The sequence below is a fragment of the Sulfobacillus thermotolerans genome (genome assembly GCF_039623705.1).
In the GTDB taxonomy this organism is placed as follows: domain Bacteria; phylum Bacillota; class Sulfobacillia; order Sulfobacillales; family Sulfobacillaceae; genus Sulfobacillus; species Sulfobacillus thermotolerans.
The window spans coordinates 632,254-689,924 of sequence record NZ_CP133983.1 but is presented as its reverse complement, the minus strand read 5'-3'; the positions used below and the strand labels follow the sequence as shown (position 1 = coordinate 689,924).

At 52.5% G+C, this 57,671-nt stretch carries 53 protein-coding genes, 1 tRNA gene, 3 rRNA genes, 3 pseudogenes and 1 riboswitch (2 of these 61 only partly in view); of the genes and pseudogenes, 6 read left to right on the top strand and 54 right to left on the bottom strand.

All coding sequences use genetic code 11. The features are described 5' to 3' along the window. The 4 genes from ORD20_RS03470 to rapZ all read right to left on the bottom strand — a co-directional run. Positions 1–84: the 5' end (the start) of an NADH-quinone oxidoreductase subunit A gene (locus ORD20_RS03470; RefSeq protein ID WP_103374202.1), read on the bottom strand. Its footprint begins 270 nt before the window's first position; the window shows 84 of its 354 coding nt (coding positions 1–84); the start codon lies at positions 82–84; its stop codon lies beyond the left edge, outside the window. A gap of 209 nt (positions 85–293) precedes the next feature. Beyond that, on the bottom strand, positions 294–1,148 hold the full coding sequence (gene whiA, locus ORD20_RS03465) for a DNA-binding protein WhiA (RefSeq protein WP_103374203.1): 855 nt from the start codon (positions 1,146–1,148) through the stop codon (positions 294–296). Further along, positions 1,109–2,434: a gluconeogenesis factor YvcK family protein gene (locus tag ORD20_RS03460; RefSeq protein WP_103374204.1), complete on the bottom strand. Its 1,326-nt coding sequence runs from the start codon at positions 2,432–2,434 to the stop codon at positions 1,109–1,111. The genes whiA and ORD20_RS03460 overlap by 40 nt, the downstream gene beginning before the upstream one ends. A 1-nt stretch (position 2,435) precedes the next feature. Then, positions 2,436–3,305 carry an RNase adapter RapZ gene (rapZ, locus tag ORD20_RS03455; protein ID WP_103374205.1) on the bottom strand — a complete coding sequence of 290 codons (870 nt, stop codon included), beginning with the start codon at positions 3,303–3,305 and terminating at the stop codon, positions 2,436–2,438. A 154-nt stretch (positions 3,306–3,459) separates the two neighbouring features. Between rapZ and ORD20_RS03450 the strand changes: the two genes are divergently transcribed. Continuing rightward, positions 3,460–3,684, top strand: coding sequence for a hypothetical protein (locus ORD20_RS03450; protein WP_103374206.1), 225 nt, complete (start codon positions 3,460–3,462; stop codon positions 3,682–3,684). Here the strand turns inward: ORD20_RS03450 and ORD20_RS03445 are convergent. The 7 genes from ORD20_RS03445 to ftsE all read right to left on the bottom strand — a co-directional run bounded on the left by ORD20_RS03445 (position 3,681) and on the right by ftsE (position 13,383). Continuing rightward, positions 3,681–4,508 carry a Cof-type HAD-IIB family hydrolase gene (locus ORD20_RS03445; protein WP_103374207.1) on the bottom strand — a complete coding sequence of 276 codons (828 nt, stop codon included), beginning with the start codon at positions 4,506–4,508 and terminating at the stop codon, positions 3,681–3,683. The two genes, ORD20_RS03450 and ORD20_RS03445, sit on opposite strands and share 4 nt — an antisense overlap. Further along, positions 4,487–4,828, bottom strand: a complete 342-nt coding sequence (locus tag ORD20_RS03440) for a phage holin family protein (RefSeq protein ID WP_103374208.1) — start codon at positions 4,826–4,828, stop codon at positions 4,487–4,489. The genes ORD20_RS03445 and ORD20_RS03440 overlap by 22 nt, the downstream gene beginning before the upstream one ends. A gap of 48 nt (positions 4,829–4,876) precedes the next feature. Then, positions 4,877–6,745, bottom strand: a complete 1,869-nt coding sequence (gene uvrC / locus ORD20_RS03435) for an excinuclease ABC subunit UvrC (RefSeq protein ID WP_103374209.1) — start codon at positions 6,743–6,745, stop codon at positions 4,877–4,879. A gap of 31 nt (positions 6,746–6,776) precedes the next feature. Beyond that, on the bottom strand, positions 6,777–9,620 hold the full coding sequence (gene uvrA, locus ORD20_RS03430; protein ID WP_103374210.1) for an excinuclease ABC subunit UvrA: 2,844 nt from the start codon (positions 9,618–9,620) through the stop codon (positions 6,777–6,779). Further along, positions 9,613–11,625, bottom strand: coding sequence for an excinuclease ABC subunit UvrB (gene uvrB / locus ORD20_RS03425; protein WP_103374211.1), 2,013 nt, complete (start codon positions 11,623–11,625; stop codon positions 9,613–9,615). The genes uvrA and uvrB overlap by 8 nt, the downstream gene beginning before the upstream one ends. A 194-nt stretch (positions 11,626–11,819) precedes the next feature. Continuing rightward, a complete protein-coding gene (gene ftsX / locus ORD20_RS03420) occupies positions 11,820–12,707 on the bottom strand; it encodes a permease-like cell division protein FtsX (protein WP_103374212.1) in 888 nt (295 codons plus the stop codon). Next, positions 12,697–13,383: a cell division ATP-binding protein FtsE gene (gene ftsE / locus ORD20_RS03415; RefSeq protein ID WP_103374213.1), complete on the bottom strand. Its 687-nt coding sequence runs from the start codon at positions 13,381–13,383 to the stop codon at positions 12,697–12,699. Before ftsE ends, ftsX begins: the two co-directional genes overlap by 11 nt. A gap of 118 nt (positions 13,384–13,501) precedes the next feature. On the opposite strand from ftsE, the gene ORD20_RS03410 reads away from it, so the two are divergent. Both ORD20_RS03410 and ispH read left to right on the top strand, forming a co-directional pair. After that, positions 13,502–14,746: a cytochrome c biogenesis CcdA family protein gene (locus ORD20_RS03410; RefSeq protein ID WP_430626510.1), complete on the top strand. Its 1,245-nt coding sequence runs from the start codon at positions 13,502–13,504 to the stop codon at positions 14,744–14,746. Between the two features lie 167 nt (positions 14,747–14,913). Continuing rightward, positions 14,914–15,699, top strand: coding sequence for a 4-hydroxy-3-methylbut-2-enyl diphosphate reductase (gene ispH / locus ORD20_RS03405; protein WP_430626509.1), 786 nt, complete (start codon positions 14,914–14,916; stop codon positions 15,697–15,699). A gap of 716 nt (positions 15,700–16,415) precedes the next feature. Here the strand turns inward: ispH and rrf are convergent. From rrf to ORD20_RS03380, 5 genes and pseudogenes are all read right to left on the bottom strand, one after another. Next, a 5S ribosomal RNA gene (gene rrf, locus ORD20_RS03400) occupies positions 16,416–16,533 on the bottom strand. A gap of 36 nt (positions 16,534–16,569) precedes the next feature. Next, positions 16,570–19,471, bottom strand: a 23S ribosomal RNA gene (locus ORD20_RS03395). 24 nt (positions 19,472–19,495) lie between these two features. Then, positions 19,496–19,571 (bottom strand) — tRNA-Ile (locus ORD20_RS03390). A gap of 94 nt (positions 19,572–19,665) precedes the next feature. Beyond that, a 16S ribosomal RNA gene (locus ORD20_RS03385) occupies positions 19,666–21,102 on the bottom strand. The 16S, 23S and 5S rRNA genes sit together here with 1 tRNA gene alongside, the layout of an rRNA operon. A gap of 7 nt (positions 21,103–21,109) precedes the next feature. After that, positions 21,110–22,819: pseudogene (locus ORD20_RS03380) on the bottom strand (PfkB family carbohydrate kinase); the annotation flags it as partial. A gap of 124 nt (positions 22,820–22,943) precedes the next feature. Here ORD20_RS03380 and ORD20_RS03375 point away from each other — a divergent pair. Continuing rightward, entirely contained in the window at positions 22,944–23,723 is a 780-nt protein-coding gene (locus tag ORD20_RS03375; RefSeq protein WP_158246337.1) for a serine hydrolase, read from the top strand. Here the strand turns inward: ORD20_RS03375 and ORD20_RS03370 are convergent. After that, on the bottom strand, positions 23,720–24,178 hold the full coding sequence (locus tag ORD20_RS03370) for a CBS domain-containing protein (RefSeq protein ID WP_103376166.1): 459 nt from the start codon (positions 24,176–24,178) through the stop codon (positions 23,720–23,722). The genes ORD20_RS03375 and ORD20_RS03370 overlap by 4 nt on opposite strands. 212 nt (positions 24,179–24,390) lie before the next feature. Here ORD20_RS03370 and ORD20_RS03365 point away from each other — a divergent pair, with 212 nt between their 5' ends. Continuing rightward, a complete protein-coding gene (locus ORD20_RS03365) occupies positions 24,391–25,575 on the top strand; it encodes an MDR family MFS transporter (protein WP_103376167.1) in 1,185 nt (394 codons plus the stop codon). Here the strand turns inward: ORD20_RS03365 and ORD20_RS03360 are convergent. From ORD20_RS03360 to ORD20_RS03315, 10 genes are all read right to left on the bottom strand, one after another. Beyond that, positions 25,572–26,420, bottom strand: coding sequence for a YitT family protein (locus ORD20_RS03360; protein ID WP_103376168.1), 849 nt, complete (start codon positions 26,418–26,420; stop codon positions 25,572–25,574). The two genes, ORD20_RS03365 and ORD20_RS03360, sit on opposite strands and share 4 nt — an antisense overlap. Further along, complete coding sequence (locus ORD20_RS03355; RefSeq protein WP_103376169.1) at positions 26,417–27,082, bottom strand: LmeA family phospholipid-binding protein; 666 nt, start codon at positions 27,080–27,082, stop codon at positions 26,417–26,419. The genes ORD20_RS03360 and ORD20_RS03355 overlap by 4 nt, the downstream gene beginning before the upstream one ends. Beyond that, positions 27,082–28,161, bottom strand: a complete 1,080-nt coding sequence (gene prfB / locus ORD20_RS03350) for a peptide chain release factor 2 (RefSeq protein WP_103376170.1) — start codon at positions 28,159–28,161, stop codon at positions 27,082–27,084. The genes ORD20_RS03355 and prfB overlap by 1 nt, the downstream gene beginning before the upstream one ends. 65 nt (positions 28,162–28,226) lie before the next feature. Then, complete coding sequence (secA, locus tag ORD20_RS03345; RefSeq protein WP_103376171.1) at positions 28,227–30,779, bottom strand: preprotein translocase subunit SecA; 2,553 nt, start codon at positions 30,777–30,779, stop codon at positions 28,227–28,229. 92 nt (positions 30,780–30,871) lie between these two features. After that, on the bottom strand, positions 30,872–32,188 hold the full coding sequence (locus tag ORD20_RS03340) for an HD-GYP domain-containing protein (RefSeq protein ID WP_103376172.1): 1,317 nt from the start codon (positions 32,186–32,188) through the stop codon (positions 30,872–30,874). A 228-nt stretch (positions 32,189–32,416) separates the two neighbouring features. Continuing rightward, positions 32,417–33,034: a hypothetical protein gene (locus tag ORD20_RS03335; RefSeq protein ID WP_103376173.1), complete on the bottom strand. Its 618-nt coding sequence runs from the start codon at positions 33,032–33,034 to the stop codon at positions 32,417–32,419. Positions 33,035–33,172: 138 nt separating this feature from the next. After that, the gene (gene hpf / locus ORD20_RS03330) at positions 33,173–33,685 is read right to left on the bottom strand and encodes a ribosome hibernation-promoting factor, HPF/YfiA family (protein WP_103376174.1); all 513 of its coding nucleotides are present in this window, start codon (positions 33,683–33,685) and stop codon (positions 33,173–33,175) included. A gap of 134 nt (positions 33,686–33,819) precedes the next feature. Continuing rightward, positions 33,820–34,017: a cold shock domain-containing protein gene (locus ORD20_RS03325; RefSeq protein WP_026040771.1), complete on the bottom strand. Its 198-nt coding sequence runs from the start codon at positions 34,015–34,017 to the stop codon at positions 33,820–33,822. Between the two features lie 504 nt (positions 34,018–34,521). Further along, positions 34,522–35,121, bottom strand: a complete 600-nt coding sequence (locus ORD20_RS03320; RefSeq protein ID WP_242968607.1) for a glycosyltransferase family 2 protein — start codon at positions 35,119–35,121, stop codon at positions 34,522–34,524. A gap of 43 nt (positions 35,122–35,164) precedes the next feature. After that, the gene (locus ORD20_RS03315; protein WP_103376177.1) at positions 35,165–36,115 is read right to left on the bottom strand and encodes a glycosyltransferase family 2 protein; all 951 of its coding nucleotides are present in this window, start codon (positions 36,113–36,115) and stop codon (positions 35,165–35,167) included. Positions 36,116–36,345: 230 nt separating this feature from the next. On the opposite strand from ORD20_RS03315, the gene murJ reads away from it, so the two are divergent. Continuing rightward, positions 36,346–37,950, top strand: a complete 1,605-nt coding sequence (gene murJ / locus ORD20_RS03310; protein ID WP_103376178.1) for a murein biosynthesis integral membrane protein MurJ — start codon at positions 36,346–36,348, stop codon at positions 37,948–37,950. Between the two features lie 214 nt (positions 37,951–38,164). Here murJ and ORD20_RS03305 read toward each other — a convergent pair whose 3' ends face one another. The 27 genes and pseudogenes from ORD20_RS03305 to rho form a co-directional block, all read right to left on the bottom strand. Further along, positions 38,165–38,626, bottom strand: coding sequence for a glycosyltransferase family 2 protein (locus ORD20_RS03305; protein ID WP_103376179.1), 462 nt, complete (start codon positions 38,624–38,626; stop codon positions 38,165–38,167). Positions 38,627–38,691: 65 nt separating this feature from the next. Then, entirely contained in the window at positions 38,692–39,891 is a 1,200-nt protein-coding gene (metK, locus tag ORD20_RS03300) for a methionine adenosyltransferase (RefSeq protein WP_103376180.1), read from the bottom strand. Positions 39,892–39,965: 74 nt separating this feature from the next. Further along, a riboswitch (SAM riboswitch) is annotated at positions 39,966–40,067 on the bottom strand. A 132-nt stretch (positions 40,068–40,199) separates the two neighbouring features. Then, positions 40,200–40,457, bottom strand: coding sequence for a sporulation transcriptional regulator SpoIIID (gene spoIIID, locus ORD20_RS03295; protein ID WP_103376338.1), 258 nt, complete (start codon positions 40,455–40,457; stop codon positions 40,200–40,202). A gap of 97 nt (positions 40,458–40,554) precedes the next feature. Continuing rightward, positions 40,555–41,139 carry a M23 family metallopeptidase gene (locus tag ORD20_RS03290; protein ID WP_103376181.1) on the bottom strand — a complete coding sequence of 195 codons (585 nt, stop codon included), beginning with the start codon at positions 41,137–41,139 and terminating at the stop codon, positions 40,555–40,557. A gap of 96 nt (positions 41,140–41,235) precedes the next feature. Then, the gene (locus tag ORD20_RS03285; protein ID WP_158246338.1) at positions 41,236–41,952 is read right to left on the bottom strand and encodes a YwmB family TATA-box binding protein; all 717 of its coding nucleotides are present in this window, start codon (positions 41,950–41,952) and stop codon (positions 41,236–41,238) included. Positions 41,953–42,276: 324 nt separating this feature from the next. After that, positions 42,277–42,705: an ATP synthase F1 subunit epsilon gene (atpC, locus tag ORD20_RS03280; RefSeq protein ID WP_103376183.1), complete on the bottom strand. Its 429-nt coding sequence runs from the start codon at positions 42,703–42,705 to the stop codon at positions 42,277–42,279. A 15-nt stretch (positions 42,706–42,720) separates the two neighbouring features. Then, positions 42,721–44,148: a F0F1 ATP synthase subunit beta gene (gene atpD / locus ORD20_RS03275; protein WP_103376184.1), complete on the bottom strand. Its 1,428-nt coding sequence runs from the start codon at positions 44,146–44,148 to the stop codon at positions 42,721–42,723. Positions 44,149–44,159: 11 nt separating this feature from the next. Continuing rightward, on the bottom strand, positions 44,160–45,017 hold the full coding sequence (gene atpG, locus ORD20_RS03270; protein ID WP_103376185.1) for an ATP synthase F1 subunit gamma: 858 nt from the start codon (positions 45,015–45,017) through the stop codon (positions 44,160–44,162). Positions 45,018–45,121: 104 nt separating this feature from the next. Next, a pseudogene (locus ORD20_RS03265) lies at positions 45,122–45,703 on the bottom strand (F0F1 ATP synthase subunit alpha); the annotation flags it as partial. Further along, entirely contained in the window at positions 45,693–46,256 is a 564-nt protein-coding gene (atpH, locus tag ORD20_RS03260) for an ATP synthase F1 subunit delta (RefSeq protein ID WP_103376187.1), read from the bottom strand. The gene atpH and the pseudogene ORD20_RS03265, both read right to left, overlap by 11 nt. Continuing rightward, on the bottom strand, positions 46,253–46,747 hold the full coding sequence (gene atpF / locus ORD20_RS03255) for a F0F1 ATP synthase subunit B (RefSeq protein WP_103376188.1): 495 nt from the start codon (positions 46,745–46,747) through the stop codon (positions 46,253–46,255). Before atpF ends, atpH begins: the two co-directional genes overlap by 4 nt. A 49-nt stretch (positions 46,748–46,796) precedes the next feature. Further along, entirely contained in the window at positions 46,797–47,024 is a 228-nt protein-coding gene (gene atpE / locus ORD20_RS03250) for an ATP synthase F0 subunit C (RefSeq protein WP_037912202.1), read from the bottom strand. A 59-nt stretch (positions 47,025–47,083) separates the two neighbouring features. Further along, positions 47,084–47,779 (bottom strand): F0F1 ATP synthase subunit A, encoded by a 696-nt coding sequence (gene atpB, locus ORD20_RS03245; protein WP_103376189.1) that lies wholly within the window; start codon positions 47,777–47,779, stop codon positions 47,084–47,086. Then, positions 47,779–48,090, bottom strand: coding sequence for a hypothetical protein (locus ORD20_RS03240; protein WP_242968593.1), 312 nt, complete (start codon positions 48,088–48,090; stop codon positions 47,779–47,781). Before ORD20_RS03240 ends, atpB begins: the two co-directional genes overlap by 1 nt. Before the next feature lie 62 nt (positions 48,091–48,152). Then, entirely contained in the window at positions 48,153–48,353 is a 201-nt protein-coding gene (locus tag ORD20_RS03235; RefSeq protein ID WP_242968594.1) for an AtpZ/AtpI family protein, read from the bottom strand. 338 nt (positions 48,354–48,691) lie between these two features. Continuing rightward, positions 48,692–49,318, bottom strand: a complete 627-nt coding sequence (upp, locus tag ORD20_RS03230) for a uracil phosphoribosyltransferase (RefSeq protein ID WP_103376191.1) — start codon at positions 49,316–49,318, stop codon at positions 48,692–48,694. A 137-nt stretch (positions 49,319–49,455) separates the two neighbouring features. Beyond that, complete coding sequence (gene rpiB / locus ORD20_RS03225) at positions 49,456–49,902, bottom strand: ribose 5-phosphate isomerase B (protein WP_430626508.1); 447 nt, start codon at positions 49,900–49,902, stop codon at positions 49,456–49,458. A gap of 3 nt (positions 49,903–49,905) precedes the next feature. Next, the gene (locus tag ORD20_RS03220; protein WP_103376193.1) at positions 49,906–50,382 is read right to left on the bottom strand and encodes a protein tyrosine phosphatase; all 477 of its coding nucleotides are present in this window, start codon (positions 50,380–50,382) and stop codon (positions 49,906–49,908) included. Next, the gene (locus ORD20_RS03215; protein ID WP_242968608.1) at positions 50,382–51,371 is read right to left on the bottom strand and encodes an L-threonylcarbamoyladenylate synthase; all 990 of its coding nucleotides are present in this window, start codon (positions 51,369–51,371) and stop codon (positions 50,382–50,384) included. Before ORD20_RS03215 ends, ORD20_RS03220 begins: the two co-directional genes overlap by 1 nt. A gap of 25 nt (positions 51,372–51,396) precedes the next feature. Then, positions 51,397–52,068 (bottom strand): SLC13 family permease, encoded by a 672-nt coding sequence (locus tag ORD20_RS03210; RefSeq protein ID WP_430626507.1) that lies wholly within the window; start codon positions 52,066–52,068, stop codon positions 51,397–51,399. After that, the gene (locus ORD20_RS03205) at positions 51,998–52,147 is read right to left on the bottom strand and encodes a hypothetical protein (RefSeq protein ID WP_430626743.1); all 150 of its coding nucleotides are present in this window, start codon (positions 52,145–52,147) and stop codon (positions 51,998–52,000) included. The genes ORD20_RS03210 and ORD20_RS03205 overlap by 71 nt, the downstream gene beginning before the upstream one ends. Positions 52,148–52,168: 21 nt before the next feature. Then, positions 52,169–52,507 (bottom strand): rhodanese-like domain-containing protein, encoded by a 339-nt coding sequence (locus tag ORD20_RS03200; RefSeq protein WP_103376196.1) that lies wholly within the window; start codon positions 52,505–52,507, stop codon positions 52,169–52,171. Between the two features lie 7 nt (positions 52,508–52,514). Further along, positions 52,515–53,366 (bottom strand): peptide chain release factor N(5)-glutamine methyltransferase, encoded by an 852-nt coding sequence (prmC, locus tag ORD20_RS03195; protein WP_103376197.1) that lies wholly within the window; start codon positions 53,364–53,366, stop codon positions 52,515–52,517. Continuing rightward, positions 53,363–53,992, bottom strand: a pseudogene (locus ORD20_RS03190) (peptide chain release factor 1); the annotation flags it as partial. The pseudogene ORD20_RS03190 and the gene prmC, both read right to left, overlap by 4 nt. Further along, positions 53,955–54,290: a histidine kinase dimerization/phospho-acceptor domain-containing protein gene (locus ORD20_RS03185; RefSeq protein WP_430626674.1), complete on the bottom strand. Its 336-nt coding sequence runs from the start codon at positions 54,288–54,290 to the stop codon at positions 53,955–53,957. The pseudogene ORD20_RS03190 and the gene ORD20_RS03185, both read right to left, overlap by 38 nt. 561 nt (positions 54,291–54,851) lie before the next feature. Next, the gene (locus ORD20_RS03180; RefSeq protein WP_103376200.1) at positions 54,852–55,571 is read right to left on the bottom strand and encodes a response regulator transcription factor; all 720 of its coding nucleotides are present in this window, start codon (positions 55,569–55,571) and stop codon (positions 54,852–54,854) included. A 1-nt stretch (position 55,572) separates the two neighbouring features. Then, positions 55,573–57,671, bottom strand: partial view of a transcription termination factor Rho gene (rho, locus tag ORD20_RS03175; RefSeq protein WP_103376201.1) — the 3' portion only. The gene runs 64 nt beyond the window's last position; the window shows 2,099 of its 2,163 coding nt (coding positions 65–2,163); the start codon falls outside the window, past its right edge; the stop codon is at positions 55,573–55,575.

Sequence of the window (57,671 nt, the reverse complement as noted above, 5' to 3'; positions counted from 1 at the left end):
TAAATTCGAAGTGTACGACATGCCAAACGCAACCAAGAATGCGACAATGAAATAGATCAATAGTGCGGTGTAATTCGTGAACATCTCCGCCACCCCCGCTGTCTTCGATTCACAGTTTCCCACTATAAGGAACTAATACGGAACGTTCTTGGATTCACAAACAGATTATACGCTCTTGTCACAACGTCGTCGACCGGGATCCCCGTATCGTCTTACTTCTCTAACAATTCACCATTATGGCAAACTGCACGAAAAAACGGTAGCCTTTTCTCGTGAAAAAAAGCACACATCGTCTAATTTTGTCCGTCCGTTTCGAAATTTTGCCCTTTTAGCAGGCGCCGCATACGATGATTCACGGCAGATTTGGAAATAGGTGGGGATAACGCCAATCCCAACTCCTTTAATGACCAATCCGGATGGGCAATACGCAATAAAGCTAGTTCCCGCAACGCCGGTGGAAGGCTTGGATCGGAAACCTTTTTTTGTAAAATCCGCGCCTGCTCCATGCCCGATTCGACTGAACGCCGCAAGTTAGCGGTTTCCGAATTGACAAGACGGTTGACGCGGTTTTTTACGGTTTTCATGACTTGCGCACTTTCCCACTCCAGCACCGCCTGATGCGCGCCCATCTGCGCTAATAAGCGAATAATCTGCTGGCGGTCTTTCCAATACAACACCGTACGCCCGCGGCGAACCGTTTCTTTGGGGCGCAGATGCAACGGGAGTAACACATGAAGAAGCAAGGCCCTTTGGGCTTCGCTATCAAGCCCGAATTCCAAATGAATTCCCCGCTCAGGATCGGCCAAATATCCACGCGCTAAGAACATGCCCCGCAAATAACTGGGTCCACATCCCAAAATTAAGCTCTGCTCGTTGACGCTATCAACGTTAAGATTTGGCTTAATGACAAAATGCATGCGGCGCGACGCCCGGTAAACCATAATGCGCGGAGAAAGATTTAATGTTTTCATCAATCGGTATGCCCGTCGCGCAATGAGAGCACTGCCTATTTTTAGGCCATCGCGCCATTGGTCAGGTTGCGAAAAGCCGCCAAGACCCCACAACTCCGCCCACATGCAAGCGGGGAGAGATTCAATGGTCTCCCGCGCTATCTCTGCCTTAACTTGTCGCGCATAAGACCATCCCATCGTGGCTGGTGACGCTCCCGTAAACGATTTTCCAACCAAGCCGCGTCCATTAAACGGCCTTCAGCCCATTTAGGCCGAAATTTTATTAAAATTCGCAAGAGTGCGGTTGCCAATTTCTCCGGATCGTGGCGAACCACTTGCCCTGCTAATAGTAGATTATCATAGATCACCAGCGGTTCAGCACCTGACAAGCCGTCAATAGCACCTCCGACTTGGTCAGCCCCCTCTTTGCGGTAGCGAGCCAACAAGTCTTCGGGGACAGGCTGACTATTGACTAGCACGATATCAATAAGGCCAGGCCCCACATGCTTGTCAATCGCCGCAAGGTGGTCACGAACGGAGAAGTTCGCCGTCTCCCCTGGCTGCGTCATAATATTGGCGACATATACCCGAATGGCTTGGGTTTGCCGAATAGCGTCGGCAATCGCCGGAATCAAAAGATTGGGCAATATGGACGTATAGAGACTCCCCGGCCCCAACACGACCATGTTGGCCGATAAAATTGCCTCAACGGCTTCCCGTAGCGGTGTTGCATCAGAGGGCTCCATCCACACTCTTTCGATCGGCTTTTCACTATGGCCAATAGCACTTTCTCCCGTGACATGCGTTCCATCAACCAATTGAGCTTCGAGTGTGACATGTTCTAAGGTCGCTGGCAGCACCGTTCCCCGTACCGCAAGCACACGGCTTGACTCGCGCAAAGCCGTCACAAAATCACCAGATACCTGTTCCATGGCTGCCAAAAATAAGTTACCAAAGCTATGCCCTTTTAATTCTCCTGCGGGAAATCGATGTTGGAACAGTTGTTCCATTAAAGGTTCCGTATCGGCCAATGCCACCATGCAGTTCCGAATATCGCCTGGGGGAAGCATTCCCATATCGCCGCGCAGACGCCCAGAGCTGCCCCCATCATCCGCCACCGTGACTATGGCGGTCAAGTTGGAACTGTAATGTTTTAACCCACGTAAGACCGACGGCATGCCGGTTCCCCCACCTAAAGCGGCCACATGCGGTCCTCGCGCCAGTTGTCTTTTCGAATATAACAGGCCGGCCCATCTATCAGATCCCAGCATCTCATTGAGAGATTGCCACAAGCCATAGACTCCGAGCACAATGCTGACGATACCGACTAGCAAAAGCGTCCCCTCAACCGCCGGCCGATGCCATCCGGACAACAAGGCAGGCAAGACCCAGAGCGCCAATGCCATGCCCAACGTCATAAACCCTAAGGCCATAAGCGCCATAAAGCGTTTAAGCTTTAAACCCGGAATCAACAAACGCCACATGTTAATCCTCCCGCAGCTCAAGATCGCGGTGTTCGACCAAGGCTTGGCTGCCATGCTCAAGCAGCAATTCCTTTAAATGGTTGGCAAAAACCACTGACCGATGTTGGCCGCCAGTACAGCCAATGCCCACGGTTATCTGGGGTTTTCCCTCTTGCTGAAATTGAGGAATGAGAAAGGTCAGTAGGTTATCAAGATGTGCAAGCGTCTCCTTGGCCTGGGGAAAGCGCATCACATATTGATCGACCGCGGCGTCGTTACCCGTCTTGCTTCGCAAATCGTCTACATAATAGGGGTTAGGCAAGAAACGGACATCAAAGACCAAGTCGGCATCCTTAGGCAAGCCATGTTTGAACCCAAAAGATACTAAGCGCACCTGAAACGATGAGGCACCCGCATCCAAACGAAAAATGTCAGAAATTCTTTGACGCAATTGCAATGGGGTCAAGCCAGAAGTGTCAATAACAACATCCGCCTTGCCCCGAATTTCTTGGAGCGCCCTTTTTTCTTTCCGCAAAGCTTCGACAAGTCGGCCTTGGGCCTCTAAGGGATGGCGCCGTCTGGACAGCTTATATCGGCGAATTAAGGTCTCCTCATCCGCCTCTAAATAAAGCACCTGATAAGGCAATCCCACCACTTCTAATTCGCGTAATGATGCGGTCAATTGGTGAAAGAAAACTCCACCCCGAATATCCATCACTAACGCCGCTCCTTGCACCTCAGGGCTCTTATGCAGTAGTTCTGCAAACTTGCTGATGAGATTTGGGGGCAGATTGTCCACACAAAAATAGCCTAAATCTTCGAACACACGCATCGCTTCACTGCGTCCTGCTCCTGATAACCCCGTAATGACTACTAGCCGTGGTGGTTCCATCATGTCACCTCCCTCGTTTTCAATGATTACACGCCAACTACCGAATACCCTCTTGCTCTTCACGATATTTTGCGTTCTAATACAGGAAATTCGCCAGATGATGTCGAATTACCCATCAAAAGGCGATGGTAAGGAGAACAAGGAGGCTTTGTCCATGGCGACAGAAGCATGGTCGCGCAAGCGCCGACACCAAACCACTCAAACAGACCCAATCGATCTCAATACGGGCACCTCTCGAGCCGATTTGAAACGAGCAGCCCGGGAACGGCAAATGGAACGGCAGTTCGCCTGGGCCTTTATCATTACTGTGACCCTAACCACTCTCTACCTGATTTGGCGCTTGCCCTGGGGGCATCAGATCCTAAGCCGTTGGCATTAGTCGTTATCGCGTAAGATCCAATGAGTGATAGCATACGCGGCACCATCTTCTTGTACGGGTTTAGTGACATAGTCTGCTGCGTGTTTGACCATGTCTGACGCTTGGCCCATGGCGACGCCAATGCCCGCGTACCGTATCATGTCGATATCATTCTCGGCATCCCCCACGGCCATAATGGCTTCGCGCTCAATCCCTAATCGATGCGCGACCTTTTCCAAAGCTGGCCCTTTGCCCACACCCGCAGGTACAATTTCTAGGTAATCTTGTTGCGATTTGAATAACCGTCCTTGAAGGCCCAGCACCTCGGGAGTAATTTCTACGCGAAATTCATCCAGGCGTTCCGGATCATCCTGCAGCAAAATTTTAATGGGAGGTTCTGGCCAGCGCAGAATATCATCGCCCAGTTTCACTTCCCCGGGAATATGATTCACCGTGATATAGTGTTGAGCTCGTTCATCTTCGCGCGACAACCACAATTCATTGCCCACATACACTTGCGCCAAAATCCCCCACTCAAGCGCCCGCCGCACCACGAAATGCGCCACTTGGGAATTGAGCTGCCACGCAAACCAAGGGGTTTCACTCGGGATTTCGGCGACCAAGCTTCCGTTATAGGCAATAAGTGGGCCGTTGCCAAGATCTAGGCGCATCCAATAAGGAATAGCCGAGCGTAGCATACGCCCCGTCGCTAGCATCACCTGAACCCCCATAGCCCGGCACTGCGCGACACGCTCAATAAGTTCTGTCGATAAAGAACCATCGGGGCGCAGCGCGGTGCCGTCTAAGTCCAACACCAACAATTTTATCCGTACTTGATCACCCATCCTACAACCCCCGATACAATAGAAAGAATTAACGCCCCCCAAAACGCCGCGCCAAATCCATGGACCATAAAGCCTGGAACTACCGCCGACACCAACCATAGCATCAACGCATTGATCACTAATCCGAACAACCCAAAGGTGAGAAGATTAATGGGCAATGTTAACAACTTGACGACCGGTCGAATAATTGTGTTAACAAGCCCTAGTACCAAGGCCGCTACAATAATACTTTCCGCACTGACGGCTTGCACGCCAAGATGTAAATGCGTGACCACCGCGAGCCCCACAGCGGATGCAATCCATACCGTAAGCCAACGCATGACGCATACCTCCTCTGTGTCGCCATCGAGTGTTGTACCCCGCCACTGCTACGACGTCGAGTCCTCGGTTGTGCTCCGTTCTTCATGTAAATATTGATACACGGCTAGGGCCACCGGACGCGTCATCGCAGGCAATGCAGCGAGCTCTTCCACAGTGGCTTGCCGCATGGCGTGGAGATCAGCATAAGTCTGACGCAATACCTTCTTACGCGCCGGCCCCACCCCTGGAATACTATCCAAAACCGATGCTAAGTTGCGTTTCGTCCGCAACTGACGATGATACGTAATCGCGAAGCGATGTGCCTCGTCCCGCAGATGCATAATCAATTTCAATGCGGCAGAGTCGCGGTCGAGAATGATAGGTTGCGCTGATTGGGGTTCAAACAGCCATTCATGCTGCTTCGCTAATCCAAATACCGGGATATCTTCTACACCCAACTCTTGCATCGCTTGATAGGCATATCCCAGTTGCCCTCGCCCCCCATCGATGATAACCAATTCCGGCGTCGTCGCAAACCGACTCTTTCCTAAGAGTTTGGCATCCTCCGCTTGATGGTGAAAACGACGTCTAATAACTTCTTTCATAGACAAAAAATCATTCGGTCCTTCAACGGTTTGAATGCGGAATCGTCGGTACTGGCTCTTATCCGGCTTTCCGTTGGTAAACACCACCATCGATGCCACGGATTCCGTTCCCTGCGTATTCGAAATATCATAACACTCCATCCGCACAGGCAACTTAGGCAATCCTAAACTATGCTGAATTTCCAATAGCGCTGTATCGCGTTCGCGCTCTTTAATTTCCAGACGCCTCAACGCTTCATCGCGTGCCAATGCCGCATTTTGCCGCACCATCGCCAACAATCGTTGTTTTTCTCCACGCTGTGGAACTTTTAACTCCACCCGTCCTCCCCGTTTTTCCCGCAGCCATTGATCAATGCCATCCACCTCGGGCGGTAAATGTTCAATAAGAATTTCAGGCGGAATATCTCGGGCCCGGTCATAATATTGCATGAGAAAGGCCTTGGCAATCTCGTGTTCATTGTTTTCGTCTACGCCCGTCAGAGTGAATGACTCCCGGCCAATCAACCGCCCTTCGCGCACCATAAAAACTTGAACGTAGGCATCGTCTGCGCTGACCACCCAGCTGATGGCATCAAGCTGGCGTCCCGCCTCCGCCGACACTTTTTGCTGGGCAGTAATCTCTCGCACAGCCTTCACTTGATCACGAAAACGCGCTGCCTTTTCAAACTCCAAATGAGCAGCGGCGTCATTCAGTTGCTGCACCAACGTCTTTTCTACCGCATCAACTTTTCCGTCTAAAAATAGCTCAACATTTTTCATCATGCTACGGTAGCTGTCTTTGTCAATTAAGCCTTGACACGGTGCCGGACACCTTTCAATATGGTATTCCAAGCAAGGCCGCACGGCGTTTTTAAATTTCTGATTGGTGCAGTTACGAATCGGAAAAATATGACGTAAGAGCCGGATCGTTTCATGAACGGATTGCGCACGCGTATACGGCCCAAAATAACGGCTGCCTGGGATATCTGGCCGACGCGCAATCATCAAACGCGGAAACTCTTCTTCCCAACTAAGCCGAATATAGGGATAGGACTTATCATCCTTCAGCCGGATGTTATAATGCGGCTGAAGCTTTTTAATCATAGTGGCTTCAAGAATCAACGCCTCGACTTCGGTGTCTGTCGTAATAATTTCAAAATCCACCACGTGACGCATCATAGCCGCCACTTTCGGCTGAAGACGGCTCGCTTCTTGGAAATAGCTCCGAACCCGTTGCTTTAGACTGAGTGCCTTGCCGACATAAATCACCCGGCCATTTTCGTCTTTCATGAGGTAAATGCCTGGCTTATCCGGCAACAGTTGGCGCTTTTCCTCCAAGTGTTCCGAGATCATGATATCTCCCCTTTCGCACGACGTCCTAACCCTATTGGGGCAACGAAGCTCCTTCGCGCCGTGCGATGTGACGCCCTAAAAACTGGCCTGTGTACGAATCCGGATTGGCGATTATTTCGGGAACCGCCCCTTGAGCCACTACTTGGCCCCCCATGTCTCCTCCTTCCGGCCCTAGGTCAATAATCCAGTCAGCCGTTTTGATTACGTCTAGATTATGCTCTATCACCAAGACGGTGTCGCCTTGCGCCACCAATCGCTGCAACACCTCTAACAAGTGCCGAATATCCTCTTGATGCAACCCGGTTGTCGGCTCATCCAAAATATAAAAGGTCCGGCCATCCGAACGTCGCGACAGTTCAGTCGCGAGCTTAACCCGCTGCGCTTCTCCACCTGACAACGTTGTAGCAGGTTGCCCAAGACGCACATACCCCAATCCCACATCTTTCAGTGTCTGGAGTTTCCGCTTCAAACGATTGTGTAATTGAAAAAACTCTAGCGCTTCATCAACGGTCATATCGAGCACATCCGCAATATTCTTGCCTCGATAATGGACATCCAACGTTTCACGATTGTAGCGTGTCCCTTTGCACACTTCACAAGGAACATAAATATCGGGCAAGAAATGCATTTCGATTTTGAGAATGCCATCACCCTTGCATGCTTCACAGCGGCCGCCACGTACATTAAAGGAAAACCGTCCCGCTTTATATCCCCGAATATTGGCCTCCGTGGTATTGGCAAAGACTTCACGAATCAAGTCAAAAGCACCGGTGTAGGTAGCAGGATTGGATCGTGGCGTACGCCCAATAGGACTTTGGTCAATCGCAATCACCTTGTCCAAATACTCTAAGCCTTCCATGCGTTCATAAGCCCCAATACGGCGATTACGTGCTCCGTTGAGGCTAACCTCCAATTGCTTGCGAATGATGTCATTAACCAGCGTCGACTTTCCTGAACCCGAAACGCCGGTGACCGCCACCATTAAGCCTAGGGGAATATTAACCGTGATATTTTTCAGATTGTGCTCCGTAGCCCCGACGACTCGAAGCCACCGTCCTTCCGGCTTTCGGTAGGCATCAGGTATGGGTATCTCACGTGTCCCGGCTAAGTACTGCCCTGTCAAACTGTGAGGGTCCGCCATAACCATCTGAGGCGTCCCATGAGAGACAATATGACCGCCATAAATGCCAGGCCCAGGCCCGACATCCACTAAATAATCAGCGGCTAACATGGTGTCTTCATCATGTTCCACGACCAGGACGGTATTCCCCAAATCCCGAAGCTTTTTCAACGTTGCAATCAATCGCTCATTGTCCCGCTGATGCAAGCCAATCGAGGGTTCATCAAGAATATACAGCACTCCCACGAGCGACGACCCAATTTGCGTGGCCAGCCGGATGCGCTGCGCCTCGCCACCGGACAGGGATCCCGCAGCCCGTGATAGCGTGAGATAGCCCAGCCCAACATCCACCAAAAAGCTCAACCGTTCATTGACTTCTTTCAAAATGGGTCCCGCAATACGCTGATCGCGCTCGTCAAACGTTAATGCCGCAGCAAAGGCTCTGGCATCACGAACGGACAACTCGGTGAAATCCGCAATGGAGAGCCCCCCTATCGTCACAGCCAAAACTTCGGGCTTGAGTCGCTTTCCATGACATACGGTACAGGGTTTTGAACTCATGTATTCTTCCACATCTTGCTTCGCGCTTTCCGTTCCTGCCTCTCGGTAACGCTTGGCTAAAATCGGAATAATGCCCTGATAGCGCGTCTGTTGGACATGATTGCCAAAAACACCTTCAAAGTGGAAGGGCAAGGTCTTTTCATAGCCGTAAAAAACAATCCTTTTCGCTTCATCGGGTAAATCGCGAAACGGGGTGGTCAGGGAATAGCCAGCATCTTGAAACACCGCCGCCAATAAATTCATGTAGAAGCGGCTGGGAGCACGGAAAATGGGAGCGACAGCGCCATCATTGATCGACAAAGACGGATCAGGCACAATTAAATCAGGATCGGGTTCTAATTTGAATCCTAAGCCCGTACACGCCGGACAAGACCCATAGGGCGCATTAAATGAAAACATCCGCGGTGTCAATTCTTCAAGAGAAATTCCGCACCGAGGACAAGACAATTCCCGAGAGAAAAGCTCGGCTTCGCCCTCAGGCTCGCCAACTTCTGCAAGCCCACCACTGACTTCTAGGGCTTGTTCCAAAGATTCGGCCAGGCGGTGGCCTACTGAATCCCGCACCACAATGCGGTCCACCACCGCTGCAATATCATGCTTCTTGTTTTTATTCAACGCGGGAATGTTTTCGACCTCGACTAATGCCCCATCGACGCGAGCCCGCGTAAACCCTTGCTGGCGCATCTGATCAAACAGCTTTTCATGGGTTCCTTTTCGGCCCCGCACCAAAGGCGCACGAATCTCAAGACGCGTTCCTTCGGGTTTTTGCATAATGCGGTCGACCATCTGTTCGATGGTCTGCTGGCTCACTTCATTGCCACATTGGGGACAGTGCGGCACCCCCACACGGGCATATAAAAGCCTGAGATAATCATAAATTTCGGTCACGGTACCGACGGTACTCCGAGGATTATGGCTGGTTGTTTTTTGGTCAATGGAAATCGCCGGGGACAGACCATCAATGCTATCCACATCCGGCTTGTCCATCTGTCCCAAAAATTGCCGAGCATAACTTGACAAAGACTCGACATAGCGGCGTTGTCCTTCGGCGTAGATGGTATCAAAGGCTAACGACGATTTCCCCGAGCCCGAGACCCCCGTAATGACCACTAGCTTGTCGCGCGGTATCTCCAGGGACACATTCTTCAGATTGTGCTGCCGTGCCCCCTTTACGGCAATTACTGTGCTAGCCATGTCGTTTGCGCTTCCCTCCTGCCGCAGCCTTAATGGGTGCCTCGTTTTCTAACTCCATAAGCATATCGCGAAGCATGGCCGCCCGTTCAAATTCCCAGTTGCGGCTGGCCTCTTTCATTTCCTTGCGAAGCTGGCGCGCCATTTGAATACGTTCCCGTGCTGTCATATCCTTCATCGGTTTGTCAATCACACCATCATCCGAGACAGACTTGGTCGCCTGAATCACTTCCCGCACGGCTTTCGTGATGCCTTTGGGGATCACGTGATGCTCCTCGTTGTACTGCCGCTGAATCGCACGCCGACGATCCGTTTCGTCAATAGCCCGAGCCATGGAATCCGTCACTTTATCCGCATACATGATTACATGCCCCTCCAAATTGCGGGCGGCCCGGCCGATGGTTTGGATGAGTGAAGTGACCGAACGCAAATAGCCTTCTTTGTCGGCATCCAAAATGGCCACGAGCCCTACCTCGGGCAAATCCAACCCCTCTCGCAACAAGTTAATGCCGACTAAGACATCAAATTCCCCGAGCCGCAAGTCGCGAATAATGGCCATCCGTTCGAGGGCATCAATATCTGAATGCAAATAGCGCACCTTGACCTGATTTTCCCGCAAGTACTCCGTAAGGTCTTCGGCCATTCGTTTTGTCAGTGTCGTCACCAAAACCCGTTGCTCCCGCTTGACACGATCTCGGATTTCACCCAGCAAATCATCAATTTGACCTTTAGTAGGCCGTACATCAATCGGCGGATCCAAAAGACCCGTCGGCCGCACAATTTGTTCCACGACTTGGCCTGCCGCCTCTAATTCATAAGGACCAGGCGTTGCTGAAACATAGATCACGTCATCAAGACTACTTAGAAACTCATCAAAACGCAGCGGACGGTTATCTAACGCCGATGGGAGTCGAAAGCCATGCTCCACTAGCGTCGTCTTGCGGGACATATCCCCTGCATACATGCCCCGAATTTGGGGTACGGTGACGTGCGATTCATCAATAATGGTCAAGAAGGGATGCGGAAAATAATCCAGTAACGTAAAAGGAGGCTCCCCGGGATTTTTTCCCGTAAAATGACGCGAGTAATTTTCAATTCCAGAGCAAAAGCCTACTTCTTGCAGCATTTCCAAATCGTAGCGCGTCCGCTGCTCAAGCCGTTGGGCTTCGAGATCTTTGCCCAGTTCTTTCAACGTCCGCAACCTGTCTTGCAATTCCGCTTCGATGGATGCCAACGCTGGGGCTAGACGGTCTTGCCCCATAACATAGTGAGAGGCCGGATAAATCGCTACATGTTCTCGTTCCCCCAAGATCTCGCCAGTCAAGGGATCAAATTCCCGAATGCGCTCAATTTCATCCCCAAACATCTCAATGCGTATTGCCTGCTCACTTTGGTTGGCTGGAAACACTTCAATGACGTCGCCATGAACACGAAACTTCCCTCGAACAAAATTTACATCATTGCGGTCGTATTGAATTTCGACTAATTTGCGCAAAATCGCATCCCGCTCCCGTTCCATCCCCACTCTCAGAGACAAAACCAGTTCGCGATAATCTTGCGGCGATCCTAAACCATAAATGCACGAGACACTGGCCACAATAATCACATCCGGCCGTTCAAGCAAAGCGGACGTCGCAGAGTGTCGCAGTTTGTCAATTTCATCGTTGATTTGAGAGTCTTTCTCAATGAATAAATCGGTTTGCGGGACATACGCTTCGGGCTGATAATAATCGTAATAGCTAATAAAGTACTCCACCGCATTATGAGGAAAAAAAGCCTTCAATTCCCCTGCCAACTGCGCGGCCAGCGTCTTGTTGGGCGCCATCACCAACGTGGGTCGATTGACTTCTTGGATGACGTTCGCCATCGTAAAAGTCTTGCCCGATCCCGTAACGCCTAGCAAAACCTGCTGCCGTTTTTGATCCGATATTCCACGCACCAATTTGGCGATAGCATCAGGCTGATCGCCTTGCGGCTGATAAGGACTCACGAGTTGAAAGACGCCCATTGTTCATCCTTTCTCACTGGTTCATTACATTGTGTCGACAGCGTCGGGGCAAAAAAGGTAACGAGCAAGACAAAGCCCCACACCCCTATGGCTCTTTACGCGCCCGCCAACCCGTTTAGGGAGAAACGGACGGGGTAATGCGTCGCTTCCACGTTTTTCTCCATTCCTTTCATTATACCACGCAGCGCAAATTGTCAGACGCGGAGAAAGCGGCGGAGCGCCACCATGCTCGCTAATCCTCCGACAAGCAACCCTCCCCCTAGAGTAAAATCCACCGTTTTCCCCATCACTTGAGAGTACGGCGCCATAGGCCAAAACGGCAAGGCGCCAGCAGCGGCCGCCACCAACCAATGGTAGCCTTGTGCCACTACGACATCAGCGATGCCAGCCCCCACCAAACCTAGAACCAAGCCTTCCAAAATGAAAGGCCAGCGAATAAACCAATCCGTGGCACCCACAAGTTTCATCACGGCGACTTCCCTCCGACGAGCAAAGACAGCTAAACGTATCGTATTGATGATAATGAACAATGTGGCGAGTCCCAACAACAGCTCTACGACCCATCCCACCCATTTCATGATGATGGAGAGCCGGGATAAGCGTCTGACAACCTGCCCTTCATAGACCACGTTGTGGACCACTTTTTGATGTTGAAAACGCACCGCCAAGGCCGGAATTTCAGCTGGGTTCTTTGTATAGACATTAAACCCGTCAAAGAGCGGATTGGATTTAGCAATCAGCGTCAAGAGATCCCGTTGATCTGGAAACTCCCTTTTGAGACTTTCTGCCGCTTGTTGTTTGGTAAAGAACTGAATTTTACGGACGCCTGGCCACTTGTCGGCTTCATTCAGCAGCGCCATTTCTTTCGATCGTGGAACATTGGTATTGATAAACACCCGCATCTCTACTTGGTTCTGTAACACGGTGGTAAGATGATTCATATTGACCGTCAACACAAGAAAAAAGGATAAGACAAACATCGAAATAGCCACCGTAGATACGGAGGCTAGGGTCATCCACGTATTGTAAACAAGGTTTCGTCCCGTTTCTTTGGTAATATACCACACACTATTAAGACTCATAGCCATAGGCCCCTCTCGCCTCGTCGCGAACGATTCGCCCGTTTTCAACGGCAACCACGCGCTTGTGCATTTGATTCACAATATCGCGCGCATGCGTAGCCATAATAATCGTCGCGCCGCGGCGATTGATCTCATTGAGCAGCTTGATAATTTCAAATGCGGTATCTGGGTCCAGATTCCCAGTAGGTTCATCGGCAATGACATAAACCGGATTATTCACCAAGGCCCGCGCAATTCCAACCCGCTGCTGCTCTCCTCCGGATAATTGATGCGGAAAGTTATTACGTTTTCTCGAAAGGCCGACGAGATCCAAAACCTGAGGTACACGCTTTTGGATTTCATGACTTTTCGCACCAACAACCTCCATTGCAAACGCGACGTTTTGAAAGACCGTACGATTCGTCAGCAATTTCACGTCCTGAAACACGACCCCTAGTTGGCGCCGAAGCCGTGACACTTGATTTCGGCGTAGCTGTGACAGGCGAAATTCGTCCAGAAAGATTTCTCCGGCCGTAGGGACTTCCTCGCGATAGAGCATGCGTATTAACGAGGATTTGCCCGCCCCCGATGGGCCAACAAGAAACAAAAACTCGCCGCGATGGATTTCCAAATTGACATCAATTACCCCATAATGTCCATTTCCGTAACGTTTGCTGACATTCTCCAAACGGATCATATCGTTCCCCCTGAGATATTAAAATACGACATCGAGTGACGAATTCCTGCTGTTATGCCCTAGCGCCTCGCCATGATATAATTTTTGTATTGAGTCTTTGTATGAGGAGGCGACATGGTTGTCTTTGGTATCACTAGGCGTCGCATTCGTTGCTGGGCTAGCCTCCGTCTTGTCGCCTTGTGTTTTGCCTCTCATCCCGTCATACCTTACGACGATGGCAGGAACCGCTTTAACCGCGGAATCCGTTCATAACCATGTGATTCGGCGTCGCGTCATGCAAAATGCGGTATTGTTTGTTTTGGGCTTCTCGATCATTCTTGTACTGGCAGGACTCGGGGCTAGCAGCATGGGGCAGTTTATCCATTTCCACCGCCAAATTATTGCGGAGATTGGCGGCCTCATCATGATTGTGTTCGGCTTGGAGATTTTTGGGCTCATTCAAATCGGCCTCATCAAACGTGACGTGCATTTTTCCGTGACTCCCAAGGCTCAGGGCATTTCTGCCGTCATCTTAGGGATGGTCTTTGCAGCCGGATGGACGCCATGTGTCGGCCCAATTTTGGCCAGTATCCTGCTTCTTGCGGCGCATTCATCAACCGTCAGCACGGGAGGGATTATGCTGGCAAGCTATGCCGCTGGCTTAGCGGTTCCCTTTATTGTCTTAGCCTTTTTCTTAGGCCAAGCGGCACAATGGACCAGGCAAATGGGACGATATCTTCCCTGGATTGAGCGCATTTCCGGGGCCATGCTGGTGATTTTAGGAATTAGTCTACTTACCGGCTGGTATGACCGGGACCTCCTCGTGGCCATTATTTTTGGGGCGCTTTTGGGTGAAAAGGGCATTTACATACTCACCGATGTGGGATATTTCATCAGGCATCCCTCTCATCTCATTTTTACCCCGCAAAGCACCCTGGGGTTTTGGGGAGCTGTCGCGGGGGCGGTTCTCGCGGCAGGGTCTGTAATCTTCCGTCACCGCCACTTGTGGAGATGGTCGGACACGGATATGGCGGCTCTAACTTTAGCCCCAGCTTTAAGCATATGGGGCTTAGGCATTCCATGGATTGGGGGCCCTTCGAATCTTTGGCTGTTCACGATTACAACCCACCATCTCGATCACTTTGCGACCTATTTTCTGTGGTCCTTGCTGATGATGCTCACCACAGCGTTTTTATGGAGTCTGTACTGGTATCGTCCACGCCAAGATGGACAACTGGGCGGTACCTTCCTTCTCATGACGGCCATAAGCATGGGCGTAGCCTCTCTTACGACCGGCACCCCAGGTTCGCCCTTTACCGAGGTGCAGTGGACAGCATGGCTCTTGGCGGTTACGGGATATCGGCTCATGACCATGACCCTCTAACCCTAGATTGACCTTGCTCTTCGGTCTATAATGGGATGACTATAGTCGACCCATAGCCATTAAGAATAGCGAAACGAGAACGCCCTTACATGGCCTCGGGCGACACCGCGGCAGTCACATTGCACGACCTGCCCATGCGAGAGTCTCAGAAGGGAGCTAGCATTTCAATGGACGTCTTAAAAATTCATCCCCGTGGCTATTGTTATGGCGTGGTCGATGCCATCACCATGGCCAAGCGTGTAGCGCAAGATCCGAATGTGCCACGGCCTATTTATATTCTTGGCCAAATCGTGCACAATCAACACACGGTATTAGAATTAGAACACTATGGAATTACCACGCTAGACGGAGCGTCCCGCCTCGAATTACTGGACCAAGTCCCGGATGGTGCCACCGTTATTTTCACAGCCCATGGCATTTCTCCCAGCGTCAAGGCCAAAGCCCAGGCGCGTGGCCTCACAGTCTTCGATGCAACCTGTCCCGATGTCACAAAGACTCACACACTGATTCAAGAGAAAACTCGTGCGGGCTATTCGATTGTGTATATTGGCACCAAAGGACATCCCGAACCTGAAGGTGCCATGGGGGAAGCACCGGCGTCTCGCGTATGCTTGGTAACACGTCTCGAAGAGGTTGACGACGTGCCCTTTAGTCCGAATGACCCGATCGCGATTGTCACGCAAACAACCCTCAGCCAATGGGATACGGCAGCCATTATCGACAAACTTCAAGAGCGGTACCCTCATGCGGAGGTCCACAATGAAATCTGTATGGCTACTCAGTTACGGCAAGAAGCTGCCGTTAAAGCTGCGGATGAAGTGGATATGGTGGTGGTCGTCGGAGACCGCCGTAGCAACAACTCGAATCGTCTGGTGGAAGTTGTTGAGAAAATTGGTCATAAACCCTCCGTACGCGTCGAAAGCGCTGAGGCTTTTTTATCAGATGCGCCGTAAAACTCCGCCGTTCAGGGCGGAGTTTTACGGCGTTGCCGTCAGGCAAATCTTCTGCTAAAATACGTATGTTCGCTCTTTGACAACTGGATACGTTCGTGTGGTTGTCTTCCGCAATTCGTGGGAGATGTAAAATGTATCGCGTCGTCATGATAAGACGTTAAAACATGCGAATCCTTGTGGCCACTCAAAAAAAGTGGCATGAGAATCTGACGTGTAGAAATAACACGTATCGCCGTCCCGTTCCCCTCCAGGGAGCGTTAAGGCGTAGTCCGGCTGAACCCCGGGAAATTGCTGGCGGGATAAGCGGTGGCGAGTCCGGAGGACCACTCCGAGGGGGTCACACCCCGCGACGCAGCGACCACGGTTCCCCCAGAATCTCCGCCCTTTAGGGCGGGGAGGTTCAATTTGACGTTTTTTTCATTGGTAGTGTCGACATAAGAGCGGCGTTGTTAGCCCTTACGCGCGATGTTAAGGCCGGCGCACCAACCGCTAGCAGAACGGGTTACAAAATTCGGAGCTGCTTCCCACATTGTTTTTCTATTCCAGTGTTCGACGCGCTACAGGTAGCAAGCAAAAATTGAAACTGGGTACGGACACTGCATCAACCGGTCAACGCCACTTTTGTTTAGATCATATCAGATGTACCGGACGACTCCACGGTCCCATGTTTAGGAACGCAAAAACCCCCCGTCTATTTCAAACGAGGGGTGAAAAAAATGTCGGCACGACTGGGCCTCCCAGATCCCTGCGGATCCAGTACCACCAGCGAGGAAGTGGGGGACGACCGTGTGCGGCATGGGAACGGGTCAACACACTTCCTCTGAGGCACCGACAAAGGCGTCGGACCATCTCGGGCCCTAACAACTTCACAGGAGAAAGGACTTGACCGATTAGTATGGCCTCGCTCCGCCCGTTGCCGGGTGTCCACGGACCACCTATCGACCCACTGTTCTGGTGGGGGTCTCTCGGGGCTCTGACGAGCCCCCTGGATATCTCATCTTGGGGCCGGTTTCGCGCTTAGATGCGGTCAGCGCTTCTCCGATCCGAACATAGCTTCCCAGCGCTGCGTTTGGCAACACAACTGGGCACACCAGCGGTTCGTCCACTCCGGTCCTCTCGTACTAGGAGTCGCGCCCCGCAAATATCCTCCGCTTACGACGGAGAGGGACCGAACTGTCTCACGACGTTCTGAACCCAGCTCACGTACCGCTTTAATTGGCGAACAGCCAAACCCTTGGGACCGACTTCAGCCCCAGGATGCGATGAGCCGACATCGAGGTGCCAAACCTTCCCGTCGATATGGACTCTTGGGGAAGATCAGCCTGTTATCCCCGGGGTAGCTTTTATCCGTTGCGCGATGGCCCTGCCACACGGTGCCACCGGATCACTAAGCCCGCCTTTCGGCCCTGCTCGCACTGTCGCGCTCGCAGTCAAGCTCCCTTGTGCCTTTGCACGCCCTGCACGCTGTCCAACCGTGCTGAGGGAACCATGGGGCGCCTCCGTTACGCTTTAGGAGGCGACCGCCCCAGTCAAACTGCCCCCCTGCCACTGTCCCGCGTCGGGTGACGACGGCGGTTAGATCGTGCACGCCGTGAGGGTGGTATCCCAAGGATGGCTCCCCCGCCGCTGACGCGGCGGCTTCTCCGCCTCCCACCTATCCTGTACACACGTCGCGCTCGACCCATGGCAGGCTACAGTAAAGCTCCACGGGGTCTTTCTGTCCAGTCGTAAGAACCCTGCATCTTCACAGGGATTGCAATTTCACCGAGTCTCTCGTTGAGACAGTGCCCAAGTCGTTACGCCTTTCGTGCGGGTCGGAACTTACCCGACAAGGAATTTCGCTACCTTAGGACCGTTATAGTTACGGCCGCCGTTGACTGGGGCTTCGGGTCGGTGCTTGCACACCTCGCCTTAACCTTCCAGCACCGGGCAGGCGTCAGCCCCTATACGGCGTCTTGCGACTTCGCAGGGACCTGTGTTTTTGGTAAACAGTCGCTTGGGCCGCTGTAGTGCCCCCGGCGGCGGACGCCGCCGGGCCCCCTTCTCCCGAAGTTACGGGGGTAATTTGCCGAGTTCCTTAACGAGAGGTCACTCGCGCGCCTGAGGCTCCTCGCCTCACCTACCTGTGTCGGTTTCGGGTACGGACACTCGGACACTCCCGAATCACTTTTCTTGGTCGCGGACGGCGCTCACTTCCGTACTCGCGTTTCCGTCCCCCTGGCGGGACGCCCTCGACCAACGGGGCGCTGACCCCCGTCCGCAACGTCCTGATTCGTTCGCCATGTCCGACTGGTCACGGAATCTCCACCGTGTCTCCATCGACTACGCCTTAACGGCCTCGCCTTAGGCCCGACTAACCCGGAGCGGACGATCCTGCCTCCGGAACCCTGCGGCTTTCGGCGGGCCCGATTCTCACGGGCCTTTTCGCTACTCATACCGGCATTCGCACTCCGCCGCGGTCCACGGCCGTTTCCACGACCGCTTCGCCCCCCGGCGGACGCTCCCCTACCACTGGCCCCCGTGCGGGGGCCAATTCGCCGCTTCGGTAGTCCGCTTAGCCCCGGACATTCTCGGCGCCGCGCGACTGCGACCAGTGAGCTATTACGCACTCTTTCAAGGATAGCTGCTTCTAAGCCAACCTCCTGGCTGTCTCGATCACGCGACGACCTTTGCCACTCAGCGCACATTTAGGGACCTTAGCGGACGATCTGGGCTCTTGCCCTTTTGACCTTGGAGCTTATCCCCCAACGTCTGACTCTCTCCCGCCTACCGACGACTTTGTCGTTTGCGAACAGGCAGTAATCCTTCACGGACCCCTTCCATTCACAGAGCGCTACCCCGTCGGTATTGTTCGGGGAGGCTCGCCCTCAAGCGATTTCGGGGAGAACCAGCTATCTCCGTGTTCGATTGGCATTTCACCCCTAGCCGCCGCTCATCCCAGCCCTTTTCAACGGACACGGGTGCGGCCCTTCATCCCGGCTTAAGGGGATTGCAGCCTGGCGCCGGCTAGATCACACGGTTTCGGGTCGATCGACCGCCACTTGTCGCCCTCTTCAGACTCGCTTGCGCTCCGGCTCCCGTCCTTGCGGACGTTAACCTCGCGGCGGCCGGTCACTCGCCGGTTCATTCTTCAATAGGCACGCCATCATCCCGTTGCCGAGACTCTGACGGCTTGACAGCACACGGTTTCAGGGTCTCTTTCACTCCCCTCCCGGGGGGCTTTTCACCGTTCCCTCACGGTACTCTGCGCTATCGGTGACGGATGGTCGGTAGTCTTGGGCGGTGGGCCGCCCAGCTTCCCACGGTCTTTCACGAGAACCGTGGTACTCGGGATCAGCGGCCGGTCCGGCCGCGGCAGCACGACGGGGCTCTCACCCGCTCGGGCGCTGCATTCCAACAGCTTCATGCTCCCGCGACCGCGCCGGCGCGGGCCCCCTACTGGCCCGCATCCGCTGTCCACAACCCGACGACTCCGCGGAGGTAGGCCGTCTCGGAGCCGTCGTTTGGACTGGTCCCCGTTCGCTCGCCGCTACTAAGGGATTCGCTTTCGCTTTCTCGACACAGGTACTGAGATGTTTCAGTTCCCCGCTTTGGACTCGGTCGGGCCCTAGTGGCCCGCCGTCTAGACCTGCCGGTCTAGGGGTTTCCCCATTCGGTGACCCTCGGATCGATGCGTGCGACGCCGCTCCCCGAGGCCTTTCGTGGCGTGCCACGACCTTCTTCGCCCCATCCGCACCCGAGGCATCCCCCGTGTGCTGGTGTTGTCTTTCTCCTGTAAAGTTGTCAAGGTCCAAAATGGTGGGCCGAGGTGGACTTGAACCACCGACCTCCCGCTTATCAGGCGGGTGCGCTAACCACTGCGCTATCGGCCCCTTACGTCTCCGGTAAAACCGAAACCGGACTCGCAAGAGCCCTGACCCAGTCCCCGAAAACCATATCGTCATGTGCGTCGGGAGCATTCCCTAGAAAGGAGGTGATCCAGCCGCACCTTCCGATACGGCTACCTTGTTACGACTTCACCCCAATCATCCGCCCCACCGTCGACGGGACCGTCCCTCACGGGTTCGGCCGACCGGCTTCGGGTGTGGCCAACTCTCGTGGTGTGACGGGCGGTGTGTACAAGGCCCGGGAACGAATTCACCGCCCCATGCTGATGGGCGATTACTAGCAATTCCGGCTTCATGCAGGCGAGTTGCAGCCTGCAATCCGAACTGAGATCCCGTTTGAAGGATTCGCTCCCGCTCGCGCGGTCGCGGCCCGTTGTCGGGACCATTGTAGCACGTGTGTAGCCCAGGACATCAAGGCCATGCGGATTTGACGTCATCCCCACCTTCCTCCGGTTTGTCACCGGCAGTCTCGTGTGAGTGCCCGGCCGGACCGCTGGCAACACACGACAAGGGTTGCGCTCGTTGCGGGACTTAACCCAACATCTCACGACACGAGCTGACGACAACCATGCAGCACCTGAGCACGCTCCCCGAAGGGCCCGCCGCTTTCGCGGCGCTCACGTGCCTGTCCAGTCCTGGTAAGGTTCTGCGCGTTGCGTCGAATTAAACCACATGCTCCACTGCTTGTGCGGGCCCCCGTCAATTCCTTTGAGTTTCAACCTTGCGGCCGTACTCCCCAGGCGGGATACTTAGTGCGTTAGCTCCGGCACCGCAGGGTGGACCCCCACGACACCTAGTATCCATCGTTTACGGCGTGGACTACCGGGGTATCTAATCCCGTTTGCTCCCCACGCTGTCGCGCCTCAGCGTCAGGGTCAGGCCAGTGCGCCGCCTTCGCCACTGGTGTTCTTCCTGATCTCTACGCATTTCACCGCTCCACCAGGAATTCCACGCACCTCTCCTGCCCTCCAGTGCGACCGTTTAGCCGCCCTCCTCCGGGTGAGCCGGAGGCTTAAAACCGCTACGTATCGCACCGCCTACACGCCCTTTACGCCCAGTAATTCCGGACAACGCTTGCCCCCTACGTCTTACCGCGGCTGCTGGCACGTAGTTTGCAGGGGCTTCCTTCGTCGGTACCGGCTCCCCGGGACTCCCGTCCCGGTCTTCGTCCCGACAGACAGAGCTTTACAACCCGAAGGCCGTCTTCACTCACGCGGCGTTGCTCCATCAGGCTTGCGCCCATTGTGGAAGATTCCCTACTGCTGCCTCCCGTAGGAGTCTGGGCCGTGTCTCAGTCCCAGTGTGGCCGTTCACCCTCTCAGGCCGGCTACCCATCGTCGCCTTGGGAGGCCGTTACCCCCCCAACTAGCTAATGGGCCGCGAGCTCCGCGATGAGCGCCAGTTGCCCAGTATTCAACAAAATATGGGCGAGCGCTAGGCTATTTGATCGCCTTGCGTCTGAGGTCACGTCATACAGCCTCACCGTAACCGCTTCAGGGTTCTTGAGGTTTGGTTATCCGTTCAAGGTCTAATGCTTCATCTAACGTCTTGGCATCTAACAAGTGCTGTTCTGAAACAACTTGACGAACAGTTTTCCCCTCTTGGAAGGCCGTTTTGGCAACAATTGCCGCTTTGTCATACCCAATATAAGGATTCAGTGCTGTGGCCAATGCTGTATTCATCTCTACATAGCTGGTTATTTTTTCGACATTGGCCTCAAGCCCTTTAAGCGCCCGATCGTTGAAGGCATCGAGTCCATTGGCCATAATTTGAATAGCTTGCAGGAGATTATAAGCAACAACGGGCATCATAACGTTCAACTCCAATTGCGCTCCAGCCACGGCCTGTTGGATGGTCAGATCGTTTCCGATGGCCTGATAACAAATCATATTCATCATTTCTGCCATGACCGGATTGACCTTCCCAGGCATAATTGACGACCCTGGCTGCACAGGTGGCAATTTAAGTTCTCCAATACCCGTACGCGGCCCCGAGCTCAGCAACCGAAGGTCGTTAGCCAGTTTACCTACGGCTGTTGCTAAGCCGCGCACCAAGCCAGACACCTGTAAAATCGCATCCATATTTTGAATAAACGTAAACATATTGTCTGGTTGATGGAATGGCAATCCGGTTTTCTCCGCAACATAAGCCGTTGCCCGGGTTTTGTATTCGGGATGCGCGTTAATGCCAGTGCCCACAGCGTTACCGCCCAGACCTATGGCATATAAGGCAGATACTCCGTCTTCTAACGCCTGACGCCAATATTTTAGTGCCCCGGCATATCCGCCAATTTCTTGCCCAAGACGCATTGGTACCGCGTCTTGCAAGTGTGTCCGTCCGGATTTCACGATATTCATCCAGAGCGCCTTTTTCGATTCTAACGTTTCTTCTGCCCGGAGAATGGCTGGAATCAAATCATGGACGATGGCTTCTGCCCCGGCGATATGTATTGCAACGTGAATCGTAGCCCCTAAGAAAACATCCCCTGCCCCCACCGCGTCAATGGCCTGCACAGGCAATCCCGCTTCGTAAAAGACACCCCGCGACGTCGCCCATACCAGCCCTTGATCGCCTAATTTGACAATCCCTATTTGGGCACCAAATTCCCGCAACTTCCGGCTGGCTGCCTTAGCAGAGCGCACATCATCAACAGGGATCCCGGTCAACACCGAGGCCTCCGATTGATTAGGTGCAATGATATCGACTTTAAATAACGACGCTGGAAAATGGTCTGAGGCGGGTGCAGGATCCCATAAGACCTGCGCGCCTGCCCGTTTGGCCAACAACACCGCACGCTCAATAACATCCAAAGGAATCTCTGCTTGCATGACTAAAATGTCTCGCGCCGTCAAGAGACGTTCCAGGCTAGCTAATGCTGCGGTCCCCACTTCGTAGTTTGCCCCAGGGACAACCGTAATGGCATTTTGCCCGGTGGGCTCAACCGTTATGAGAGCGAGACCCGTGCTTGCGGTTTTACTCACGCCAATACTGCTGAGGTCTACGCCATCTTGTCGTAGAATGCGCAAAGCTTGGACGGCAAAGGCATCATCGCCTACCATCCCAACAAGACGCGTTGCGGCCCCCATACGCCGTGCGGCAAGTGCCTGGTTCGCCCCCTTGCCCCCTGGAGCTGTTAACAAACTTTTAGCAATTCGGGTCTCACCTGCCACCGGAATCTTGTCGATGCGTGCAACTAAATCCAAATTAATGCTTCCTAACACCAAGACACTCATAATGGTCTCTATCCTTTACTAAAAATTATCCCAATCACTTTCACATCTGACTCCACTATTTGGGTCCATGGTATCATGGATTCTAATGAGAAGGGCGATCACTTCCATCAAGGGAGGACGAATTTTGGATCTACGTGAATGGATTGGTACGCTGCCTGGCATATATGGCGTTTTTGCAAAAAATCTTGACACCGGTAAAGTGTTCACTTTCAATGATACCAAGGTTTTCCCTTCAGCGAGCACTATTAAGGTACCCATTTTGATTGAACTTTACCGACGTGTAGAGGAAGAGCATCTCAGCCTCGACCACCTTCTTGTGATGCGTCGAGAAGACCAAGTTGGGGGTTCAGGAGTTCTCAAGGATTTATCGCCAAACACTGAGTATTCATTGCGTGACTTAGCGACGCTTATGATTACCGTATCGGATAATACGGCGACAAATCTTCTCATTGATTTTCTGACGATCGAAGCTGTCAATATCACCTTACGGCGGCTTGGTGTAACCCATACCGAGTTAGTGCGCCGCTTGCAGCGCGTGCCGGCGGAACCCTTAGACACAGTAAACCACACGACCGCTCAAGACATGGGCCTGCTGATGGAAAAGCTTGCTACAGGAACGGCTATTTCGTTAGCCGCCTCAGAACAAATGGTTTCATTGCTTAAACGCTGTCAAGGGCCCATCAGTATTACCAAGCTTACAGCCGAATCGTCTTGGGTTGGCGATTCTCCCATCGTCATCGCCCATAAAACCGGCTCTCTAGCCCAAGCTAGCCACGACGTCGGCATCGTCTATAGCCCACACTTACGTTACGTTGCCGCGCTGTTAAGCCAAGGTCACCCATATCTCTCTCTATTGGCCAATATTCAACGCATTGGCGCCAAACTTAGTGTCGCACTGCGTTAATTGGCCACATGGCGCACAAGCCAACGTACAATATCATTGCGCGTGATAATACCCGTGAGTTTGTCATCATGCAACACAAACACCCGCCGAACATTCTGCCGCAGCATCAAATCGGCAATTTCCCCGACCGGTGTGTTGAGTTGCACTGTCACCGCCCCTTTGCTCATCATTTTCTCGACGGGAAGAACCAAAAGACGATGACTATCTTCGTGCCATACCGTTTCATCAATCACCACTTGCGTAGGGCCAAACAAGGAATGGTAGATCTTCTGCGCACGTTGCTGAATGGCCCGCAAAACGTCGCCCCCCGTAATCACGCCAATGAGATGCCCTTCTTTATCGACCACCGGCAGTCCACTGATAGTGTGTTCGCGTAACAGCTCGACAGCCTCTCCGATAGTGGCCGTGGCATCAATTTTTATGACGTCCGTCGTCATCAGTTCACGAGCAATCATCGCACGTCCCTCCTCTATAACCTAGCGTTGGCTCCTTTATTCTAACCAATGTGAGAGAAGTTGTCGTGAGCCGTTGGGCGACTCAATTTCCCCCCACACCAATGACATATTTTGTGCTTTAGGATTTGGTCAGGGGCCATATTTGTGTTGTATCATGGAGAGATGACCCTGGCGGTATGACATTTTGTGATGCAGAAAGTGGTGTAGGGTAAGTGTTTTCTCGAGATCCAGCAATACCTCGTGTGTATTACGTGCTATTAACCGGAAGATTTTTCAATCTCGTTGGCAATTCGCTGGTTTTCCCTTTTCTGACGATTTATTTAGCCGAGCGGCTTCATGCCCCTCTAAGCACTGTCGGACTGGTGATGACATTTTATGGTGGAGCCCAAGTGCTCTCGGTGCTTGTAGGTGGCGTTTGGAGCGATCGATTTGGGCGGCGACGCGTTATGCTGACATCACTCACGTTGGGCGCCGCTGTCACATTTTTTATCGGGACTCTCCATAGTACGTGGACCCTTATTACCCTACTCAGCCTGATGGGATTCTTTGTGCCTTTGTTTCAGCCTGCCTCTATGGCAATGGTTGGCGACATTGTTCCGCGAGAGCAACTCAATTATGCCTATAGCCTCATGCGAATGGCCTCAAATGCGGGCATTATTGTTGGCCCCATGCTGGGCGGGCTATTGGCTGATCATTCCTTTTTTTGGATTTTCGCTCTGGACGCATTATCTATGGTCGTTTTTGCCGTTGTGGTGTTTATCGCCATACCCGAAACGCGCCCAAAGCGTGCGGATATGCACGTTCCACGTAGGGGCCTGTCTGATATCCGCCAAGATCCAGCCTTTTTACGATTCTCCAGCTTGTGGGCTTTCACCGCCCTGGTCTATTCTCAATTGTTTATGGTCGTTCCAGCCTATTTGCACTTGAATCTTGGATACCCACCCAGTGTGTTTGGCTATCTCGCCGCCGAAAACGCGGTGTTTGTGGTCCTCTTGCAGATCCCTATTACCCGGATCACGCGTCACATTCCCCACCTCTCGCTTATGGCTGCGGGCGTTCTCTTTTATGCGTTGGGATTTGGAATCATGCTTTCAGGGCGGACATTTTGGGTCTTCGCCACAGCCGTCTTCATCATTACCTTAGGCGAAAACACCATCAACCCTGCAGCCTCGGCATGGGTAGCTGAACGAGCTCCCGAACAAATCAGGGGACGGTATATGGGATTTTTCAGTCTCGCAAACCGCGCCGGCGCCGCACTCGGCCCATTAGCAGGCGGACTGCTCCTTAGCCAAGGCGCTGTCTGGTGGCTCGTCACCACAAGCCTCATTGCCCTCGTAACGGCACAAGGATATTGGCGCTTTGGCCATCACCACTTCGCGAGCAGCCCTGCCGATTAAGACTCCACGGGGGGTTTACGAAAGCCCTCTCCGACCACTTCATGCACCGTGGCGACCACGACAAAAGCCTGAGGATCTATACTGTAAACTAACTCTTTTAAGGTACTCACTTCCCCCCGCGTAACAACGACATACAAAATTTCTCGGGGTTCTTTAGTATATTCTCCGTAAGCACCAATGCGGGTGACGCCTCGGTCCATGGTCGCCAACACGCGAGCTGCGATGGTATCTGGGTCACGGCTAACAATGGTGAAAGCTCGTGCATAGCTGACACCCTCTTGCACCACATCGATGGCCCGTGATGAAATGAATAACGCAATTAACGAATACATGGCCAGCGTCGGGTTAAAGATGACACCAAAGCCCGCAATCACAAAAAAGTCGACCGCTAACATGCCTTGCCCCATCGTTAGGGGGAGAAACCGAATCAGGAGACGAGCAATCACATCACTGCCACCGGTGGTACCGCGGCCGCGAAAAACCAGCCCCAGGCCAACCCCTGACAACAATCCCCCGTACACGGTAGCTAGCAAGATGTTATGGGTGACGGCACCGAAATGCATAATTCCTACCATCAAAGACAACATAAAGGTGCCAAAGACTGTCCGTAGCCCTACCCGGTTACCCCAAAGCTTTTTACTGAGCCAAAGCAATGGCACATTCAGAACCGTCAAGGTTACCCACAAGGGAATATGCAAAACGTACAGTAAAATAATACCAATACCCGATACCCCACCATCAGATATTTTAGCGGGCACGTAAAAACTGTTAATGCCGATTGCCGTGATGGCGGTGCCAACAACAATCATACCGTAATCGAAGACAACACTCTTCTTATTGTTCATGGTGTCCCTGCTTTAACGATCAATTGATTATCCGATAACGTCACCGACTGTATGACTAATTGCACAGGTAAATGGAGTTGCGAGATTTGAAAGATCTGCAAATCAGTTAGCAAAGGCAATGCAATGCCATCGATAGAAGTGGGATGAAAAAGAATCGCTGTTTTATCCGGTGACACCGTGAGCGTTCCTTGTGTATTTAACGGCAATACCACTCCGCCCAGGGACACTTTGCCTTGAATGGTCATCACCCCTGAAGCAATCGTGACAACAGGATCACGAATGGGTCCTTCTGTGGCCAAAAAAGCCCCCAGAGCCGGCCCATCTAGCACCACCGTGACCGACATGCGCCCGGGCTTCTTGACGACCAAAGCATTGCGCTCTAGGGCGGGCACTGAAACTTCGCCATTTTGCCAGTTAACGATAGCCTGATCGACTTTCAGACCGTCAAAGGTAACCCCTTTCGCATTGACATAAACATCTTGAAAACGTCCTTGCGCGATAATCCAAAAGGGCATCGCTGTTAGGGCGATGGATGGTGCCACCCCCCCGTCCGTGCGTGCAATGGCTGCCGCCGCTTTCCCAGACACCCAACGCGGCACACCCCATTGCAATCCCGCTAAGATAATTACCAAGGCGGCTAGGACCTGAATAAATCGACTCATCAGGCATTGTCCTCAGGCTGTAGAGCCCCTTTGGCCTCTTGTTGCAAAAAGGCCTCAATAAAACCATCCAACTCCCCATTCATCACGGTTTGAGCGTTGGGCACTTCATAGCGCGTCCGGTGATCGCGCACGACGCTGTATGGCTGAAAGACGTATGTGCGAATCTGCGATCCCCACCCAATTTCGGCGTGGTTGCCTCGCAACTCCGCCATGTGTTCCTCCCACTGCCGTTCTTGCAACTCCGCCAATTTCCCTCGTAGCATTTTCATAGCGGTTTCGCGATTCGAGTGTTGGGATCGTTCTGATTGGCATCCGACCACGATACCCGTAGGCAAATGGGTAATGCGGACGGCCGAATCCGTCTTATTAATATGCTGACCCCCAGCCCCCGAAGCCCGAAACGTATCCACCTTTAAGTCTTCCGGCCTAATCTCAATGGTTGCATCATTTTCAATGTCGGGCAAAACTTCCACCGATGCAAAAGACGTATGGCGCCGACCGGAAGCATCAAAAGGAGAAATGCGAATAAGGCGGTGCACTCCCCGCTCTGGCCGTAAAAAGCCAAAGGCATTTTCACCTTGAATCTCTAGACTGACACTTTTATATCCGGCTTCTTCGCCCTCTAGCGAGTCGATGATATCTGCTTTAAACCCATGTTTTTCCGCCCAGCGCACATACATGCGCAGCAGCATGGACACCCAGTCTTGCGCCTCTGTGCCGCCTGCGCCAGCATGCAAAGAAACAATCGCATTTTCTTGATCGTAAGGTCCTCGAAGAATTAAGGTCAACTCAAATGCCCGCAAATCATCCAAGAGGGTTTGGCCTTCTTTCGCCTGACCCTTGAGCACTTCCTGATCATTTTCTTCCAAGGCGAGATCAAGCATTTCATCCCACTCGCTCACCCGCCTCGACAGACTCTGGTACTGCTCCAAAGGGCCCTTCACGTGACGCAATTGTTTCGTCACCTGTTCGGCCCTTTGCGGGTCATTCCAGAAGTCTGGCGCCAGCATTACTTGTTCAAGTCGCTCACTTTCGACTTGCCGTTCTTCGAAGTCAAAGAGACCCCCTAATGCGATCAATAATTTGGTGGATCTCGTTGCGCATGAGTTCTAAATCATCCTGTAACACCGTATGTCCCCCTCGGCTATTGCGTTTCTTGGTCGGCTCCATGGCATTTCTTATATTTCTTGCCGCTACCACACCAGCAAGGATCGTTGCGCCCTAGTTGCCGGCCCTGTCCCTCTTTGGGCGGCTTAGTACCCTGTCCTCCCTGAATGACCTGAAATGGGCGATGAGGCTCTTGATCCGTAACGGTAGCCACAGGTTCCAAGGTCGGGATAGGCTGCTGCGGAGCCAGTTGCAAATGAAACATCATGCGAATGACCTCTTCACGAATGGCTCCCAGCATGTTCTGATACATGTCATATGCTTCTTTCTTATACTCCACCAATGGATCTTGCTGGCCATAAGCCCGAAGGCCTACTCCCTCACGCAAATTATCCATGGCGTCTAGATGTTCCATCCACTTGGAGTCTACAACACGCAACAGAATCATCCGTTCGAGTTCACGGACCGCTTCCTCACCAAATTCTTGTTCCTTTTGCTCATACGCCCGAGTACCCGCCTCGACCAGCACCTGCTGCATTTCTTCTCGCTCTTTGCCTTCTAAATCCTCGACACGCACCATGCCTTCAGGCAAAAAGATCTCATGCAAGCTGTCGAGCAACGGCTGCAGCTCCCATTCATCGGGGTGGAGATTGGCAGGACAATGTACTGCCAATGCGTCATCCACGAGCTCAGACAACATATGCATGATATCCTCTCGCAGGTTCTCCTTAGACAAAATATCTTTGCGTTGTTTGTAAATGACTTCCCGCTGCAAATTCATGACGTCGTCATACTGCAAGACTTGTTTCCGCGCATCAAAGTTGCGGGCTTCCACCTTTTTCTGAGCGGATTCGATCGCGCGCGATAACATGGGGCTCTCAATGGGTTCATCTTCTTCAACGCCCAACCGGTCCATCAAATTCGACAAAGTCTGGGCAGCAAATAAACGCAAGAAATCATCTTCCAAAGAGAGATAAAAGCGCGACGAGCCTGGGTCCCCTTGACGACCCGCACGTCCCCGCAACTGGTTATCAATGCGCCGACTCTCATGCCGCTCGGTACCGATGATATGCAAGCCACCCATCTCTGCGACGCCTTCGCCTAAAACAATATCCGTCCCACGGCCTGCCATATTGGTCGCAATCGTCACAGCCCCTGCTTGGCCCGCTTGAGCAATAATTTCTGCTTCTTGCTCATGATACTTGGCATTCAAGACTGTATGCGGCACGCCCTTAGCCTTAAGCATTTCGCTCAGACGCTCAGACTTTTCAATCGATACCGTGCCCACTAATATGGGACGCCGCTCTTTATATAACGCTTCAATTTCACGGACCACAGCCCGAAACTTTGCCGCCTCTGTTTTATAAACGACATCCGGAAAATCCTTTCGAATCAATGGCTTATTCGTGGGCACCACAATCACGTCCAGCCCGTAAATCTTCCGAAATTCTTCTTCTTCAGTAATAGCGGTTCCGGTCATACCGGACAGCTTGTGATACATCCGAAAATAATTTTGAAAGGTAATGGTGGCCAAAGTTTGGGTCTCATCCTGAATCGGTACCCCTTCTTTGGCCTCAATGGCTTGGTGAAGCCCATCAGAATAGCGCCGGCCAAACATCAATCGGCCGGTGAATTCGTCCACGATGATGACTTCCCCGTCTTTGACCACATAGTCGCGGTCGCGCTTCATGAGCGCCTTGGCCCGTAAAGCTTGATTGAGGTAATGTGACAGGTCAATATTGACGTCGTCATACAAGTTGGCAACCCCCAACATACGCTCAACCTTAGCCACCCCTTCTTCCGTGGGCGCCACCGCTTTAAGCTTTTCATCAATCGTGTAATCTTTCTCTTCCCGCAAGTTGGATGCAATGCGGGCAAACTGATAGTACAAGTCGGGGGATTTATCGGCCTGCCCCGAAATAATAAGCGGGGTCCGCGCCTCATCAATCAAGATCGAGTCCACCTCGTCGACGATGGCGTAATGTAACGGCCGTTGGACCATTTCATCTACCGTGCTCACCATGTTATCCCGCAAATAGTCAAAACCAAATTCATTATTCGTGCCGTAAGTAATATCCGCCGCATAGGCCTGACGCCTTTCATCTGGCTCCATGTCATGTTGGATAAGACCAACGGTCAATCCCAAGAACTGATACAACTGGCCCATCCACTGCGCATCACGTCGAGCTAGATAATCATTAACCGTCACCACATGCACGCCTTTTCCCGCAACGGCATTGAGGTAGGCTGCCAATGTTGCGACCAGCGTCTTGCCTTCACCGGTGCGCATCTCAGCAATACGACCATCATGCAACACCATGCCCCCAATAAGCTGGACATCGAAGTGCCGCATTTTCAATACCCGTTTAGAGCCTTCTCGCACCACGGCAAAGGCTTCTGGCAGGAGTTTGTCCAAACTTTCTCCACTGCTGGCCCGTTCCTTAAATTCCGCGGTTTTGGCACGCAATTGCTCGTCAGTCAACGCTGCTATTTCAGGCTCTAGGGCATTGACCTTTGCGACCACTCCTCGGTACCGGCGCACTTCCCGTTCGCTAAACCGGTTAACGAGGTTGGACAACATTTTTAACATCGGGTAATTTCCTCCATTCAACGTAAAAGGAACCGGTGACGGTTCCTACGTCGATACCTAATAATGAATTTTATCATGAAGGGATCTACCCTTCAACCCGACTGCCCATGCCCTTGACCCCCAGCATGTTCCGTCCCGGTGTGTTTCCACCGCTGCGCCACAGCTTCTTCTTGAGCTAAGTTGCGCCCTTGACACATCTCGATAAACTTTTCGACAACAGCTGGATCGAATTGCTCGCCCGACGCTTTCTCAATTTCGGCCATAGCCATCGCATGCGGCATGGCGCGGCGATATGGCCTATCCGTCGTCATCGCATCATATGCATCGACCACGGAGATAATCCGAGCTTCCACGGCGATTTCCGTACCTTCTAGATTATCAGGATAACCCCGTCCATCCCACCGTTCGTGATGTTGACGTACAAACTCTCGCGAACAGCCCGCAAGATGCACGGCTTCAAGAAGTTGGCTTCCAATCACCGGGTGCTCTTTCATCGTCAGTTGTTCTTCCCGGTTCAACCGTCCCGCCTTACGCAGAATGCTGTCGGGCGTTCCCAGTTTCCCAATGTCGTGCAATAAACCGGCTTCATGGACCACATCCACGCGGTCTTCTGCCAGCCCCATATACGATGCTAGCATCCCCGCGTAGTGACCTACCCGGACCGAATGACCATAGGTATAGGAATCGCGCATATTAAGCCCTTCCAGTATCATGTCAATACTGCGCTTATACATGTTGTTCACATGGCGGAGGAGGGCAAGAACGTAACGCAACGTCGCTAGCGGAACAATAAATATTAGTTCACCATAAGGACCTAAATCTTGATATACCGCTGCCATCCCATAAGCGACAGGAATCATGAGCAAAAAGGTTGGAGTCGACCATTTAAAATGGGCGCGTAACATTTCCCAGATAGGCCGATGAACTCGAAGCGAAACAGCGACCATAACTAAAACCCAGTTTAACAAAAACGCAACAATTGCCGCCACCGTCAAGGGAATGCTAATTTCGAAAAAACTCAGACGAAGCAGGGAACCCCCGAATCCATAGAAGACCGCACCGGCAGCCCAACCAGATATAGCAAATTGTGCTCTATTAAATAAAATTGACGGCCATCTAACCTTACCGGTCAGTTCCCAACCATCCATCGTGAAGAAAAATCCTAACCAAGCACCCGCAGCAGGTCCTAAGATAATGGCGGCAGCGACTAAGACTGGCAATTGAACTGAAATGCTCCCATTATCACGTAACATTTTTACCCCAAATATGGAAGCAACAAGAATCGATACTGCCAATACAAAATCTATAAAACTTAAAGCCGTAAAGAACCGATGTCCTGTAACAACTAATAATATTAATCCAACGAGGCTCACGCACCCTATATAGACTTGCAATTTCCGTGGATACATTTCTCTTCACATCCCCACCTTAAGTGACGTCCATCAAAATTATTCGACCACCATTTAATGAAAACTGTAACCCGAACCGACTACAATAACATCCACTAAACTGGATACTAAGTTACGGACCAGACCCTTCATTATGGCATTTACTCCTATCGTAATTGCCTGCATGTACCGTCGCTCGAGGTAAACATGACATCTGTTCGCTTGGTCTGTAATGTTGGTCGAAAGCTATTAAATTTTTTGCCCTGAGTAGAGAAGAATCCTCCTATTAACAGCATCCAACGTGGCGCGAATAACGGTATCTTCAACGGTGTCTCTTAGCACGCCACAACCTGCTAACATTTCTTCACCTGGGTCAGCGATAGTCACTACCATCACATCCACACCGCCCACGCGTGCTTGCTCAATCCCGTTGAAAGCCAGCTGCTCAAGCTGCGCCATTGCTTTATTGACGGCATCAACTGTGGCCATTGCGACAGCCATTGGGATAGTGGCCCCTTGCCCATTTCCTTCGTAAATTTGGCCACCACGCCCCAACCGACACTGAGCGACAATGCCTAGGGAACTATGGCCCACAGAAAATCCCGCAATGGTTAATCGCGACCCCGCACGCTCTAGCTCGTCTTCCGCCTGAATCTGCACCACCGTTACGGCGTCTTCGTCAATGTCTTCGAAGCCGTAATTCCGGAGCAGGGACACCACTTCCCGGATCACATGCCGCGGCGATTTTGTGCCGTCGCTTAAAAGCTGAATCCGGATTGCACCGTTCGCGTCTTGGTAGACGCTGGCGCTAGTAATATAGGGAATCCGGAGTATGACTTGTTCATATGTCGACAATGGTTCGGCCATAACTCCTCCTTGGGCTACGCTTAATAGAATACGACACATTACCGCATTTTTCCTCTTTTGTGCGAGAAACTTTTTCATTTTCCTGTAAAAAATTTTAGGGACCTTGCGAGGGCAAGGTCCCCTTCTAGCCCAAAGTCATTAAACGGGCTCTAAAAGTCCATAATCGCCGTCTCGGCGCCGATATAACACGTTAATGCTATCAGTTTCTGCATTGCTAAAAGCAAAAAAGTCGTGACCTAATAAATCCATCTGCAACAAGGCTTCATCCAATGTCATGGGTTTAACAGGAAATGTTTTACGCCGGACCAAATCTGGCGATTCCTGAGGCTCCTGCGTCCGCACGGTGGCCGCATCGTGAACGATTTTTTTCTTCTCACGCGTTTTAAACTTGCGATATTGGCGCTCCAATTTGTCCGTAACCAAATCAATCGACGCATACATGTCGCTACCGGATTCTTCTGCCCGCAAGATCATCCCGTGAATGGGAATTGTGACTTCGACAATGTGCCGACCTTTTTCTACACCAAGCACGACATGAGCTGTAACATCTTGTGGGTGAAGAAGCTTGTCCATTTTGCCAAGCTTCTTGTCAACGTAATCCTTCAGCGCATCCGTAATCTCCACGTTTTTACCGCGAACGATAACTTCCATCGCGCAACGCCCCTTTACGGCTTTATGCCAGTCTTGGTCCCGACTGGTAAGAATATTATAGCACGATGAGACAAAAGCCCCTAAACAAGAAAAAGCTGGGAACAATCCCAGCTACTTTCTTGTCGAGTCGATTCTTAGAGGCGAACGACGTTCGCAGCCTGTGGGCCGCGGTCACCCTCTACCACATCAAATTCGACACGCTCGCCTTCGTTGAGCGTACGGAAACCTTCGCCATTAATGGCCGTGTAATGCACAAACACGTCACCGCCGTCTTCACGCTCTAAGAAACCGTACCCTTTTTCTGCGCTAAACCATTTGACACGTCCGGTCATACTAAAATATGTCCCCTTTCTAAAAGCTACCCTAAAGTCCAGAGTAACCGAGACCAATATAGCATCCTCTGCCAAAAAAGTCAAACTATATCCGCAAGAGCCGGGAGAAAATTTTCCCCATCCTTGGGGAAAATTCCCTGTGGATTATGGGGATAAGTTTGTTGATAAAAGATTTATCAAGCCTTTGGGCTGGGGATATATCCTCCAAATCCTGCATCACTGATTTTTTCAGGATATGATACGTCGCAGGGCCCAACGTCATGACCGACACACGTATAACGGCCATTGCACGAAAGCAGCCTTCCTATACCCACATTATTTAAAATAAGTGTGGTTATGCGTGGAGAAAATATTCCGAAGACCTACGAATCATGAGCTGTACGGCGAGTAACGTCCATGGGGAACAAGGCTATCATTTACGAAAACAAAAAGAAGGGTATCAGACGTGCATCGTCTCCCTCCCTTGTTATCATACTGCCTAAAAGGCTAACGGACGTTGGTGCTTTAGGAATCTTTGTTGGTTTGAGTTGGATCATAGCCCCACTTTTGAATGAATAATGCGCGGTTCTTATTAAAGTACGTTCGGTGCTTCCGCTTAGCACTACGAATCTGATTCACCGTAGAACTCACCCAATGATGAAATACCGCGTCGCTATCAAACCACGTTCGCCAATGATCGCTAGCGCGAATGCGATGGAGCATGTCGTCATCTTCAAAATAGGCCGGCCAAAATGCCTCATCAAATTCCCCAATTTCATCAAACAAACGCCGGTCACATAAAAAAGCGCTCATGGCCAGTCGACGGGTGGGTGGAGCTGGCTCCACATGGGCAGGCCGCCCACTGACCAAGATAACGTTATCCCGTTGCAAATCCGCCACCAAGCGATCGATAAAGTCATGTCCTTGAAGTTGAATATCGTCATTGAGAACTAACACATACTCCGCGCCATCCGCTAACGCTTGCCGAATGCCCCAGTTCCAACTTCTAGCAACCCCCCAGTTATCTTCACGGTTGTCGCGCAGATACAATGGAAGGCCAGCGGGAAGACTCGCTAGAGTATCAACCAGATGCGTGGCCCCCATCGTCGGAATCGTCACTGCCACCGTCGCCAAATTAAAACTCCTCCTGACCTCTTCGCGCGTCTCTTTACCGCCTCAAGTCTTTGTGTACCGCAGGCGGCTTAATAATACCAGTCCAATGATAGTAGGCTTCGACCGGCACTAATATGAGGGTCATCAACCATGCCCACAAATACTCACGAGAATTATATTCACGATCCCCCAACCAATCGGCCAAACGCTTCGGCATCCCCAACGCTAATAGTAACAGTCCCGCTGCCAAGGACCAACTGCCCCACACTACACTTAGAAGGGCTAGCAATTCTCCAGTAATAATCAGCAATTCGGTGGGCTGAAAACGTGGGATATATTGGGGAGCAGTCTCAGGATGGTTGCGAAACAATAGACCCTCAAACCGTTTCCGATTAGCTTTCGCAAAGTAAAATCGCCAATTTTCTTGTCTGGGAGGATGAATCACGATAGATGTTGGGACAAAGACAATCTCGTATCCCGCGTCAAGCACCGAAAAGGCTAGGTCGGAGTCTTCACGGTATGGCGACTTAAATCCCCCCACCTCGGCAATAACTGAGCGACGATAAAACATATTAGCCGTCATAAATTGCCGCCCAAAACGATTGCGAACCTGATGCGTAAAAATGGTCGGCTTGCCTCCGCCGCTTTCTACAGCCCCTTCAACAGCCCCCACATCAGGAGACGAAAAGGCTTGCACGCCATTTTCTAACCAGTGCCTGTCAGGCACTGCATCCGCATCGGTAAAGGCCACAATCTCACCGATAGCCTCACGCCAGCCAGCATCCCGCGCTCGGCCTGGCCCTCCATGATTGACTTCCAACAACCGCAGGGGAAACGCCGTGAGACTTTCGTAGGCTAAAATGGTCGATCGAACATCATCCGAAGAGCCATCGTCTACAATAATCACTTCGATCGGCTGAAGACTATTCGCCGTAATCGCTTCAATCGTACGCCCCACCAAGTGGGCTTGATTATAGATTGGTATAACCACGCTCACCGCAATCATGCGTTAAAATTCCTCCATGTTCTTTTACGTTACGGGTTTGCACCATTGGCGTCAATAAGATAACGACCGTCGTCCCTGAAGTTGTCCTGAAATATTCAGGACCGTCTGTATCCTGATTAGTCCCCGTTATTTTGCCCCTCCTTCAATCGCTCTTCGGTACGTTATAATGAACGACGGGCATTAGTAGGACCATTCTTGATGAGCCTTTCTGTCAACTGAGGTGACTTTTTGTGGGACCACGGCAAATTATTCGCCGTCTTCGCCAGCGATTCGGCCAACAACAGTCTTTACGCTTCTCAACATTGGTTTTAGCCGCGGGGGGGATGGTCTCTAAGGTCCTTGGTCTCGCGCGCCAATGGCTCATGGCGTTGCTATTCGGCACCTCGGCAGCCACCGATAGTTGGCTTATGGCCAGCATCATTCCGGTGCTGCTCTTCGAGATTATCGGCGGTAGCTTTAATATCGTCATGATTCCCTTGCTATCAGGGGGCGTCACGGTGGAAGAAGGCAATGAATCTACCGACGTCTTCCTCAATGAGGCGTACTCGTGGATTCTCGTGATCAGTGCCCTCATGATTGTCCTGTTAGAGATTTTTTCTCCTCAGTTGGTCCATCTGATTGCTCCTGGTTTTCGACACCGCCGGTACCACCTCACCGTATTTCTTTTGCGGCTGATGTTGCCAGCTGGACCTTTTTTGGTGTTGGGGAATTTTATGAATGGCATTTTACAATCGAAAAAGTATTTTATAGCACCGGCCCTGACTCCTGTGATTATTAACGTCGTCCGCGTCGCAACAATTATTGGACTGGGCATGATCATGGGAATAACCGGAGTGGCGATAGGATTTACCCTCGCACAAATGACCCAATTAGCCTATTTAATTCCTGCCTTAAAGCGCCATCACATCGCATTAAAACTAAGCCTGACATGGCGTCATCCTTGGACTCGCCAATATCTAAAACTGGCGACCCCAACATTTCTGGCCCATTCGGTGCAAATCGCTGGAACCATTGTCGACCGCATTTTTGCCTCGACCTTAGCTGTGGGCCGTATCGCTGGACTAAACTTTGCCGAAGTGATTAGCCAATTACCGATTGGCTTGGCCATTACCCCAGTTATCGCCCCAATTTACACCCAGTTAGCAGAACTCTTCAATCGAGCGGGAAATTCGGCTGCGTATAGAGACCTTGTGCGGCAGGGTGTGCAAGTTACACTGTTGGTCGTCTCTCCCTTCTTCTTAGCATTTGTCTTACTCCGGGTTCCCATTGTTGAAATTTTGTACCAACATGGTCGGTTTAATGAGGCCTCAACGGCGCTGACGTCTCGCCTTCTTTTGTATTGGACCCTAGGCATTCCTGGTACAGCTTTTGGAATGCTGTTTTCGCGTATTGTATTATCGCAAAAGGCCACGCGGACATCGAGCGTAGCCAGCATCATCTCCATTATCTTTAACGTGTTTGGGGACTTTCTCTTAGTACGTCCATTAGGATCCGATGGTCTCGCATTAGCCACCTCAATCGCCGCCTACGTTCGCGCTGTCGTGCTCAGCATATGGCTAATGCGCCATCACCTCAATCCCTTCGAAGGCCAGACGCGATTTCTATTCAGTTGGGTAGGAGCACTTATGGGATTTGGTCTTTTCAACCAACTCGCCATTATAGGGATCCACTATAGCCATTTGGGGGAATGGTATTTGTTGCTCCCTGTCATCGCGGCCACTTTATTCATAGCCACAGCGCTCTATATTTTTGTATTAATCCGCTTAGGCGTTTGGCCCGTTACCCCTTCATTGTTATCGCGATTTGTTAAAAGGGCCCGGTCGGTAAAACCCTAAGAAGCAACAAAGCGGCACGCGTCCGCACAGAATAAAACGGCCGCTTGACCCCTTATCTGATAAAGAAAGACAAGAGCCAAGCGGTGAGCTTAACACAAAACCGCGCCAACTGCCTTGGATTCTAGCGAAAGGAAAGACTGGACCATGCGGTATTCGGCATACCATTGGCACCCTTGCCAGATCAGACGTGTACAGTGTGGGCCTGTCCGGCTCTTTAGCCTATCACGCCTGATAAGTGCGCCGGTTGGTGAGCTAAAAGACTTCTCACCGTGACTAGCGGACTGGCAGGGGAGCGGCCTGTCATTTCCACCCAAATCACGACATCGTGGCGGCATAACTCAAGAACATGGCTTTTGTCACGTCCGGAATCCGCAATAAGCAACCATGGATATTGACGCTGCAAACGGTCAAGAATGGCCACGGTTTGGTCCGTGGATCCGCCATCGGCAATAATCAGCTCCACGGTGTTCTGATCCCACATCTCAAGACGCCATAACCCCGTCAAATCGATGACGGCTTGTTCAATCAGATGTTCTTGATTCATCACGTGCAGTACGATGCTGACAGACAGCGCTTCCACTCCTGCCGGCTGCAAAACACGCGCATAGACCCATTCAAGCACCACAACAGCTCCGTACAGCGACAGAGCCAACCCAAGCGCTCCCCACCAGGTCACCGCGATTCCCCTTTCCACATTCTGTCCCATTATACGAACAGACTGCGGAAAAGATGACCAAAAGACTAATCTGCGGGCTTGACAGCCGCGCGGTCTAGAAGGGCATCAACACGGTTCAATTGTTCCCATGGCAAAGCCACATCAGTCCGGCCAAAATGACCATACGCTGCCGTCTGAAGGTAAATCGGCCTCCTCAGGTCAAGATCTTCGATAATACCGAGCGGTCGCAGGTCAAAAACCTCGCGGACAATTTTGGCTAGGGCCACGTCCTCTAAGCGTCCGGTTCCAAAGGTATCTACCATAACCGATATAGGTTCGGCGACACCAATCGCATAAGAAATTTGAATTTCGGCGCGCTCAGCCAATCCTGCCGCGACCAAGTTTTTAGCCACCCACCTTGCCGCATACGATGCCGATCGGTCGACCTTCGTGGGATCCTTGCCAGAAAATGCCCCACCTCCATGCCTCGCATAACCGCCATAGGTATCGACAATAATCTTCCGGCCTGTTAAGCCTGAATCTCCATGGGGCCCCCCTACCACGAACCGACCGGTTGGGTTAACCAATATCCGCGTGTTAGAGAGATCCCAGTGCGGAGCAATCACCGGCCGAATCACTTCCTCGATGACCGCTTCCTGAACCATTTCAAGCGTGGCAGACGCATGATGCTGGGTCGACACCAAAATCGTATCAATACCAATCGGCTTAGCGTTCTCATAGCGTACAGTCACTTGGGTTTTGCCATCAGGCCATAGAAATGGGACGGTTTCCGTCTTGCGGACCTGCGCCAGTCGATAGCTCAGCTGATGAGCCAACGAAATAGGTGCTGGCATAAACTCCGGGGTTTCATTGCAAGCATACCCAAAGACCATGCCTTGGTCTCCTGCCCCGATTAAGGCGCGAGCATCGGCTGAGCCTTGCCGCACTTCCAATGCCTCGTTGACGCCCATGGCGATATCCGCCGATTGCTCGTCAATCGACGTCAGAATCGATACTGTATCCGCATCAAATCCCATTTTGGCACGGGTATACCCAATATTGCGGATGGTGTCTCGCACCACCCGAGGAATATCGACGTACGTCACCGTAGAAATTTCCCCGACCACTAATGCTAGTCCGGTCGTAACAACCGTTTCCGCGGCAACGCGCGCAACGGGATCCTCCGCGAGAATCCGGTCTAATATGGCGTCTGAAATTTGATCGGCAATTTTGTCCGGATGCCCCTCCGTAACCGATTCAGACGTAAACAGAAAATTGTGCCCCAACTCATGCCCTCCTTGCAAATTCCCACAATAAACAAAAAGACCCCTTCCGAGAGAAGAGGCGCTACGCTGGTATTCTCTCATCCGTCCCCGTAAGTGAGGTCGGGATTGGCACCTTGGCATGGGTAGCCGGTTGCCGGGCTTCATCGGGCCTGTCCCTCCGCCGCTCTTGATAAGAGCTTCATGGTCAATTGTCTTCCCGAGTATATAGCGTTTCCCCAAACGCTGTCAACATCCACGACACGTGGTTTAAGCGGGTCTCCCCGGGGATGGTGCCAGCTCCCATCCCCGGCATCCGGCCTATAAATAGGCTAAACCGGGCGGTTCGTTAGAAATTTCTGCCTGGTTGCCTCTCCACCCCGAAGATGACGCTCGGCCTTATTCACTTCTAGGACTTTTTTCACTTCTGTGGCTAATGCTTGATTGACTTTAGGTAATCGTTCGGTGACATCCTTGTGGACCGTGCTTTTGGATACGCCAAAAACCTTTGCAGTATCACGAACGGTTGCGCCGTTATTCAGAATATAATTTCCGATGTCCACAACACGCTGCCAGATATGGTCCTTCACATTTCCGGCCCCTTTCTCCCCCCGAACTTGGTAGAGTATATGGGCCGCAAAAAAATAAATGCCAGAGCAAATAATCCTGCTCTGGCATTTCATGGGTTCACGAGGAAGGGTGCATAAAACCTTCCGGGTTGGTTGCCATAGACCCGTGAAATACTTGGAAGTCTAAGTGAGACCCCGGTTGGCGGCTATAAATACTGCTGCCCCCTACACTCCCTACGACTTGTCCTTGCTTAATCATCTGACCCGCCTTGACACTGGCGCTGCCCAAATGTCCATAGACCGTTTCATAGTCATTGCCATCCTTCACAGTCACGGACAGTCCTTGATGATCGACATTGTCGACTTGCGTGACCACTCCACCCCAAGCCGCATGCACGGGTGTCCCCGCTTTTGCGGAAACCGTTATGCCCGGATTGTAGTACCACTCATTGAGGGCGCCCGAATACTGCCATCCAAAGGGATTGGACACGGTGCCGTTAATCGGCATCAGCAACGGGGCCGTAGTGTCGTTAAGGGCGGGAGCCTGAGCTGCTTGATGTCCACGCGCACTGGGCACGTGATGCGCGACCGGCACGGTCACTGTATGCGATGACCGGTGTGTCAGTGCAAATGTTAGAATGCCTCCCCCCACTACTGCGACTCCCCCAATGATTCCGAACATGGTGAGACGACGATTCGCCATAGTGTCTGTTCCTCCACTTTCGTATGCGCTGCTGCGCCGAGGATATTCATATCCTCTTAATTCCAGTGTGCCCAGGAACTGGTAGTTCAAACACACTCAATAAGTCACGGTCACCAAAGGCGTACCTACATCAACCTGCTCTTCGTCCCAATAGGTGTTGTAGTTCGTCGCCACTTGCAAATTGACCGCGTGCCCCTGAAGAGAGTCGTGGGAATGAATGAACGCCGTGTATCCCGCGACCGACACGTACTGAGGGGTTTGAATGCCGTTGACACGCGATGCTCCGACTGCACGAAAGGCCTGATTAACCAAGGATTCTTCCTGGCTCACCGTCAAAGGGTGAGGTAAGGTCCCCTGCAAGGTTAGGGACAGATGAACCGCGCCATAAGGGGCCAGGATGCGCCGCACGAGAGCGGTGCTTTCACTTAACCCATGAAACCCTTGACTGCCTACCCGGTCAATAACGAGATAGGTCGCGCCAGAGGCCAGACGTTCCGCGATCAGTTCGGTCTTGAAACCGGCAATGGTTGCATGGATATCGGCCTTTTGATAGTCTGCGCCCTGGGTTTGTTGCACCGTACCCGTGACGTGACTCTGCGTCGCCAGTTTGTTGACCCACTGTCTTAATGACATTCCCCGTGCTGTCCCCGCCATTTCCACCCAGCCATTGATACTAAATCCCTGTGGAGTAGCCTTTGTCGCCTGAAATGCGGTCATAAGCGGCGAAATTACGGCAGCCCTTACACTCGCCCCCATCCACACAAGAATGGCAACCGCGAGGACCCATAATCCGTTTTTCACAATGGCTTTCATGTCTTGTCCCCCTATGAAGTGTTGTCTACCAGATTGTTCCACCCCAGGGGTCAGTTCATACATGACAGAAGATGACGACGAGGACAGATGCACGGAGGGAGAGTCGCCAGTACCGTCTTTCGTAGATAATCTCGGTAAATAAATAAGCCCTTGGTCCCCCACCCCCATAGGTCACCGCACGACATAGCACCTTGTTCAGCCGAAGACTGAAATGAGACGGGAATGCTCCTCAGCCCGGTCGTGTTTAATCCCCTGCCTTCATCCCTAGTACATAAAAAAGGACTCCGCAGAGGATGTCTGCAGAGTCCTTTTGGTCCACGTTGCTTAAGCCGATGTCATACCGCCCGCACTGTGCCCAGCCAGTTTTAGACGATTTTCTGCGCGCTGCAAAGCGCGCTTAGCCCGAATCAAGTCAATATCCGGTTTGGCTTGGGCAATCGTCTCGAGCGCTCGTTGACGAGCCAACTGGGCTCGTGCTACGTCAATTTCCGAAGCGCGTTCGGCCGAATCAGCCAACACAACCGTTGTGTCATTTCCCACTTCGAGAAAGCCCCCGCCGATTGTGAACTGTTCAACATTACCCGCTTCAGGGTAGACCGTGATGATGTGAGGCACCAACGGAGTGATAATTTGCATATGATGGGCTAAAATGCCAATTTCTCCCTCGGTCGACCGGACGATAATATACGTCACAGGCCCGTCAACCACGGTGCGTTCAGGTGTCACGATTTTCAAATGATACGGTGTCGCCATAATGTCCCCCCTGCCCTAAAGGGTCTTGGCTTTCTCGACGGCCTCATCAATAGACCCCACCATGTAAAACGCCATTTCAGGGAGATCGTCATGACGCCCTTCTAAGATTTCCTTGAAGCCCCGAACGCTTTCGCGAATCGGTACATACTTTCCGGGGGTTCCGGTAAATTGTTCCGCCACAAACATCGGTTGAGACAAGAACCGCTCTAATTTCCTAGCACGAGCGACAATCAGCTTGTCATCATCGCTCAGCTCATCCATCCCCAGAATGGCAATAATGTCCTGGAGTTCCTTATAGCGCTGAAGCACAGCCTGAACACCGCGGGCCACCGCGTAGTGCTCCTCACCGACCACCTGTGGGTCTAAAATCCGTGACGTTGACGCTAACGGATCCACAGCCGGGAAAATCCCCTTCTCAGAAATACGCCGCTCCAAGTTGGTCGTGGCATCCAAGTGCGCAAATGTCGTTGCTGGAGCCGGATCGGTATAGTCGTCGGCGGGCACATATACCGCTTGAATAGAGGTAATGGAGCCCTTCTTGGTTGAGGTAATCCGCTCCTCCAAATCACCGATGTCCGTCGCTAACACCGGTTGATATCCCACCGCTGAAGGCATACGGCCGAGTAATGCCGAAACCTCAGACCCCGCTTGAATAAAGCGGAAGATGTTGTCGACGAAGAACAGCACGTCACGGCCTTCTTGGTCACGGAAGTACTCGGCCATCGTCACGCCGGACAAAGCCACGCGCATACGCACCCCGGGGGGTTCATTCATTTGACCATAGACCAAGGCAGTTTTGTCGATAACCCCAGATTCAGACATTTCGAGGTACAAGTCATTGCCTTCACGCGTGCGCTCGCCGACCCCGGCAAACACCGAAAATCCGCCGTGCTCGGTCGCAATGTTGTGAATCAACTCCATAATCAACACCGTTTTGCCTACACCAGCACCGCCAAAGAGCCCCACTTTACCTCCCTTTGGATACGGAGCCATTAAATCAATGACCTTGATCCCGGTTTCAAAAATCTCTGTAGACACCGCCTGCTCCGTAAAGCTCGGCGCTGACCGGTGAATCGGCATCGTACTTTCAACTTGAACAGGACCTTTGCCGTCGATGGGCTGGCCCAACACGTTGAACATGCGCCCTAAGGTCACATTGCCGACCGGAACACTGATAGGGTGTCCCTCGTCAATGACCCGCATGCCCCGGACTAAGCCATCGGTGGACGCCATTGCGATGCAGCTGACTCGGTTATCACCAATTTGATGAACCACTTCCAAGGCCAAATCCACGGCATCCGAGCCTGCGGTCGTTTCTGAACCCTCTTTTGCGTCCGCTACCACATGTAACGCGTTATATATGGCCGGCATGTGGCCTTGGGGAAACTCCACTTCCACTACTGGCCCCAAAATCTCTACGACCTTGCCTTCGTGTGCTGCCACCCTTGATCCTCCTATTCCAATGCTTCGGCGCCGCTAACCAACTCGGCAATCTCCCGTGTAATTGCCGCCTGACGCAAGCGGTTCCGCATCAATATCATCTGGCGAATCAACTCATCCGCATTCTTGCTGGCGGAATCCATTGCCGTCATCCGCGCCCCGTGTTCACTTGCTTTAGACTCTAAAAGAGCGCTAAAGATGACGACTTCCACGTACCGCGGAAGCAAGTCGTTAAACACCGTTTCCGGATCTGGCTCGAATACGTAGCTGCGCTCTGCGCCAGACTCCTCCGCTGGCGGTTCTTCGACAGGCAATACCCTAAGGGTACGAACCTCGTGGGTCAGTGGATTGATGAATTTGGTATACGTCAGCCACACCTCATCGACCTCACCACCAAGGTACTGCTGCAAGATTTCCCGTGCGATCGCTTGGGCCTGATGTAATGTCGGGTCATCGCCTACTCCCAAAAACTCTTGCAAAATGGGAATGTTTCGGTGGGCTAGATAGTCGCGTCCCTTACGTCCAATGGCAAAGGCCGCGGCGTTCTTCCCTCCCACTTCCTGCATCTTGGCGACAGCCTGCCGCAAAACGTTCGCGTTATATGGTCCCGCAAGTCCCCGTGCTGAGGTGATAATCACAAATCCTTTGCGCTGCACGGTGCGTGGAGCCACGAGCTTTTGAGCTCCCCCTTTGCTGACGGCCCGCCGCGTCACGGCTTGAATCTGCTCGAAATAGTCCCGCGCCTTTTTGGCCCGCAACTCGGCTTTCCGGAGCTTGGCAGCGGCCACCATTTTCATCGCCCGGGTAATCTGCTGCGTATTCTTTACGCTTTTGATTCTACGATCGACTTCTTTCAGTCCGCCCGCTGCCATTTACAACACCGCCGTTTTCTTGAATTCCTCAATGGCGTCCGTTAACCGTTGCGTCGTTTGGTCCGTAAAAGCACGATCTTTGTGCAAGGCCTCGTAAATTTCGGGATGCACAAAACATCTTGGCCCTTCTGGTTCAGAATCGTGTCCACCGCAATGGCCGTTTTACCCGTCTGGCGGTCACCAATAATTAATTCGCGCTGGCCCCGACCAATGGGAATCATCGAGTCGATTGCCTTAATCCCCGTCTGCAAGGGCCGGTTGACCGGTTCGCGCATAATGATGCCCGGAGCGGGATATTCCACCGGTCGTTTACGATCCGTGTGAAGCGGACCTTTGCCATCGATAGGCATCCCTAGGGCATTGACGACGCGTCCAATAAGCGCCTCTCCCACGGGCACTTCCACCATTGTACCGGTCCGTTTGACCCGGTTGCCTTCTTTAATGCCCGTGTCACTGCCTAATATCACGCAGCCAACATTGTCTTCGGCTAAGTTCAAAGCCATTCCAAAGACGCCATTTTCAAATTCCAGCATTTCTCCGGCCATACAATTGGAGAGGCCATAGATCCTGCAGATACCATCACCGACACTCAAGACGACGCCAGATTCGGAAAGCTCGGTCGCCACATCGTATTTTTCTATTTCTTCTCTGAGAATGGCACTAATTTCTTCAGGTTTAATGCTCAACGACTAACCCTCCTCCGTTTCCACGCAGACGCGCACCCAGAAGCTCCATTCGCCGCCGAAGGCTTCCATCGAGCACACGATCCCCAATTCGAATGATCGCGCCCGCCATCAGAGCAGGATTTTCATGGGCGACAATGACCACATTCCGTCCAGTGGCCCTTCCCAGCTTTTCTGCAAACATTTGCTTTTGCTCCGCACTTAAGGCGCTCGCGGTCTCGACATGCGCTTCCAAGATACCGCGGCTATCCTCGACTAAGGCCGTAAACTCGTCATAGATCGCAGGTAGAAGCTCTTGACGGTCCTTATCTACAACCACGTTTAAAAAGTGGAGAATAACAGGGGACACACGGGAACCAAAGACTCTGTGCAATGTCTCCTTCTTGGCATGATGCGACACCTGCGGATGATGAAGAAACCCTTGGAGGTCAGGATGATCGTTCAACGTGTCCACGACTTCCCGAAACTCTGTATGCACCCGCTCAACGCTCTTGGTATCGTCAGCCAAGCCGAATAAGGCTCGAGCATAAGGTCGTGCAGCGCGCGCATCTATCATTGCAGCTGCCCCGCATCCTGAAGCACCTCATCAAGGTATCGCTCTTGGTCTTTGGCATCGAGATTCCGCTCCAAGAGTTTGCCCGTGGCATGCATTACTAGGCCCGCGACTTCCGACCGAATGGTTTGCAACGCATTGTCCCGCTCGCGCTGAATTTCTTCAAGGGCGGTACGTTGACGGTAACTTGCCTCGCGCTGAGCCGCTTCTACAATCTTTTTGGCTTCTTCTTCCCCTTCACGACGCGCCTGAGCAATCAAGGTCTTGGCATCTTCCCGCGCCTGCTTTAACAGAGATTCCCGCTCGCTGGCAAATTTCTCGGCTTCCTCTCGCAAAGCATCCGCATCATGAATTTGCTTGCCAATGTTTTCCCGGCGCTTTTGCATGGCTGCTAGAAGGGGCTTGTATACATACAGGCGCATGAGAATGAGCAAAATGACCCATTGCAGCACGCCAGCAATCATATTGCCCAATGTTAACGATGTGCTGGACACAGTTTAACTCCCCTTTTGTGGCAATCTCAGCGTTCCTACGGCTCCGGGACTAACCAATCTTGGTAAAGACGAACAGCACGAAGGTAATAACTGGCCATGCTTCCACCAAGGCCACACCAACCAATGCCCATGTCAAAAGACGACCTAGTGCTTCCGGCTGCCGCCCGACACCTTCGACCATCCGTCCCATAACCAAACCGTTACCAATACCCGCGCCGATGGCGCCACCTGCCGCTGCTAGTGCTCCAATGAACAACAAAATATCATGTGAACTCACGCGTTATTCCTCCTTGAGCTTTTTCCGCTGTAATCTTCTGTTTGTGTTCTTGCCTGGACTTAATGCTCGTTGCTCGCTTGAATACTCATATAAGCCACCATCAAAATCGTGAAAATCAACGCTTGAATCAAAGAAATCACCAGACTGAAAATGAGCCAGGCGGTTCCCACCACCACAACGACTATCCAGCCGGCCCAGTCGTGGGGTAAATTCGTCGTCATGCGGAGCACTAATTCTCCTGCCAAAATGTTTCCGAACAACCGAAAAGCCAAGCTCACCGGCATGACAAGCTGCTCAAGCGCATTGACGATAAAGCCAAATACCGGGATAGGCCGCCAAAACCAGCCGACCAAAAATCCTCCCAGGCCTTTGTATTTGATCCCAGACCATTGAATGAGAAGAAAGATCACAATCGCCAGCCCAGCAGGCATACTCAAAAAGGCCGTTGGCGAATGAATCCAGCGGGTCCCCCCGATTCCGGGCAAGGGCAATAACCCCACAATGTTGGCAACCACTAAAAGAAGGAACAGGGTTAGGGCTAACAACGTTAAATTGGGCGCCAACTCTTTGGGCGCCATCTGCTCCACTAACTCCTGAAAAGTTTCCAATGCACTTTCCAAGAGATTTTGTGCCCCGCTCGGCACAGCAGAGGTCACATTGCGCACGGCCGCTAAACCAAACGCAAGGACAACTAGCATGGCCAAAAGACCGGTGTAAAACGGCGGCCATTCAAATTGTGTCAATGAAAAAACCATCAATTCACCCCCTTGTGCCGCGACCTGAATATCGCCCAGATCAGATATATCGCATAAGGCACAAAGATCCCGAGCAACGACCAGCCTACACTGAGAGTCGTGTAATGCTGAATGACGTAAAAAAACACCCCAAGCAGTATCAACCGTGAAAAGAGCCGCAAATTAATGCTAGTCAACGCTGCACGCTGGTTTAACTTTGCCCAGAGCGGCAAGCGCAGGCCGAGCCCCACCAAGTCCACAATGCCGGGAAGTATCCCCGCTGCCATACTGAAGAAAATGATGCGATTTGGGACAAGCACTCCGATGAGCACGAGGCAACCCGCAAGGCTTAGAGACGCTGCAGCCGATCTCCGCCAGAGCATTGAAAATTCTTTCACTTTAGCAAGACCCGGGCCAAGCGATAAACTCCCCACATTCCAGATCCCATTCCGAGTAATACTCCTAGGATGGTAAACAGCGGACCTGTATGCAGCAGTCCATCCAGCCACCGACCAAGAAGCAGTCCGATGATTACGGCAGCGACCAGTTGAAGCGACAGAGTCATTGCAATACCCAGTCCACGGGTTGCGGTCAATGGACGTTTGCCATTCTTCTCTGATCCCGTCGTTATTCACCCTCTTCTCGATCATTCCCGTTGAAAGTTTGCCCATAATCGGCATAATTATGAAAACCTACCAGGCAGACTCCCAACATGTGCCTTGGCTGAAGAGATTGTTCCGCGCAAATCACTGCAGGGTCTCTACCGCCAATACGGACTGAATTTCGGGAAGTTCACGGCAGTCTGCACACTCGACAGATACCAACATGGGTATGAAGGTGAAAACCCTCACAATCGATAAGTATAGTCCAGGGCAAAAAACCCGTCAATAGACTCAGGCGGGCTATCTCCCCTTGAAACCCCATGGACCGACATCAATCCGGCACAGTCCCAAATTGACGGTCGCCGGCATCTCCTAATCCCGGAATAATATATCCGAGTTCGTTTAGACGCTCATCCAATTGAGCCGTATAGACCCGAACATCCGGATGACACTCTTCAAGCTTTTTGACACCCTCTGGGGCGCTGATAATACTAACAACACGGATGTTGCGAGCGCCTTCCGCCTTAAGATAGTCAAGAGCATCGACGGCCGATCCCCCCGTCGCTAGCATGGGGTCCAATAAAATGACCGGATGGTCGTGATACGATGCGGGAAAGTTGCTGTAATACCGAATAGGCTTCAAGGTGCGGTGGTCACGGTACATGCCCAAATGGGACACCACCGTGTCTGGTACAACATCACGAAAGCCTTCCACCATTCCGAGTCCCGCCCTAAGCACCGGAACGAGCACCAACATTTTCTGTACCCTATATCCTGTCGTTTCCGCCAAAGGTGTCCTCACCGATATGGGAGTCAGTTCCAAGTCCTGCAAGGCGGGAAATGCCAACAACCGCGTTAAGGCCGTCAAATGTTGCCGAAAAGCATCTGTTCCTGTCTCTTGGCGGCGCAAGATGGAAATATGGACTTTGACAAGTGGATGGTCCACAACAATCAGCATAAATGGCTCCTTCATGTCAGCACATACCACGTCACGCTAGCCTATATCATCCCAACATATCCGGCGTACGGGTACTGACCATAATCGGCGGCCCAGGCTAAGACCTGTGGCCGCCCCTATGAGGCGAGTCCTCGCGATTACATGCCAGGGTGCTCGATTTGTTCAATTTTCTGCAGACGACGAATATGGCGGCCGCCGTCAAAGGCCGTGGTTAGCCAAACGTCAAGCACTTCTTGCGCCAACTCAGGAGCAATCAGGCGTCCTCCCATCGTCAAAACGTTCGCGTCATTGTGCTGGCGTGACAGCCGCGCGGAGACCACATCATTGGCTACAGCAGCCCGTACGCCGGCGGTTTTATTGGCAACAATCGCCATCCCTAAACCACTGCCACAGATTAACAATCCGCGCTCGACGTCACCCGCCGCGACAGCCACCGCCACCTTATTCGCATAATCCGGGTAATCCACCGAATCCGGTCCAAATGTCCCGAAATCTTCAACATCCCAGCCTTGATCAATGAGGTGATTGACCAAAATTTCCTTTAACGGCCATCCTGCATGATCCGCTCCGACCGCAATCCGCATGCTTTATTCCCCCGTTTCTGCCTTGGCGCAATAATCCTGCCCGAGTTTCTCTTTAAGACGGGCAAGGAGACGATAAAGACGCCATGCTAAAGAATCATAATACACTTGGTTGGTACCTAGCGGGTCAGTTATTTCTCCGCCCTCGCCTAAAAATTGTGGTAACACGAATGTCTTGTCGGCCCATTTTGGGCGCAGTCGGCGCACGGTTTGCGCTTGGGACGTTGTCATGGTCAAAATTAAGTAATAGTCCTCGTCAAGATTAGACACATCGCGAGAACGGTGGCGGCTCAGATCACCCCCATAGGGCTTGACCGCCTCCTGAGCAAATTCTTCGGCCGCTTGACCTGGCCAGGCCGCTACACCTGCAGAGCTGGCGGGCCAACACTCTATATCCATCGCCCGCCATAGCGCTTCGGCCATGGCACTGCGACACGTATTGCCCGTGCAGACAAAAAGAATATTCCTTTGTGTCTTCGGCATTACTCCTCCACCTGCCTCGATGCAGCCTTCCCTAAACGATTCGCCACCGCCAAACCCACACCAGCCGTATCTTTAGGCCATATCACCACAATCGCACCGGGATGCATGTCATCCAATTCCCGGAAGCCGGTAAAAAGTCCATGCGCTACCGTGTTAACATCCTGCCCAATTGGACGAAAAGCTTGCGCCGGATAAGCCTGCCACCGTAATGGGGCTAAAAGAGCAAGCGTCGAAAACTCCTGGCGCAAATGATCGAGTTCTTGGCCAATGCGCTGATCATCTCTCATATTAAGCCAAATGACCGGAGCTTGGGGAGCGTAATGTCGATATTTCATTCCCGGCGCACGGTGAGTCGTCTCCGGTCCCGCGAGCAATACCGGTTGGCCTAAAACCTTCTCCAAACGATCACGCCCTATGAATCCCGGGCGCAGAAGAACTGGCGGGTCCACAGCACAATCAACTATGGTTGATTCCAGCCCCACCATACTATCGCCGCCATCAATGATATAAGGAACCCGGCCTTGGAGGTCCCTTAGCACATCCGTAGCCCGCGTGGGACTGGGGCGGCCCGACCGATTGGCGCTGGGCGCAGCAATCGGCGCCTTCAAGCCGTCAATCAGGGCGCGTGCAACCGGATGGTTAGGAGCCCTGACCGCCACGGTCGGCAAGCCTCCCCGCACCACCTCAGACACGCGCTTGTCCGCTTCGAGAACAAGGGTCAAGGGCCCCGGCCAAAAAGCATGGACTAACCGCTTGGCACACTCCGGCAAAGGCCCAGGCACCAACTCACGCAGCTGGTTTTCATCAAGCACGTGGACGATTAAGGGATTGTCGACGGGCCGTCCCTTAGCTTCGAAAATTTTACGGCATGCCTGAGGGTCTTGTGCATTGGCTCCCAACCCATATACGGTCTCAGTAGGGAAAGCCACGACCTCTCCTGCTTTGAGCGCCTCTATCGCTGGTGCTAGCCGATCCTCAGGCAAGATCACAGTCTGCAATGGCCATTACCCCTTTTCACCCCAATAGCATGACATAAATTATCCCTAAAACCAAGGTCACAGCAAATACGCTAAGACCAAACGGGAGATACCGCCTAAATTCCAAACGGTAACCCCGTTCCTCCGCCATACCTTGAGCCACCACGTTGGCCGATGCCCCAATAATCGTGGCATTACCGCCAATCGCAGCCCCCAGAGCCAATGCGGCCCACAATTCCACCCCATATTCAGGATGCATCTGCCCTAGGCGTTGAACCAATGGTATCATTGCCGCGACTAGTGGGACGTTATCCAACAACGCCGAGAACAGCGCACTGCCCACTAAAATTGTGAGGGGCATCCACTGTCCCAACGGATGCTGCGCCAAAAATTTGGCTAAATGGGCAATTACGCCGCCATGTTCAAGTGCCCCAACAAGAATGAAAATGCCAATAAAAAAACCTAAAGTTCCCCAATCGACTTGATTCCAAATCCGCACACTCTTTCCAATACTAGCTAGCATGCCTAAGGCGGCTCCAGCCATCGCGATAGTGCCAGCCGCAAGATGCCACTCTCTTTGTAGCACAAATGCCACGAGCACCCCCGCCAATATCGTCAGCAAAAGTCCCCGACGTGATTCAAGCGGAAACTCCTGCAGCCTGCGAGGTCCGTCCATCTCGGCTGGCAAGGGATTTGATGAAAATGTCATGAAATAAGGTACGATCGCCGCCAATCCGACTAATAGCAAAATGGCCGGAGGGGTCCAAAGAGATTTGCGCTTCTGTCACGAAAGGCTCCCCCTTCCGGGGTTATTTCTCTTTAGGCGGTATGTCTTCTGGGTGCTCTTGCATCCATGCCTCCCAGGCATTGAACCCCCCACCGAGCTTATGTACTTTATGATAACCCTGCTCCTCTAAGACTTCCGCGGCGTAATCGCTGCCGCCTTTACCCAGTTGACAATACACCACCACATCCGCTTCCGGATCCCAGTGCCACTCCTTGTCTTCCAGATCGGTAACGGGAACATGATAAGCGCCAGGAATAGCCCCCACTTGACCCAACCGGACATCAATCACGACAACCGGATGTTGGGGCTTAGCATTTTTCAATAGTTGCGCTAAGTCAGAGGCACTAATGGTGTCAGCCATAGGTACTTCACGCCTTTCTTTCCGCACATATGATACGGTCAATGCCTGCTAAATCCTTCTCCCGCTCCAGCACGGTGAATTGTTGATCCCTCAAGAGTTCCTCTACCGCATCCGCCTGACCCGCACCGATTTCTAAGTACACACGGCCTTTCATTGCCAACTTAGTGGGAAGCTGGCGAATGAGCCTTTTAATCACCGCGAGTCCTTGCTCAGGGGCATATAGGGCGCAAGCCGGTTCGTACTGTAGCTCGGGCTCCAATTCGCCCGCTTGATCGATATCAACATACGGCAAATTCGCCACAACGACTGTTAGAGGCCCTGCAACCTCATCCAGTAAATCGCCGTAAATCCATTGAATCTCTGTCCGAGTCGCAATGCGGTGCGCGTTGTCTTGTGCCACTGCCAACGCACTAGAGCTAATGTCTACCCCCATAATATGCCACTTTGGGTCTCCATAATACGCCAAAGCTAACGCTACCGCCCCACTTCCCGTGCCCACATCAACAATCCTTTGGGTCGTTTTGGCCGTATCCCGGAGTACCCGCTCGACTAAATGCTCTGTTTCCGGCCGAGGAATTAAGACGCGGGAATCGACCATAAGGTCTAAACCCATAAACTCTCTTCGACCCACAATGTAATGATATGGGACGCGTTGACAACGCTGGTCAATCGCTTCCTCAAAATGCGCACGCATCGAAGGGGTCACCCGTTCCTGGCCAGACAACCAGCGTACCAAGGGTACCCCGGAGGCCTGACACCAAAGACTTTGGGCTTCCCGGTAAGAGACTTCAACCCCTGCGCTGGCCAAACGCGCAGCGCCACGTGTCACCAACGTTCGCCACGAAGGCGTGTCCGTCATGATCCCTCCTGGAGCCTCTCTTCTTGTTCTTGGGCCTGCAGCGCCTCAATAATCTCCTCAATATCACCATCTAGCACGTCATCCAAACGGTGCAGAGTCACTCCCACACGGTGATCCGTCACGCGCCCTTGAGGAAAGTTATAAGTTCTTATGCGTTCAGACCGGTCGCCTGTCCCCACTTGCTGTCGGCGCTCATCGGCAATCTCGCGGGCCTGCGTACTGTCGTACAAATTCTTGAGCCGCGCGCGCAGCACCGTCATCGCTTTGTCGCGGTTCTTCAATTGGGACTTTTCATCCTGGCAGGTTACCACTATGCCCGTCGGCAAATGCGTAATTCGCACCGCTGATTCCGTTTTATTGACGTGCTGCCCACCCGCTCCACTTGCGCGCATGGTATCAATCCGCAATTCCTCCGGATCAATATGCACCTCAACCTCTTCCACCTCAGGCAGAACAGCAACAGTCACCGTGGAGGTATGAATCCGTCCACCCGCCTCAGTCACTGGCACACGTTGCACGCGGTGCACACCCCGCTCAAATTTTAAATGACTGTAGGCACCATGACCTTGGATCATAAAAATGATTTCTTTAAACCCACCAATATCGTTCGCCCTCAACCATTCCGTCGCGAATGGCTTCAAGAAACCCGCGAATCGATGTCAATGGGGTCCGCAAGTCGTGGGCCACGTGGGCCAACAACGTATCCCTGACTTCTGCTTCTTTTCTTAATTGGTGCATCTGTGAGGTTATACGGTCCGCCATGCGGTTAAACTCCTGGGCCAGCTCCCGCACCTCTTGTGCGCCCTGCTCTTGAGCATGCACCTCATGCGCATTATCCCGCCCCATCTGTGACACGGTCTCCCGTAGAGCTAATAAAGGCTGGGCCAACCGTTTAGAAAACCCATAGGCTAAAATTGCGGCCATCACAATCGCGGCGATTTCACCTAATAGTAACAGCCCCGTAAGGGATCGCGCCGTATGGTTCGAGTTACTAAGCGGCGCTTCCAGAAACACCGCGCCATAAATGTGGCCATGCGCAATCACCGGCACACCGGCGGTGGCCTCCGCTACATGATTCGGTCCTTCTAACACCCCTTGAAACTGCTGTCCATCTTCCAACACCCGAACCAGAATGGCTTCTGACCACGGGGCCGCCGGCAACCGCTTATTTCCCGTTTCCAAGAGAATCTGACCGGTATCATCCAAGACAAACACGCGATCGTTCAACGTGCCTTGCAAGACACTCACCAAATAGGCCGCTTCTGGCCCATACAGAGTCCCCGTAAAGTATCCTTGCATGACCCCTGATATACTTTGCCCACGAGTCGCCAAATCTCTGACTTGGGCTCCGACCAAATAATTGCGAAACGTAATGTTGGAAATCCCTAAGGCGATAGCCAGCACCATAATCGTCACGGCAACATGACTAAAAATCAGCCGAGACGACAAACTCCGCCCAAATTTTGAATTCCACCGCCAGCGCACTTAAGCTTCACGCTCGTGGGGTTTAAACCGATATCCCTGGCCCCACACCGTTTCGACATATTGATAGTCCGCTGCCGCCTTCAGCAATTTCTGGCGCAACCGGGTAATATGCACGTCTACCGTGCGCCCATCGCCTTCAAAGTCGAACCCCCAGACGCGGTCAAGCAGTTGGTCACGGCTAAAGACCTGTTGAGGATGTTGAGCCAAGAACCACAACAGATCAAATTCACGCGGCGTCAATGTCAACACTTCTCCTCCCGCCGTGGCCAACCGCTGCTGTGCATCTAGCATTAATCCTGGAAAACGAAGAATTTCCGTCTCTCCGGGTCCTTGTGGTGTCTGGGTACGTCGTAAGACTGCCCGCACCCGTGCCACTAACTCTTTAGGACTAAAGGGTTTAATAAGGTAGTCATCCGCCCCTTGTTCTAATCCTGCGATCCGGTCTTCTTCATCCCCTACGGCCGTTAACATGACGACCGGCAGCCACACTTGTCGCTCCCGAATCGCTTTGAGCACCCCAAAGCCATCCAATCCGGGCAGCATGATATCGAGGACCACCAAGTCCACCGGATGTTCTTCAAGTTTTTTTAAGGCTGTAAGCCCGTCCGCCGCTTCAATAATCTCGAAGTCCGCGCTTTGCAAATATAGTCGACACAGCTCGCGGATATGGTCCTCATCATCCACTAACAAAATGACGGGCTTCTTGTCCGCAGCGTCCATGTTAATTGGAGCCTCCTTGCATCGCGGCAAACATGCGGAAGAATTCGGCATTAGACTTCGTTCGGCGCAAATTCTGCAGAAGCAATTCCGTCGCCTCGACATCTTTCAGATTATGAGTGGCCTTACGAACCATCCACACCACTTCTAACTCTTCCGGAGTCAAGAGCAAGTCTTCACGACGTGTACCCGAACGTTTGATATCGACAGCCGGGAACGTCCGACGTTCGGCCAATTTCCGATCGAGATGCAGTTCCATATTGCCTGTGCCTTTAAATTCTTCATAAATCACGTCATCCATGCGCGAGCCCGTATCCACCAACGCGGTGGCTAAAATCGTGAGACTCCCGCCTTCTTCCACTTTCCGTGCAGCCCCAAAGAATCGCTTCGGCTTGTGTAAAGCCGCTGGATCCATTCCACCGGACAATGTCCGACCCGATGCTGGAAGCGTGAGGTTGTAAGCTCTTGCCAAGCGGGTGATCGAGTCGAGGAAAATAACCACGTCGCGTCCCATTTCTACGATGCGTTTGGCGCGTTCCAAGACCATTTCGGCAACCCGTATATGATCTTCCGGGGGCTCATCAAAGGTTGAACTGGCCACCTCCGCACGCACGGAGCGTTGCATATCGGTGACTTCCTCTGGGCGTTCGTCAATCAGCAGGACCATCAGATGCGTCTCCGGACTATTGACGGCAATGGCATTGGCAAGCTTCTTAAGCAGAACCGTTTTTCCCGCCTTGGGCGGTGCCACAATCAAGCCGCGCTGTCCTTTCCCAATCGGCGAAATGATATCGACAAGACGCGTGGCCAACTCTTCGCGGGTTGTTTCCAAATAAAACCGCGACTGGGGAAAGATTGGCGTAAGGCCATTGAAATCCGGACGTTCTGACGCCTTTTCCGGCGACATCCCGTTAACCGCTTCCACTCGGAGCAATGCGAAATATCGCTCGCCATCTTTCGGGGGACGAGCTTGACCCGACACTTTGTCACCCGCACGCAAGTCAAAACGCCGAATTTGAGAGGCCGATACATAAACATCTTCCCGGGAACGCTGAAAGTCCGTTGGCCGTAAAAATCCGTAGTCACCAATAACATCGAGCAGACCTTCTGCAAAAATAAAGCCATCTTTGTGTGTACGCGCCCGCAATATTTCCCAAATGAGTTCCCCTTTACGGTAAGACCGAAAGTTTTCCACATTTAAGGAACGGGCCAGCTTATACAAATCCAACAGCGTCATCGCATCTAGTTGCGCCATCGACAATTGATTTTCGCGGGTCGGACGCGGTAAATCACGACGCGGCGCGCCTTGTTGCGTTCCCGAAGGTCCAGGCCGTTTGGACATATCGCGTCCACCGGAGGGTGCAGGACGCGGAGCCCCGTTGTTTGTGTTCCCCGCATTAAACGCAGGATTTTTATCCCGTACGCCGGGACGATCCTGCCCACCTGGTTGAACAGGTGGCGGCGTGGGAGACGCGGCCGGACCCGTTTTTACAGACACCGATTGCGCCGGTGGCGCGATGACGGCCGGAACAGCCGGCAACGCAGGAGCCGAAGCGAGGGAAGGATCAGGACGAGGGGTGTCAGAACTCGTGGTGGTCGGTGTGGTTGCTGCTGGTATCGTCACCTCTGGCGATGGTGGCAAGGCGGCTGGAGCTGCCAACTCCGTTTCTGGCGGCTTCGCAGGTTCTACTGGCGTAGCAGGAGCCGCTACCGTTTGTTCAGGAGAAACATCGGTCGACTCGGCAACGCGTTCCATAGTCTTTTTCGAACGCCGCTTAGGCTTCTTAACCTCAGGGCTTTCACCGGTTTCGGCTCCCTCTGACTCGCCGGCCATTTGTGTTGCCGTCTGAACAGGAAGAGCCTCTTCCGTCTGGGCCTTTTGCGATTTACGCCGCGACCTGCGGGGCTTCTCGTCCGAGACCGGTTCGACACCTTGCTCAGCAGTGACTTGAGATTCGGTAGAGAGCTCGGTTTTTTTCTTACGCCCTCTCTTTTTAGGTGTTGCCACGGATGCAGTCTCTACCGCATCCTCCGCTGCCACCGACGACGATTGTTCTGCAGGCGTTGCAGACTGGGCAGCCTCTACATTCTTCGTCCGCGAAG

Coding starts and splice junctions, on each gene's coding strand:
- ORD20_RS03210 (WP_430626507.1), bottom strand. CDS start 52,068: ATGACATTTTCATCAAATCCCTTGCCAGCCGAGATGGACGGACCTCGC.
- ftsX (WP_103374212.1), bottom strand. CDS start 12,707: ATGAGTCTTAATAGTGTGTGGTATATTACCAAAGAAACGGGACGAAAC.
- ORD20_RS03335 (WP_103376173.1), bottom strand. CDS start 33,034: ATGGCCGAACCATTGTCGACATATGAACAAGTCATACTCCGGATTCCC.
- ORD20_RS03315 (WP_103376177.1), bottom strand. CDS start 36,115: ATGATTGCGGTGAGCGTGGTTATACCAATCTATAATCAAGCCCACTTG.
- atpB (WP_103376189.1), bottom strand. CDS start 47,779: ATGGTTTTTTCATTGACACAATTTGAATGGCCGCCGTTTTACACCGGT.
- prmC (WP_103376197.1), bottom strand. CDS start 53,366: ATGACGGACACGCCTTCGTGGCGAACGTTGGTGACACGTGGCGCTGCG.
- ORD20_RS03460 (WP_103374204.1), bottom strand. CDS start 2,434: ATGTGGCGTTTGTTGATTCCGGGTTTAAAGCTTAAACGCTTTATGGCG.
- ftsE (WP_103374213.1), bottom strand. CDS start 13,383: ATGATCCGTTTGGAGAATGTCAGCAAACGTTACGGAAATGGACATTAT.
- ORD20_RS03450 (WP_103374206.1), top strand. CDS start 3,460: ATGGCGACAGAAGCATGGTCGCGCAAGCGCCGACACCAAACCACTCAA.
- uvrB (WP_103374211.1), bottom strand. CDS start 11,625: ATGGGCGTCTTTCAACTCGTGAGTCCTTATCAGCCGCAAGGCGATCAG.
- ORD20_RS03290 (WP_103376181.1), bottom strand. CDS start 41,139: ATGGCGAATCGTCGTCTCACCATGTTCGGAATCATTGGGGGAGTCGCA.
- ispH (WP_430626509.1), top strand. CDS start 14,914: ATGGACGTCTTAAAAATTCATCCCCGTGGCTATTGTTATGGCGTGGTC.
- ORD20_RS03220 (WP_103376193.1), bottom strand. CDS start 50,382: ATGCCGAAGACACAAAGGAATATTCTTTTTGTCTGCACGGGCAATACG.
- atpH (WP_103376187.1), bottom strand. CDS start 46,256: ATGATAGATGCGCGCGCTGCACGACCTTATGCTCGAGCCTTATTCGGC.
- whiA (WP_103374203.1), bottom strand. CDS start 1,148: ATGGGATGGTCTTATGCGCGACAAGTTAAGGCAGAGATAGCGCGGGAG.
- uvrC (WP_103374209.1), bottom strand. CDS start 6,745: ATGATCTCGGAACACTTGGAGGAAAAGCGCCAACTGTTGCCGGATAAG.
- ORD20_RS03440 (WP_103374208.1), bottom strand. CDS start 4,828: ATGCGTTGGCTTACGGTATGGATTGCATCCGCTGTGGGGCTCGCGGTG.
- atpC (WP_103376183.1), bottom strand. CDS start 42,705: ATGGCGACACCGTATCATTTGAAAATCGTGACACCTGAACGCACCGTG.
- upp (WP_103376191.1), bottom strand. CDS start 49,318: ATGCTGATTGTTGTGGACCATCCACTTGTCAAAGTCCATATTTCCATC.
- ORD20_RS03355 (WP_103376169.1), bottom strand. CDS start 27,082: ATGAGTCGATTTATTCAGGTCCTAGCCGCCTTGGTAATTATCTTAGCG.
- rpiB (WP_430626508.1), bottom strand. CDS start 49,902: ATGCGGATTGCGGTCGGAGCGGATCATGCAGGATGGCCGTTAAAGGAA.
- ORD20_RS03200 (WP_103376196.1), bottom strand. CDS start 52,507: ATGGCTGACACCATTAGTGCCTCTGACTTAGCGCAACTATTGAAAAAT.
- rapZ (WP_103374205.1), bottom strand. CDS start 3,305: ATGGAACCACCACGGCTAGTAGTCATTACGGGGTTATCAGGAGCAGGA.
- secA (WP_103376171.1), bottom strand. CDS start 30,779: ATGTTAAAAATGTTGTCCAACCTCGTTAACCGGTTTAGCGAACGGGAA.
- ORD20_RS03325 (WP_026040771.1), bottom strand. CDS start 34,017: ATGACCGGACGTGTCAAATGGTTTAGCGCAGAAAAAGGGTACGGTTTC.
- ORD20_RS03285 (WP_158246338.1), bottom strand. CDS start 41,952: ATGAAAGCCATTGTGAAAAACGGATTATGGGTCCTCGCGGTTGCCATT.
- ORD20_RS03340 (WP_103376172.1), bottom strand. CDS start 32,188: ATGTATCCACGGAAATTGCAAGTCTATATAGGGTGCGTGAGCCTCGTT.
- ORD20_RS03185 (WP_430626674.1), bottom strand. CDS start 54,290: ATGGCCGCAATTTTAGCCTATGGGTTTTCTAAACGGTTGGCCCAGCCT.
- ORD20_RS03445 (WP_103374207.1), bottom strand. CDS start 4,508: ATGGGTGATCAAGTACGGATAAAATTGTTGGTGTTGGACTTAGACGGC.
- ORD20_RS03370 (WP_103376166.1), bottom strand. CDS start 24,178: ATGATTGCTCGTGAACTGATGACGACGGACGTCATAAAAATTGATGCC.
- uvrA (WP_103374210.1), bottom strand. CDS start 9,620: ATGGCTAGCACAGTAATTGCCGTAAAGGGGGCACGGCAGCACAATCTG.
- atpG (WP_103376185.1), bottom strand. CDS start 45,017: ATGGCAGCGGGCGGACTGAAAGAAGTCGATCGTAGAATCAAAAGCGTA.
- hpf (WP_103376174.1), bottom strand. CDS start 33,685: ATGGAAGTTATCGTTCGCGGTAAAAACGTGGAGATTACGGATGCGCTG.
- ORD20_RS03180 (WP_103376200.1), bottom strand. CDS start 55,571: ATGGACGCTGCGGACAAGAAGCCCGTCATTTTGTTAGTGGATGATGAG.
- ORD20_RS03360 (WP_103376168.1), bottom strand. CDS start 26,420: ATGAACAATAAGAAGAGTGTTGTCTTCGATTACGGTATGATTGTTGTT.